This window comes from Curtobacterium sp. MCPF17_047 (assembly GCF_003234045.1).
Lineage (GTDB): Bacteria > Actinomycetota > Actinomycetes > Actinomycetales > Microbacteriaceae > Curtobacterium.
On sequence record NZ_QKSF01000014.1, the window covers coordinates 56,848 to 97,221 of the forward strand.

Sequence of the window (40,374 nt, forward strand, 5' to 3'; positions counted from 1 at the left end):
CTCGGGCTCGTGGCCGGTGCCGCGTACGCCGTGTACTCCTGGGTCGCACACCGCCTGATGGACGAGGGCGTCCCGCGGGCAGGGGCGATGGGCGCGGTGTTCGGCGGTGGCGGGCTGCTCCTCATGCCGGTCCTCGCCGTCACCGGGGCGCCGCTGCTGGCGACTCCGCAGGACCTCGCCGTCGGGGTGTACATGGCCCTCGTGCCGATGTTCCTCGGCTACCTGTTGTTCGGCTACGGCCTGACGACGGTCTCCGCGAGCACGGCGACGACGGTCACGCTCACCGAACCGGCCGTGGCTGCGGTGCTCGCCGTCCTGGTGGTCGGCGAACGGCTGACCACGGTCGGCTGGGTCGGGCTCGGGGTCATCGCGGTCGTGCTCGTCGTGCTGGCGGTCGCCCCGACGAACGAGTCGGGCGACGCCGGGCGGCCGGTCGACCCGGGGTGGCCGCCGGTCGGTCGGCCCTGACGTGACGGCCCTGGTCTCGCTCGGCGCGACCCGGCTGCCCGAGTCTCGCCCCGTGCGATCAGTGCTGCACGGAGAAGACGTTGCCGGCCGGGTCCGTGAACCAGGCGATGTCCGGCCCCATGTCGCGGGATCGCCCGCGGAGGACCTGGCGGTCGTCCGCCCACTGTCCGCCGTCGGTCGGCCGGACCCCGAGCGCCGCCAGGTCGTCGAGCGCCGTGTCGATGTCGTCCACCATGAAGTTGAGCACGGTGAAGGTCGCCGGGGTGTGGTCGGGCTTGCCGTACAGCAGCACCGGGACGTCCGAGCCCGGCAACAGGAGCTGCATCATCTGGCCGGGGACGAGGACGCGGACGTCCACGCCGAGGACTCCCGCGTAGAAGGCCACGGCAGCGTCGACGTCGTCGACGCTGAAGCCGCTGTAGGCGCTGATGGGTCGGAACACGGGGGCCTCCTCGTTCGGTGCAGCAAGTGTGCACCGACGACGGTCCGACCGCACCCGTCGCGCTTCCGCAGCCGAGGCGTGCGACTGCTCGATGGCACGGAACGCCGAGCACGACCGGGACAGCGGACAGCCCGAGGAACGGCCGACTCGGCGGAGCACGGTCAGCGCGCCCCTCCGGACGCGGTGCCGAGGAGATCGACCCGGAGGCCCTCCGGGGTTTCGCGCGTTCGGCCGCGTACCCGGAACACGCGCTCCAGCAGGACCGGGGTGATCACGGTCCGCGGGGCCCCTGCCGCCGCGACACGACCCTCCGACAGGACCACCACGTGGTCGCAGTAGCGCGCGGCCATGTCCAGGTCGTGGAGCACGACCACGACGGTGCGCGATCCGTCCTGCAGCAGGTCCAGGAGCTCGAACTGGTGGTGCACGTCCAGGTGGTTGAGGGGTTCGTCGAGGACGAGCACCTCGGGTTCCTGCGCGAACGCCCGTGCGATCTGGACCCGCTGTCGTTCGCCGCCCGACAGTCCGTTCCACCGTCGCTGCTCGGTCCCCGCCATGCCCACCGCCACCAGTGCCTCCCGGCAGATCCGGTCGGAACCCTCGTCGGGACCGCCGAGGCGTGAGCGGTACGGCAGCCGACCGAGGCGCACCACGTCGAGGACCCGGTGGTCGATCTCGGTGTGTCCCTGCTGTTCGACGAAGGCGAGACGGCGGGCCACCGACCGGCGCGGGAAGGCGTGCAGGTCCTCGCCGTCGAGCAGGACGGCTCCGCTGTCCGGCGGCGTGACCCCGGCCAGGCACCGGGCGAGCGTCGACTTGCCCGATCCGTTCGGGCCCACGATCCCGGTGATCGACCCGCTCGGCGCGACCAGGTCGACCTCCGCCAGGAGTGTCATGCCGTGAACGGATCGTCCCACTCGTCGCGCCGCGAGCACCCCGGGTTCGGAACCGGCCGCGTGCTGGCCGGGCTCGGACCCAACCGCGGTCATGCGCGCTGCCCTCGGCGGAGGACCACCAGGAACGTCGGCACGCCGATGAGCGCCGTGACGACACCGACCGGGATCTGGTGCGGTGCGAACGCGAGTCGCCCGGCCAGGTCCGCGACGACGAGGAACACTCCGCCAGCGAGGGCCGACACCGGCAGCAGGAGGCGGTGTCCGGGTCCGACGAGCATGCGGGCGGCGTGCGGGACCACGAGTCCGACGAAACCGATCGCCCCGACAGCGGCGACGACCGCGGCGGTCGTCGCCGCAGCGCCGACGAGCACGACGACCCGCAGGAGCCGGACGTCGATGCCGAGGGCCACGGCGGCGTCGTGCCCGAAGACGAACGCGTCCAGCGCCGGTGCGACGGCGACGAACACGGCGGTCGCGACCGCGACCACCACGGCGCAGACCACCACCGAGGACCACCGCGCGGCCGCGAGGGACCCGAGCAGCCAGTACGTGATGCCCCGCGTCGCGTCCGCGTCGCCCCAGGCCGTGACGACGAGGGAGGTCACGGCGGCGAACAACTGCCCGACGACGACCCCGGTCAACACGACCCGGCTGGTGCTCGCGGTGTCCCGTCCCATCAACGCGAACACCAGCGCGAACGAGACGAGCCCACCGACCAGCGCGCCGCCGGCCAGGGTGACGGATCCCGCGCCGAGACCGAGCACCAGGACGAGGACCGCCCCCGTCGACGCACCGGACGAGATCCCGAGCAGGTAGGGCTCCGCGAGCACGTTGCGGGTCACGGCCTGCAACACGCAGCCGCAGACCGCGAGTCCTGCACCGGCCGAGGCCGCGAGCAGGACCCTCGGTAGTCGCAGTTGCCACACCACGGAGTCCGCGAGCCGGGGCAGCGGGGTGACCGGCAGACCGAGGTGCGTGCCGATCGACCGCACCGTGTCCACCCAGGTGATCGAGCCTCCGGCCAGCGCCACACCGGCGACGACGACCACGACGAGCGCGGCCATGAGCACCGGCACGACGACGGCACCGCGGAGCGCGGTCCCGCTCACCGTCGGGCGAGCACGACGAAGTCGTCGAGGTACTGCCAGATCGGACCGACCTCGGTGAAGCCGGCGACCTCGAGTGCCGCGACGTGGAAGCCCAGGCTGAGTTCGGGGTTCGGCGGTCGGTGCTCGAACCGGCGCTCCCGCTCGGCGGCGAGCCGGCCGTACCGCTCGACCGCGGTGACCTCCGCGAACCACTGGTCCCAGTCGAGCGCGCCCGACGCCCGGTCGGCCTGCTGGGTGCGCTCATCGTCGAGTGCGCTGAGCTCGGCGAACAGTGTGCGGCCGTCGAGGTGACGGAGGTGGTCGGCGTTGAGCACCACACCACCGGGCGGCACGATGGACCCGAGGTCGTTGTAGACGCGGCTGAGGACGTCCGACGGCAACCAGTGCAGGGCAGTGGAGCTGAGGACAGCGTCGGGGATCGCGCCGTCCAGGCCCGCCGTCCAGTCGCGGTCCCAGAGGTCGGCGTCGACGAAACGCACCGGCTGCCCGGCGAGCGCCGTCCGCCCGAGTTCCAGGAGCACCGGGTCGTGGTCGAGCGCGATGCAGGTGATGTCCGGCCGCCGGGCGACGACCCGCTGGCTGATCGAGCCGGGTCCACTCGCCAGGTCGAGGACGATGCCACCCTGCGGCACGACGTGGTCGACGACGTCGAGCATGATCGCGAAGCGTTGCTCACGGTTGGTGATGTAGGCAGCCTGCTGGGCGTCCCAGGCCGCGAGGAGGCCGAGCGCCCGCTCGGTCTCGGCAGGGGTGGTCGTGGTGGTCGTGGTCATCGTCGGTCCTCCGAGTACTCGGTCAGGGCGGTGGAGACGGTCTCCAGGGCGTCGATGCTCCGCACCGAGGGGTCGAGTTCCGTCGCCGGGACGGCGATCAGGTGGTCGTCGCGGACGGCGCTGAGGTCCTTCGTGACGGCGTCGGACCGGAGCTGGTCGATCTTGTCGTCGGCGCTGTCGCCGGGCAGGCCGCGGGACAGGTCGGCGACGACGATGACGTCCGGGTCGCGCTGCGCGATCTCGTCCCAGCTGGTCTCGCTCCACTGCGCATCCAGGTCGTCGAAGGCGTTGGTCGCGCCCGCCACACGGCCCATGGTGTCGGCGAGCCCGTTCGCACCGGCCACCACCGGCGCCCCGTTGACCGAGGAGTAGAGCCAGACGACGGACGGTGCCCCGGTGTCCGAGGCTGCTGCGGTGACCCGCTCGAGGGTGTCCCGCTGCTCGGCGACGAGGTCGCGGCCCCGCTGCTCGACGTCGAAGACCCGAGCGACGTCGGTGACCTCGTCGAGGATCGCGTCGAAGCCGACCTCGTCGGGGACGAGCGCCGGGTCCTCGCAGTCGTTGGCGGACAGGTAGGCCGGCACGCCGAGGTCGATGAGTTCCTGACGACTCCCGGCAGCGTCGGACGCGAACGCAGAGGCGCGCATCGAGTACACGAAGTCGGGGTTCGCCTCGCGGAGCTGCTCGGTGCTCGGGTACTGCTCGGCGAGCACCGGCACGTCGTCGTAGGCCGATCGCCACTCCGGGGCCACGGCGTCGGTGAGGTAGCTGGTCCCCACCATCCGGTCCTGCAGTCCGAGCGCCAGCATGACCTCGGTCGCGCCCTGCTCCAGGGTCACCGCCCGTTCGGGAGGCGCGGGGACGGTCAGCTGCATGCCGCAGCTCGTCAGCGTGGAACCGGCCGACGGGGTCGTGGACGACCGACCGGACGCGGAGGAGTTCGCACACCCGGCGAGGGCGAGCGCCGCGACGACCAGCGTTGTAGTGATAATGGTTCTCATGATCGTGACGCTAGAGGGAGAGGGATCGGTCCGCCAAATCGCCCCGAGCGCGACGGCCGGTCTCAGCCCTGGCGCCCCTTGCCACGCGGGTTCAGCTTGTTGATGACGAAGGTGCGACCGCGGCGGCGGACGACCTGCGCACCGGGCAGCTTCTTCAGGGACTTGAGTGAGTTCCGGACCTTCATGACGACTCCTTTTGATAATGGTTCTCACTAGAGTAGTCGGCATGGACCGTTCCACGGAAGCCCGAGACACCGCCCGCCCACCAGCCCCGGCCCTCCGGGTCGCCCTCGTCAGCGGACTGGACTCGACGGAACGCTCCCGGGTTTCCCGGATGATCGCGGGAGTGCCGGCCGAGGACGCCCCGACCAGCGACATCACGGACGAGACCGAGGACAGCGCGGAGTTCGCCCTCGTCCTCGCGGAGCATGTACTCGCAGCCGCTCATGCCGGCGCCACCGGCCGAACCGTCATCGAGCTCGATGCGGAGGCGGACGTGATGGAAGTGGGCTTCGTGCTCGAGACCGAACTCGAGGGCCGACGCAACGAGGGCCCGCCGGCAGAACTGCACGATCTGGTGACCGTGGCGCGGGTCCGGGACGTCCACCGCTGGTTGCTGTCGGCGGCGCCGGCCCCCGCCGTCGACTTCGTCACCGCCGAGTCCCTGGCATCACAACTCGAGTTCGCCACGGTCGTCGTGCTCGCCGACGCAGCGGACGTGTCCCCGGGGCAGCTCCGCAGCACCGTCGGCCTGGTGCAGCGCCTCAACCCGGACGCCGCAGTGGTCACGTCCGTCGCGACGGCGCGGCAGCCGACAGGATGGCCTGGAGGCCGGGGTTGCGCCCGCCGCCTCGGCCGGCGGATGGGGTGGACTCGAGCCCTCGCCGAGCCCGACCTCCCGGCAGCGTCCTGGAACGGGGTCGACGTCCTCGTGTTCCGGGACCCCCGACCGTTCCACCCGGACCGCCTGTTCGACTCGGTCCGGCATCGACTCGTCCCCGACCAGGTCGGCCGTATCGCCCGGTCGCGCGGGTTGGTCCAGCTCGCCACCCGCCCCGACCACCACGGCTCCTGGCGCAGCGCCGGCGACACGGTGTCCCTCGACCCCACGGGCATCGCGAGTTGGGATCCGGATGCGCCCATCGGCCAGGAGATGGTCTTCTTCGGCGAGCACCTCGACCGCGACGAGATCATCGCCGCCCTGCACGCGTGCCTGCTCACGGACGACGAACTCCTCGCCGGCCCGACGAGCTGGAGGCGGTACGGCGACCCGTTCCCGGCATGGCCACTGCACCACGACCACTGACGACCGCACCTGCAATTGTCGGTGCACATGACGGAACCGGTCGAGCGGTCAGCCTTCGTGTCAGCTTCTGAGCGAACTTGTCAGCGCTGATCAGCCGGCTCAAGCAGTTCAGGTGAGGAAAAAGGAGCAATCACAACTGTGAGTTGTTGACGAGCCGTGCAGCCACGGCCTTTGCCAGGCCCGCCGCATTGCTCGTTGCGGGTGGCGTCGAACACCGCTGCGAGGGGGCGGCTCCCGTCGCCAGCTCCACGATCCACCTCGGCATGGCCATCGTCGGGAGCCGCGGCCGGGCCAGAAACAGGTCCCGCTGGCACCAGAGCTCGCCGCGCAGTAGCAGACGAGGTCGCGCTGATGTCGCTGGGAAGCTCAGCGGGCAGACCCGAACGACCATCGCATTCCGTCATGGAACTGCCCGTCATGAAAAGGCGGAGCCAACGCCCCCTACCGGTCAGGAGTCAACCGAACCTGCAGCAGTCCCGCTCGACCTTCTCGGTTGCCAGGTCCTGGTGTCTCGATAGCCGATCGTCTATCGAGACGGATCAATGAGCGAAGTTTCGGCGGTTCCCACTGCGCCGCCGTGAGCGCCGCATCTCGGCTGGTGGTGACGCGTATCGCTTGCACGCGCTCAGGCATCTCCGCTGTCGTCCTGGGAATCGGCGCCGCCGAACTTGGCCTTGACGCTGCCAACAAGCCCTTGAACGGCCGATCATCTACCGGGCTTTTCCCCCCATCCGGGGCCGCTTCAGGGCGCAGAGGAGCTTCTGTTGATCTCCAGCGGCGCCTCGTCGTACCCTGGCGCCGCGCGCAGCACTGCTGGCGTCCAGGTCGTCGGATCCCACCCAGGGACGCTTGCGACAATCGACCCGGACAGCGCGGAGCAGAACATGCCCGCCTCATTCGACGTCCACTCGTCATGGTCCTCGTCGAGAAACGCGTGGTACACGTAGTGCTGCAACGCCTTCAGCACGGCGACCGCCGACCAATCGTCGCGGAGCGGAGAGGCGTGCTCGTAGGGGGCATGCGGGTCCTCCCACTCGTGAACATCGTTGAACGCGGCTTCGTTTTGCGCCACGAGCATCGCTCCGACCGAGGCAGCATCCGCTTCGGTCAGGATCCGGTCCGCTCGCGTCGAACCGTCGTCGAACCACCAGCGGAGGGGTCCTCCGAATCGAGGCTGCAGCCCCGCCCACGCCAGTACGCGAACGTGCTCGTGGTCGATCATCGAATTGCTCATGCTGCGTCGTCACTCCCCAGGCCGCCCACCATGGACCTGCTCTCCGGCAGATCATTCAGCACCAGCGTCAGGGGCACCACCCCGACTCCTGGGGTCAGTTTCATTCGGTGTTCACTGCCGGCGGCCGTCCCGATAGCGGATCCTCAGCGGGACGTCGGCATCACGCGTGTCGAAGCAGGTGGTGAGTCTCTGTGTCCTCAAAGCGGACGAAGCCGAGCCGCTCGTACAAGCGGCGGGCCGATGTGTTCATCTTGTGCACCTGCAGCAACGTCCCGCGGTGCGCCTTCGCAGCCTCTTCCAGAACCTATCTGAGACCGGCCGATCCGATGCCCTCGTTCTGATACTCAGGGCGCACCTCGATGAGTTCAAGCCAAAGGTCGTTTCCGCGGGCACCGAGATACAGGCCTCCGACTGGTTTCGCATCCTGCTCGATGACGTGCACGTCGTGGTCACCGACCAACGGAGCGAAGAAGCGCCCCTGTTGCTCTGGGTCCCAAGGGCCGTAGGCGGCTTCGACCAGTTCTTTGTGCGCGTCCTCGTGCAGTTGGAAGAGCCAATCGTGATCGGCTTCGGTGGCTGGTCGAACGGTGATCCCCATCAGACGAGAGTAGCGAAGCCTTCAGCCGGGGCTGTGAGCCCGAACGGGTTGTCGTCTCGATCGCCGATCCCTTAGCGGGCGTGGAGTCCGAGGTGGTCGAGGGCCTGGCGGACGGTCTCTTCGAGAGGGCGGGTGCTGTCGATGACGAGCCGATCGTCCGTGCGGGGCTCGTACTCGTCGGCGGTGCGCTGCACCTCGTCCCACGTCGGCAACGTGAACCCCGGCAGGTCGTTCGCACGCTGTTCCACGCGGCGTCGGTGTTCGTCGACGTCCGGACACTCGACCTCGATCACGCGCAGCGGTACCCCAGCGGCTTCAGCGGTCGAGGCCCATCCAGCCCGAGCCGGTTCAACGCCACTCACCGCGTCCGCGATGACCATCTGCCCTCGCCGTAGATTCGGTACCGCGATGGCGTGCATGATCGAGTACGCGGCGATCCCGGACTGCTCGCGCGGGATCAGGTACTTCCACATTGCGCCTTCGATCGCATCAACGCGAAGCGTCAGCGCGGGCGTCAACTCCGCGATCGCAGCAGACAACGTCGACTTCCCTGCACCGGGAAGACCACAAACCTGAACCAGCATCGACAACTCCTTCGTTGGCCGTAGCTCCTTGTCTATCGGTCCCGGCGGCCACGGGTGTTTCAGTAACGGGCGAGCCGTATGCTCCGCGGCATGCGCCGTGAATTCAACTCCCTCGGCCTCCCCCGACCAGAAGGTGCAGGCCGCTTGCAGGTGCGAGCTGCACTCGTCGGCGGAGTGGGCCTGTTCCTCGTACTGCTCGGCACCAGTCTGTTCGCCGGCACCGCGGCGACTGATCAACCGATACCGGTGTGGATCGTCATCGTCTTGATCGCGGTCGGCGTCAGCTGCTGGGTCGTGGAAGGGCTCTTGAAAGCGCAAGCACGAAGGGCGACGACTCGTCTCGATAGCCGATCGGCTATCGGAACAGCGACACTTCGCGACGGCGTGGCCGGGCAGGCGCCGCGGCTGCGACCAAGTCAGCAGCCCGGGGTGAAGCCGCCAAACTGTGCGCATGGATGCGCCCAGTGATCTGCTCGCAGTACTCGTCGATGCCGACAACGTCCCTCCGTCCCGGATTGGAGCTGTTCTCGCGGAGGTCGCCCGCTTCGGCACAGCGTCCGTGAAGCGGGTCTATGGCGACTGGACGACGACGCAGCTCAGCAGCTGGAAAGCAGCGGCGAGCGAGCACGTCATCCAGCCCATGCAGCAGTTCGCACACACCAAGGGCAAGAACTCCACTGACAGCGCGCTCATCATCGACGCGATGGACCTGCTCTACACAGGCCGGTTCCACGGGTTCTGCATTGTGTCGTCCGACAGCGACTTCACCCGGCTCGCATCCCGTATCCGTGAGCAGGGGATCACGGTCTACGGCTTCGGGGAACGCAAAACGCCAGCATCATTTCGGAACGCTTGTGACCAGTTCACCTACCTGGACGTCCTCGGAAGCGCGGACGGTGACTCCGCCCTCATGGAAGCGTCCCAGGTGAGCGGTCGGATCGCGCCTCGCGATGACTCGCGTCTTATCGAGGGGCTTCGGAACAGCGTGATCACTGCGTCGTCCGAGGATGGATCGGCGAACCTCGCGACGGTCGGGCAACTCTTACGAAAGTGGCAACCAGACTTCGACTCGCGCAACTGGGGCTATCCGAAACTGTCAGAAGTCGTCCGCGCTACCGGCCAGTTCATAGTCGAGGGACAGAGGGTGCGTGTGAAGACTGATACTCGGTAAGGGGTCGTCAGACGGGCAACGCTGCGCCTCGGAATGAACGACGGCGGCTCGTGCCGGAGCTGCCAGCCATCAGACCCGCAGGAGCTCGAAGACGCCAAGTACGGCGAGAACGACGCCGGCGATGCACCCAACGAGCCCGACCAGCGTCACCGACTGCGCGTACACGCGAACTTGCCCCTCCGCGCCGAACCGGTCGATGGCTGATGCTGCCAGCAGTGTCGCTGCCAGCGCCACGGGGACCGTGGCGATCCACGTGAGGCCGAGACTCCATCCGGCTGCTGTGACGTCGGCGGGACGAGCGTGGAGGAGGCCCCGGCCACGCTCAGCGCTGACGTCGTACGCAGCATCAATCGGGGCGGTGTGGACGTAGACAAGGACGCACGCGAGCATCTGTGCGGCCAGGAGGACAAGCGCGAGGGTCGGCAGGACCACGCCAACGTCACGCCCTTGCGCAGGACCGGTGTCTCCGTTCGCTCCACGGGCAGAGCCTAGGCGCCGGGATGAGCGCAGTCGTCCGATCACCGATGCTGCCGGGCGCGGATACTTCGGCAGCTTCACCAGCTCAACGTAACGGCGAACACACTGTCTCGCATCACGATCGATCCACGAACATCGGCGCCGCTACGCTCCTCGGCATGAAGAAGTTGACTGGGGGTATCTGGGTCGCGGCGCTCGGCACCCTTACTGCCGTCTGTCTGATCGTCGGGCTCATCGCCGTCTTTGTTGCGCTGGGCCAGAACGGCGGCTGCGAAGTCGGCCGGTTCACCCCCGACGGCGAGGGATGGCAGCCGTGCTCGGCGGTGAACCCAAAACTCGTCTGGGGCGGAGCGCTCTCAGTGGTCGGGCTGGTGCTTGCGGGCTTTACGGGGCTTGCGGGAGCTCTTGTCGCAGTGCTTGCAGTATCGCCACGCGACCGATGACGTCGAGTGTGCGTTAGCCGGTCGGCGACCGGACGGCGCCCGATCGAGGGGGTCTGCTGCACGGATAGGTGACAGTTGTAGTCACGCCACGAGGGCGACGTTGGTCTTCATGATGGTTTCGAACTCGACGGGCGTCAATCGGCCGAGGCGGGCCTGACGTCGACGCCGGTGATAGGTCCGCTCGATCCAGGTCACGATCGCGATCCGCAGTTCTTCGCGCGTGGCCCACGTGCGTCGGTTCAGGACGTTCTTCTGCAGGAGCGCGAAAAAGCTTTCCATCGCGGCGTTGTCGCCGCAGGAAGCGACTCTGCCCATCGATCCGATCATGCCGTGGCGCGTCAACGCCTGCCGCAGCTTCCGGCTCCGAAATTGCGATCCTCTGTCCGAGTGCAGCGTGCATCCGGCGACGTCGCCGCGCATCCGGACCGCGTTCTCCAGCGCGGTCACGGCCAGCCTCGATTTCATGCGGGAGCCGATCGAGTACCCCACGATCCGACCCGAGCAGGCGTCCTTGATCGCGCAGAGGTAGAGCTTGCCTTCGCCGGTGTTGTGCTCGGTGATGTCGGTCAACCACAGCCGATTCGGCGCCTCGGCCGCGAACACGTGCCGGGTCCGGCCCTGCTCGTCGGTCACCGTGCACAAGTCGTCGTGGACCGCCGGACCGGGCTTCTTGCCGCTCCTGCCGCGCTTCTTCCCGAAAACGCTCCACCAGCCGTTCTCCGACGCGATCGTCCATGCGGTCCGGTCCGCCATCGGTTCGCCGGCGTCGCAGGCCTCATCGGCGAGGAGCCGGTACCCGAACTCCGGGTCTTCCGTGTGTGCGTCGAACAGCGCGTTCCCCCGATACGCCCGCACCACCTCGGTTCGCGACACAGGAGCCGCCAGCCACCGGTAGTAGGGCTGGCGGGAGAGCTTGAGAACCCGGCACGTCACCGCGACGGGGATCCCGTCCGCGGCGAGCTCGCTCACGAGCGGGTAGAGCCTTTTCCCGGCAGGTTCGCCTGCGACAGATACGCCGCCGCTCGGCGCAGCACCTCGACTTCCTGCTCGAGGAGCCGGTTCCGCCGCCGCAACTCACGGACTTCGTCGGACTCGGCACGCGTCGTTCCGGGACGCTCCCCGTCTTCGACGGCAGCGCGGCGCAGCCACTTCGTCAACGTCATCGGGTGGACACCGAAGTCGGCGGCGATCTGCTCGATTGTCACTCCCGGCTCACGGCTCCGAGCAACACGCACGACATCGTCGCGGAACTCCTGCGGGTAGGGCTTGGGCACGATGGCATCCTTCCAGGCTGCCCTCCCGGGCAAGCCAGATCAGACGTCACCTATCCGTGCAGCAGACCCGCCCTCCTGACCGCCCGGTAACCGGTGGGCTGCCGAACGCTGGCTCCGGCGCTCTTGGTCGTTCCGGTAGGGGATCGGCTACCGGACAGTCGTAGAACGTCTGGTAGCCGGTCGAGGGAGTCAGTCGTCGTGAGCGAGTGAAGAGGACAGTTCCTCGTGTGCGGCGACCTGCTGCAGGAGCAGGTTGGCTTTGTCGACACCGGTCTGCACGGCATCGGCGCCCGCGACCCATCGCAGCGGCGGCTCGTCGGAATCGATCAACGACACCAGGCCAGCAGCGAGCTTGGTGGGATCGCCGCCCTGCTTGCCGTTCATGCTCTTCCATGCCTCGATGGTCGTCGCGGTGCGCTCGGCGTAGTCGTCGATGGACAGCTCCGGCCAGATGGTCGATGCCCCTTCGACGAGCAGGTCGGTCCGGAAGAAGCCAGGCTCGACGATCATGGTCGAGACACCGTACGGCGCGAGGTCGTACCGGATGGACTCCATCCACCCTTCGAGGGCGAACTTCGACGCGCAGTACGCCGCGACGAACTCCTGACCGACGAGGCCGGCGGTCGAGCTGATCGTGACGACCTGCCCGCTGCGCTGACGACGCATGACGGGCAGGACCGCCCGGGTGACGTTGAGCGGGCCGAAGAAGTTCGTTTCCATCTGCTGCCGCATCTGCTCAGGGCTGATCTCCTCGAAGAACCCTGCGTAGAACAGGCCGGCGTTGTTCACGAGCACGTCGATCCGTCCGAAGCGGGAGACCGCGGCGACCGCGGCGGCGCGCGCCGCGTCTTCGTCGGTGATGTCGAGCGACACTGCGAGCAGGTCCTCCCGCTCGCCGAACACCTCGGTGACCTTCGCAGCGTCACGCGCGGTGGCAACGACGCGGTGGCCGGCGGCGAGGGCGGCCCGGGTCAGGTCGATGCCCATCCCGCGTGCTGCGCCGGTGATGAACCAAACGGTGGAGTCAGTCATGGGTGTGCCTTTCGATCGGGAACACCGCAAGTGAACGACGCCGTCACGGCCGGAAACAGACTCCGTCTACACGGTCACTGACAGGGACCCCCTGCCGGCAAGCCGGTGACGTACCGTCGGGGCGTGGACATTCAGGCGGAGATTCGCGATTTCCTTACATCGCGGCGGGCCAGGCTCCTGCCGGAGCAGATTGGCCTGCCGGACTTCGGCGGACGCCGCCGAGTTGCTGGGCTGCGCCGTGAGGAAGTGGCCCTCGTCGCCGGGATCAGCACCGAGTACTACACACGCCTTGAACGGGGCAACGCGACCGGCGTCTCTGACAGCGTCCTCGACGGTGTCGCTCGTGCTCTGCTCCTCGACGACGTGGAAGCGGCCCACCTCGTTGACCTTGTTCGAGCCGCCAACGTGCCGACCCACCTTCGGCCGCGGCGCTCTGCGCAGCGATCACAACCGGGCAGCGTGAGTGCGGGGGTGCAGCAGATTGTGGACGCCATGACGGGCATGCCGGTGGTCGTGCAGAACACCACGCTCGACGTGGTCGCGTCGAACCCGCTGGGGCGTGCGTTCTACCTCGACCTGTTCGGTACTCCGAGCCGGCCGGTGAACTTCGGCCGGTACATCTTCCTCGACCCTCGCTCGCGCGTCTTCTACCGCGACTGGGACAGCGTCGCTGAGCAGAGCGTCGCGGTGCTCCGCACTGAGGCGGCCCGTGCCCCGGCGGACCGTGCACTCGCTGCCCTTGTCGGGGAGCTGTCACTGGCAAGCGAGGCGTTCCGCACGCTCTGGGCCAGTCACACCGTGCGGGAGCACCGTGCAGGGGAGAAGCTCGTGCACCACCCGATCGTCGGAGACCTCGACCTGACGTTCGAGTCACTGGACGTCAGCTCTCGAAGCGGGCTCGCCCTGATCACCTACATCGCAGTTTCGGGATCGCCCTCCGACGACAGCCTGCAACTCCTTGCACACTGGGCTGCGACGAAGGACGCCGCGAGCGTGAAGGAACCCCGAACGACCGAACCATGAGTCGCCTCGTCGTGCCCATCGAAAGGACCCACCCGTGAAGTACACCCGCCTCGGTAACTCCGGACTGAAGGTCAGCAGCATCGCGCTCGGCTGCATGAGCTTCGGCGATCCCGCCAGCGGCCACCTGCAGTGGTCCCTCCCGAAGGACGACGCGCTGCCCTACTTCCGGCAGGCACTCGACCTCGGCATCACCTTCTGGGACACCGCCAACGTCTACTCCTACGGCGATTCCGAACGCATTGTCGGTGAAGCGATCCGCCAGTTCGCCAACCGGGACGAGATCGTCCTGGCAACCAAGGCGCACTTCTCCGACAAGCCAGGCAACGGGCCGGGCCTGCACGTCGCCGGCCTGTCGCGGAAGGCGATCATGCAGCAGATCGACGCGTCCCTGACCCGTCTCGGCACCGACTACGTCGACCTGTACCAGATTCACCGCTTCGACCCGGAGACCCCGATCGAGGAGACGATGGAAGCCCTCCACGACGTCGTCAAGGCCGGTAAGGCCCGCTACATCGGCGCGTCCGCGATGTGGACGTGGCAGTTCGCCAACATGCAGCACGCCGCGGACCTGCACGGATGGACCCGGTTCGTGTCCATGCAGGACCAGTACTCGCTGCTCTACCGGGAAGAAGAGCGCGAGATGTTCGGTCTCCTCGCCGACCAGGGCGTCGGCAGCATCCCCTACAGCCCCCTCGCCAAGGGCCGCGTCGCCCGCCCCGCCGGTGAGCAGACCAAGCGCTCCTCCGACGACCCGGTCGGTAACAGCTTCTTCGCCGACACGGAGCGCGACCGGCCCGTCATCGACGCCGTGCAGCAGATCGCCGAGGCCCGGAACGTGCCGATGGCGCAGATCGCGATGGCTTGGGTCCTCAACAACCCGGTCGTGAGCGCACCCATCATCGGCGTGACGAAGCCGCACCACCTCGACGATGCGGCCGCGGCCGTTGACATAGACCTCACGGCAGACGAGGTCACCGCACTCGAAGAGCACTACCAGGTACGCCCCGCCGGCGGCTTCTAAGCGCCCGCAGCCCCACCAAGACGAAGCGGCCCTGCTGCGCGTACGCGCAGCAGGGCCGCTTCGCGTGTTCCCACGCGTCTCGATAGCCGATCGTCTACCGGTCGCCGTCGGCCTCGGTGGAGCGGGTGAGGAGTTCCGTGAGACGTTCGCGGAGCGCTTCTCGGGTCGCGGCGTCGAACGCGAAGCCAGCGGGCGCCTCGTGCATCCACAACCCGTCGGCCGCGAGCCGCACGATGAGGTGGTCGATCGGCATCGAGGCCGCGGCGGTTGCATCGCCGACGGTCCACCGGTTGAGGACGGCCCGCCAGGATGCCGCGTGCGTCGGCGTGAACGTCGCCTCGAGCAGGAGCATGAGTTCCGCTGTCGAGGCGGACCTCATGGACACTGCCACGTACGCGGCGAGACGTTGTTCCTGTGTCGAGGTGTCGAACGGCACCTCGAGGGCATCGAGGAGCTGCTGTTCCCAGCGAGCGGCTTCGTGTTCGTGGAGCGCTTCGAGGAGGGCTTCCCGGGTCGGGAAGTGGTACAGCAGGCCGCCTTTGGTGAGGCCCGCCTCGACAGCAACGGAGTCGAACGTGACCGCGGTGATTCCCGACGACTCGACGATCCGTGCCGCGGATTCGAGAACGAGGGTGCGTTTGCTCTGGCGCATGAAGAGGCCTTTCCTGGTCAGTGGTCGGCGTCAGGGATGGTCGCGTTCGTTCCCGGTCCGTGTCTGCGGAGAAGGATCCCGGTGACGATGGCACCAACACCGAGTACTGATGCGACAATCACCATCACCACGAAGTAACCCGTGTCGTAGGCGCTGCCGGCGGCAATGAGGATGCTGCGGCCATCGTCCGATGCTCGTGCGGCTTCCGCCGCGGCGGACAGACTCTCACGCGCTTGATCAGCGTTCACGATGCCGCTCGGGAGCCGCACGAGCGCGGAGTAGATCGCAGTCACGATGCTGCCCAAGATCGCGACAGCGCTAAGGTTCCCCATCTCGTACGATACTTCCTCGATTGAAGAAGCCATGCCGGCACGTCGGGCTGGCACGTTGCCGACGATCGCCGTGGACGCTACTGACATCGTCGCGCCGGAGCCGGCGCCGAGGACGATCAGCCCCAGGAACAGCCAGCCGTTCAGAGAGTGGAACGACACCGAGATGACCACCACACCGACGGCGCTGAGTGCCAGTCCGCCCGCGATGAGGGGTAGCAACCCGACCCGGTGGAGCATGAAACCGCCAGCGAGCGAGGTGGTGAGGGTCCCCACGGCGATCAGCGCCACGAGCAGACCGGCGTGGAACGGAGTCATCCCCTCGAGGAGCTGGAACCGCTGCGTCGTCACGAGTTGGACGCCCGCGAACGCGAACATGCCCAGGCCGGCCCCGAGGAGCCCAGAAGAGAACGCGGGGTTCCGGAAGATGGTGAAGTCGAGCAATGGATACGGCAACCGGGCCTGACGGCGAGTGAACAGCACGGCACCGATGACGGCGGCGACCAGCGCCCCACCGATCACGAGCGCCGACGGGGGACGGTGTGCGATCTCCTTGATCGCGACGACTGCCCCGACGAGCGTGATCATCGCGTACACCGACGAGAGCAAATCCCACTTCTTTGTCAGATCAGGGTCGTTCGGTGGGGCGAGGAACAGGGCGGCGACGAGCGCGATGACGGCGACGGGCACGTTGATCAGGAACACTGAGCCCCACCAGAAGGGTTCGAGCAGCAGACCGCTGACGATCGGCCCCAGCGCACCGCCGAGCACCGCAACGCTGCCCCACACCGCGATGGCCACGTTGCGCTCATGGTCGTTCGTGAATGCCACCCGGATCAACGCCAACGTCGCCGGCATCATCGATGCCGCACCAACCGCCAGGATCGCTCGTGCCGCGATCAGGACCTCCGGGTTCGGCGAGAATGCAGCAACTAGTGACGCCATCCCGAAGATGCTCATCCCGATCAGGAACATCCGCCGGTGCCCGACGCGGTCGCCAAGCGTTCCCGCTCCCAGCAGCAGGCCCGCCATGACCAACGGGTACGCGTTGATGATCCACAGGCCCTCGTTCGCGGTGGCGCCGATCTCCTCGGTCAGGGTCGGTAGGGCCGTGTAGAGGATCGAGTTGTCCAAGGAGATCAGCAGCAACGACGCTGTGACCACGGCGAGCAGCGTCCATCTGCGACGGGAGGAGAGGTGCATCCTCCTAACTATACCGGATGAAAGGTTTAGTTTGCTATCGCCGCCAAGAGGCTCGTCGACCACCTCTGCCCTCTTCGGTGACCGCTTCGATAGGGGATCGTCCCACGGGACGACGCGCCCCGAGCGGTGAAGTCCGTTCTACGTCCGGTTTCGGCGCCGGTCTTCGGTCACAAGCGCGAAGGAGAACCCACTGACGAACGCAGCGGCGCCGACCACCTGCAGTACCTGTCGACCGCTTGGGTCCGAGACGAGAGTCAAGACAGCGATCAGCAGCCAGAGGACTCCCGACAGGATTGCCGCGATCAACCATCGGCGTGCGGATCGCCAGGTTGTGAAACCAGGAACGCTGCTGTTCTTCGACACCGCCGCAGACTAGCCCTGCCCGGAGCATCGATAGCCGCTTGGTCTGCGGAGCATCTAGCAATCGGCGGTCCGCTCGATCGGGCGCTGTCCGGCAGCCGACCGGATATCGGACGACCAGCAGGACCCCATTGGAAACGCTGATGGGCAGCGACGGCATTTTGTGCGAGATCGGTCGCGGCCATACTTTGACCTCTTCGCGTACTACGGTTCGAGCGTGCCCGCGTTCTCCACCGACGACATCCTCGGCAACAGGCTGGACTTCGAGATCGCCCGCGACGGATTCGTCCGCAGGCTGCGAGGCGATGCTGCGTTGCGCAACGCCGAGACGTGGCTTCGGCGCGAGGGCTATCGGGTCATCGAGCTGGACGCCGGGGCCTGGAAAGAAGACAGGCAGATGCACATCGCCTTCGCGACGGCCCTCCAGTTCCCCAGTCACTTCGGGAAGAACCTGGACGCGCTTAACGACTGCATGTCAGACGTAGCCGAGGCGGACTACGGGTGGGACGCGTCCGACACTGGCCTCGTCCTGATCCTCTCCGGCTTCGACCGTTTCGCTCAACGACTTCCACGGATCGCCGACCACGTGCAGCACATTCTGGGGAGGCAGGGACGCTACGCAGCACTCTTCGGGAACCGGCTCCTCACGATCCTGTCCTGAAGGGGATCGGCTATCGGACGCGCTGGTTTTGTCGCACCGAGCGCTCGCGTTCCTGCTGTCGAGCAACTCGCGGTCCCTGCACGAACAGGACCGTTCCTGCAACAGCGGCAGCGGCGGTCGCAGCCAGCAGTGGTGGCCAGGGCGTGAACTCTGTGACCGCCGCCAGCACTGTCAGGACGATCAGCGCCACCGTGAGCGGGCCGAGGGTCCATGCCATCCAGAGCCGGTACCTACGCATCATGACTCCATAGTGCACGGGCTTCTCGGTAGCCGATCGCCTACCGGTCATCCTTCGGCTTGCGGAGCCCAAAGCGCCAGAGCCGCACGCCGGCACCGACCCACAGGATGCCCAGTGCCATGTTGAGCAGCACCAGCAGCAGGTCTACGTCGGGGCGCGTGAGACGCACGACCGACGTCGAGACAAAGACGACGCCGAAGACGAGGGCGATGGAGCCCAACACCTTCGCGCTCACAGTGTCCATGTCGCGAACCTACCGCTCGAGACCATCTCGGTAGGCGATGGTTGACCGAGCAATCTGCAAGGCTCGGGTCATGTCGTGGCCACAGGCTGATCCCCTGGACTCGGATCGTCTCGCCCTGGAACCGCTTGCCGTCGAACACGCAAGCGAGATGGTCACCACCCTGGCTGCACGAGAGCTCTACCTCTTCACCGGCGGCGAGCCACCGACCCTAGACGAACTGGGCGCACGGTACGGCCGCCAGTCCCGGGGCCAGTCTGAGGACGGCAGCGCAGGTTGGTTAAACTGGATCGTCCGCCCCGCCAGCGGCGGACCCGCAATCGGCTTCGTGCAGGCCACCCTCCGTCGAGAGACGGCCGGCCTCGTGGCAGACATTGCCTGGCTGGTCACGCCACCCCAACAGGGTCGCGGGATCGCCGTGGAGGCGGCATCCACCGTCGTGACATGGTTGCGCTCGGTCGACGTGCGGCACATCAGGGCTTTCATTCATCCCGATCACACAGCTTCCGAGCACGTCGCGCGACGGACCGGGCTTGCACCCACGACCGCTCTCATCGACGGCGAGATCCTTTGGGAGGTCTTCTTGCCTCCGGCCGCTGAGCACTGATCCCGTCCGATAGACGATCCATCAGTGGAACGACGGGGTTACGGTCGCTGCATGTCCGATGACAGCTTGTCGCTCACAGTGACGTCAGAAGCCTCCATCGCAGCGGTCTGGTTCGCACTCACCGACGGTCGCGACAGCTGGTGGCCGGAACTCTCGCTGAGGCCGGCAGTCGGCGCCGCAGTGCGCGAGACGTGGACCGAGGGCGGGCAGGAGCGATACGCCGATGGTCACGTAACGGAAGCTGCCCCGCCGAACATGCTCGGATTCGTGTGGCGGCAGGCGGCCTGGCCTACGTCGCTGCACGTTCGATTCGAGATCGAGCAGGCCGGTCGAGGCAGTGTCGTGACCCTGAGCGAGGCTGGTTTCGCGGAGCTACCTGACGGGTCGGTCGTCCGATCAGCACACCAGGACGGCTGGGCGTTTCACCTCACGAACCTGCTGGCCGCAGCGTCTCGATAGCCGATCGGCTACCGGACACGAACGGGGGTCGGTCATGGTGCTCCATAAGCCGTCGTGCAGGATGAGGCTCATGCGATTCGACGAGGTGCTCAGACGGACCGATGGACCGGCCGTCGCAAGCGAGATCGACGCGCTCCGCACCCCTGGCCGGTACGTCCTCGAGGGAGTGCATCAGGTGTCGTCCGGAGAGCATTGGCAATTCCGCCTCGACATCGATGACGCTGCGCAGACGTGGATACTCGAGCGCTCACGCGGCCCCTCGAGCTCGTACCGTGACGGGATCATGCAGGACGAGGACGGCAAGTCAGAAGGGTCGTTCGAGCGCAGCCTCGCCGCCGGAGACGTGACGAAGATGGCGTTACCAACGCAGTTGCTGTGGTGGGGCCGGGCGTCGGAGAGCCTCTCGCCCGTGCTCGTCCAGCATGTCGGAACACACTCGATCCTCGTCACGTTCGAACACCGCGAAGACCAAGCCATCCGCACCACCCTCGTCGTGGACGACAACGACGGGATCGCTCGGCGGCGGATCGGCCGAGGTGAGGAGGCAACGATCGTCACTGCCGTGCGCTCCGTCAGCCCGGAAGAGGTACTGCCACCTGCGGAGTTCACACCGCTGACCGACTGGATCCGCCCGTCTTACTAGCGGGGCGTGTCGTGCACGTCCGTTTGCCCATCGTCGAGCGGACAGGGTGGCGGTCAGAGACCGCGCCGCACCAGGGGCTCGGCGCAGGCCCGCAACGTCGCTTAGCCCTGTCCTTCAGGAGCGGACGCGGACGATCCATCCAGTGATGGCTCCGTGGTGCGGCCGACGGTTGGACAGGGAGGACACGGTGTGCAGCTGCCCGCCATGGGCCTCCGGCGCAGAGTAGCCGCGGCGCTCCGAGCTCACGAAGCGCACGGAGACTTGGTCGATGCGGATCACGACGCCACGTAGGTCGCGTCTGGTCGACAGCTCGTCCTCGCTGCGTTCATGGTCGTAAGTGTCGCGCTGCAGGGGAACCGTCCTCGGGACCGCGAGGATCTGATCGATCCACAGGTGGTCCGATTCGTACAAGGTCCATGCGACGTGCTCGCCGACCGCGACATCGAACCCGTCGTCCTCGACTTGCCACTCGGTCAGCCAAACGTTCGTCTCCCCGTCGGTGAGCGCAGGAACAGGATCCTCGGGTGCGACCGCCGGCGTTGGAGTTCGCGGGAACGGTGCGGCGCTGACCGGCTCTGATGGTGTGTTGGACGGCCCTCCGGAGAGCCGCTCCCACAGTAGTCGGGGCAGCACGACATGCCCCCCCCCCCGACGGACGTTCGTTTGGCTCGATCGGGGGCATCCCGTCAGCGTAGATGCGGGAGCAGTGCTGCGCAGAGGTCTTCGTCGCGGTAACAACAGGTCGGGATGCCGCTGACGCGTCCCGCTGACCGATCGGCTACCGATCACCGTTTGCCAGTTGGAGTTTTACGGGTAGTGTCGCGCCCATGACCGAGATGAAGCAGCGAAGCCTTCTCGAACGATTCTTCGGGAAGCCCCTTCCCTGGGTCGCTTGGGTGTGGGCCGCTCTCGCCGCCGTCTGGATATTCTTTGCCGTCGTTGCCCCGTCTAACTTTCATACGTTCATGGCAATCGCCTGGTCGGTCCTGGCTGTGATCCAGCTTGGAGCCGCCTATCACGCCCGCCGGCAGCAACTGCGTCGCGCAAAGGCACCCGAGGGACCCACAATTACCCACTGAGCGTCGCGAACAGCCGGCCGACAGAGCGGTGGTCGGCTACCCATCGGTCAGCGGACAGTCACGAGCGGCGGTGAGTCAGTGGAATGTGGCCCCACCATCCGAGACCGTCGGCATCAACGTCGAGGACGTTGACGTAGGCCCCTAGGGGCTCTCCGATGTTGAAGTCCGCTACCTCCTGACCAAACTCCTCAGGTGTCGCCACGTCTCCCGTCGCATAGACGTCGAAGCGATCGATGGTGGTCTCTTGGTTCCGGATGATGCCGACTCGGGGGCCGCCTATCGAGGAGTAGATGACGCGGAACTCATCGCTCGTCGCCCAGGCGTCTTCGACGATCACGCTTGCTGCTTCCGTCGGCCCGCCGTCACGAAGCTTGCGTAGGCAGGCGAGAAGCGCTCGTGAGCCCCAGTCATCGGATCGTGCTGACTCGAGCTCTGCGATCAGCTCTGCATGTCGAATGCTCTGCACCTCGTCACCGTACTGCTGGCAGCGCTAGGCGATGCGCGACCGTCTCGTTAGCGAAGCGGCTATCGGACGACCGTCGGGTGTTCGGCATCGCCAGTAGGGTTCGGCTGTGAAACCAGATAGCCGTATGTCCGAGACGACCTTCGCCGCCTACCTGATCGGCCCTTCGATCACGGTTGCTGGCGTTGTCGTCGTCTTCTTTTTCGGAGGGGTCGAGGGAGCGGCAACGGGAGCAGCACTGATCCTGGGCGGTCTGCTGGTCGTGTGTACCGGGATGCTCGTGGGCGCGATCAGTCGTCTGCGCCGCGGACGCGACCAGGACTAGGTGGCCACGATGCAGCTGGTTGCCCGGCGGCGATGGTTTCGATAGCCGATCGGCTACCGGACGGTCATGGCTCCGCCAGCGAGCTCGCTCCGACCGCCGCTCCGCGGCGCGGTCGTCCTACGGCGCAATGATGCCGAGCTGTGCGAGAACGGGTTGATCGCCGATGGTCTGCAGGTTCCACGTCGGACGCTTGAAGGCACCGCGGGAGAGTTGCACGCGCTGTTCGTCGACCGGTTGCCCGGGCCGGGGCGATACCCGCGTGACCCCGTTCGGCTCGTAGCCGAGCTTGTAGGAGACGGCCAGTGACGGGGTGTTCCAGGCCGCAGCACTTGACTCTGCCCACTCGGCCCCCAGCGTGTCGAAGGCGAACAGCAGCAGGGCGGCGCGCATCTCGGTGCCGACGCCGTTGCCTTGGGCGCGTCGTGTCAGCCAGGAACCGGAGTTCACAGTCCGGCGGTCCGCGAAGTTGAACGCGGCGAGGTCCTGCGCCCCGATCACCTCGTCGTCAAGGATGACGGCGAATTGGATCGTCCAGTTCTGCGGGGAGACCTGGCGGAGGCTCCACTGGTACATCGCGAGGTTCCGCGGCAGCTCCTCCGGAGACGCATCGGTCCATGGGAAGCCAAACGGCATGCGGTCCGAGTTGTGGATGCCATCAAGAGCAGCCTGTGCCAGGGCAGGGAGGTCCTGGTCCCGCACCGGACGCAACACCAGCCGCGGGGTTCGCAGTTCGAGTCCGAACAACGGCCACAGCTTCTCCAGTTCCATACCGGGACGCTACCTGCGCCGGTCGCGGCAGCGAGGCGTGTTACGCGCCCGGCCGCTGAGTAGCGACCCTCGCATCTGTTCTCTCGCAGCGCCCGGTGATCGATGGTCGTCCGATACGTGGATGCGCGTCGAGGTTAGTGCCGACCGACCCTGAGCACCGCTGCCGGATGCTCCCAGCCCCTTCGACTCAATCGCGATCTCGAGCTCGGCCGATCAGCGCGTCGACCCATAGGCCCACGCCGCCAGCTAGAAGGCCGATGCCGAGGATCCAGGTCGGGAAGCCGTGTGTCGTGATCACGGTCCGCATCGGCGTCAGTAGGCACACCAGACCCAGCACGAGGAAGGCGGTTGCAACGCTCGCCGGACGCCAGAACTTGGACTTCCTCATGAGACGAACGTAGCCAGAATCAGACGGCGAGGTCTTGATTTCAGCCCGTCCGATAGCCGGTCGTTCACCGGTACACGACTGGCGGCGGCGACAACCACGACAACTTGCCCGTGTCCTGCTTGACCTGGGGATTCCCGTATGACTGTCCCGCGAAAATGCCCGGTGAAGGGGCGCTGAACGCAACACCGTCCTCGTACCCGAGCAAGGGCGCGGCACTTCCCGTCGGGTGACGCCAGCGCGGGGTTCAGATTGCTGCACGCGTTCCGCTCGAACACGTCCCTGCCGAACCCCGGGTCGAATGACGACAAGCAAGCGCGCACGGCACCCTGCTCCTCACTCGCCGGGAGACGTTCGCTGACTGAGGCAGCACCGAACGCGCTCCGGCGACAAGTTGTGTGCGAGGGAGACAAGTCATTCGCGCGGCGACAAATCCTGCTTCAGGCACAACCCGGCGCAGTCTGCTGACCAGACACGTGAACCACTGACGACAAGCCCTGCGGTTCGACAGCACCCGGCGGACCACCGTGGTGCCCCTGGAGGGACTCGAACCCCCAACCCTTTCCTTAGGACGGAACTGCTCTTCCATTGAGCTACAGAGGCCGGCCCCACCACTCTAGCGGGAGCCGCAGAACACTCCTCCGTGGTGCCGTCTGCAACAGACCCTGGACGCACGGCACGCTCCCAGCTAGCGTCAGCCGTGGCCCCCGGTCGGGGGCAGTCCCGGACCGAAGGACCAGCATGACCCTCTCCTCCACCGCGCGCCGTTCCGCCGCGGTCGCCGCCGTCACTGCGGCTGCACTGGCCTGCGCACTGCTCAGCGGCACGGCGGCGAACGCCACCACGACCGCCCCGACGACGACCAGCACGACGACGACCGACACGTCGAGCACGTCGACCAGCAGCAGCGCCACCAGCCGCGCCGACCGTCACCTCACCCCCCGGACCCACTTCACGATGGCGCCGGACGGCTCCTCCGGGAAGACCGAGGGCGGCGAGGGCATCCCGAACATCGACTCCGTCAAGAAGACGATCGCGACGTACTACGGCGACCCGGGCACCGGCATCGCCGACAAGGTCGACAGCTCGTACATCCGCGAGATGCGCTCGATCATCGAGAAGCAGACCCGGAGTCTGCAGCGCACCTACGACAAGGCGGTCCGGCACGGCGAGAAGCCGGCGATCGTCTTCGACGCCGACGACACCACGCTCGAGACCTACGACATGGAGGTCGCGGACATGCACTTCGTCTTCGACCCGGCCGAGCAGGACGTCTGGGTCCAGGGGCAGCGCTTCCCCGCGACGCCGTCGATGGTGGGCTTCGTCGCCGCCGCACAGAAGGTCGGCTTCACCGTCTTCGGGCTGACCGGTCGGAACGACGACCAGAAGGCCGCGACGCTCGCCAACCTGGCGAAGGTCGGGTACTCGGGCTTCACCGACGACCGGTTCTTCACGAAGTGGACCGGCAAGGGTGCCTCGCAGCAGCCGAGCTACGTCACCTGCGCCACGGCGAAGTGCACGACGGTCGAGTACAAGGCCCTCACCCGCAAGCACATCGAGCAGGACCTCGGCTACGACATCACCCTCAACGTCGGCGACCAGTGGTCCGACCTGCAGGGTGGCTTCGCCGACGAGACCCTGAAACTGCCGAACCCGACGTACTACCTGCCCTCGGCGGACCTCCCCGGCGTCCATGAGCCGAAGCTCGCCCCCCAGACCCGCTTCCGCATGGCGGCCGACGGTTCATCCGGCCGGACGCAGGGCGGCGAGGGCATCCCGAACATCGACTCGGTCAAGGCGACCATCGCCACGTACTACGGCGACCCCGGGACCGGCATCGCGGACAAGACCGACAGCCCGTACATCCGCGAGATGCGGTCGCTCGTCGCCCGGCAGGTCCCCGTCATCGCGGCACAGTGCGCCGCCGCCGACCGACGACACCGCAATCCCGCGATCGTGCTCGACGCCGACGACACCACCCTGTGGACGTACGACATGGAGGTCGCGGACATGCACTTCGTCTTCGACCCGACCGAACAGGACGTCTGGGTGCAGGACGAGCGCTTCCCGGCCACGCCGTCGATGACGGACCTGGTGTCCGTCGCCGAGCGCTCCGGTTGCACCGTCATCGGCCTCACCGGCCGCAACGAGGCGCAGCAGGCCGCCACGATCGACAACCTGCACCGGGTCGGCTTCCCGCAGTTCGCCGCCGAGCAGGACGGCAACCGCACCTACTACACGAAGTGGACCGGCACCGGGACGTCCCAGCAGCCGTCGTACGTGCACTGCGCGACCGCCAAGTGCACGACCATCGAGTACAAGTCGCAGACCCGCGCACACATCGAGTCGCGGAGCGGTGGCGGCTACGACGTCGTCGCGAACGTCGGCGACCAGTACAGCGACCTCATCGGCGGCTCCGCCGACCGGTCCGTGAAGCTGCCGAACCCGACGTACTACCTGCCCTGACCGACACCGTCACCCCTGACGGACGGGAGGCTCGTGGCGACCCCGCCACGGGCCTCCCGTCCGTCTCGGCCGGCGTCGTGCGCCGCGCACCCTGCCGGTCAGCCCGGGGTGGCGCCCCGGAAGGCCTCGAGGAACCGGAGCAGCTCCGACACGAACAGACCCGGCTGCTCGACCGGGGCGAAGTGCCCGCCGCGTGGCGCTTCCGAGTACCAGACGAGGTTCGTCGTCCGCTCCAGCCACTCCCGCGGGGGTCGCACCAGGTCGACCGGGAACAGCGTGAAGCCCGACGGCACCTCCACCCGCCGGGCCTGCTCGCTCGGCGGCACCGCGGCGTTCGCGTGGTACATCCGCATCGAGGAGCCGATCGTGCCGGTGACCCAGTACTCGGTGAGGAGCCCGAGCACGTCGTCACGGGAGTACACCGACCACAGGTCGCCATCGCAGTCGCTCCACGAGCGCAGCTTCTCGACGATCCACGCGGCGAGTCCGGCCGGCGAGTCGGTCAGTCCCACAGCGGCGGTCTGCGGCTTCGTCCGGTGCATCGCCCCGTAGGCGCCCTCGGCGTCCCGCCACTCGCCGGCAGTGCTCAGGAACGTCCGCTCGGCGGCGGAGAGCTCCGCCGGGTCGCCCTCGAACACCGGCATGCCGGCGTCGACCCGGTGCACCGCGATGACACGGTCGGCGTGGTCGATCGCGAGCCACCGAGCGACACCGCTGCCGATGTCACCGCCGGCGACGGCGAAGCGGTCGTACCCGAGCTGCGTCATGAGCTCGGCCCACAGCCCGGCGACGTCCCGCGAGCTCAGGGGCTGCGGGGGCATCGCCGAGAACCCGTACCCGGGCATGTCCGGCACGACGACGTGGAGTCCCGCGTCGACCAGGGCAGGCAGCACGCGCCGGTACCGCCACCCGGAGTCCGGCCAGCCGTGTGCCAGCAGGATCGGCAGGGCGTCGTCACGGTCCGCCCGCTGGTGCAGCAGGTGCACGTCGATGCCCCCGACGGTCGCCCGCCGGCTCGGCAGCGCCTCGATCGCCGCGCGGTGCGCGGCGAAGTCGAAGTCCTCGGCCCACGAGGTGACGAGGGCTCGCAGCTCGTCGACGTCGACGCCGAGGGACCAGCCGGTACCGGCGGGCGCGTCCGGCCACCGGGTCGCCCGGAGGCGGGCTCGGAGGTCGTCGATGGTGGCGTCGTCGAACCGCGCGCTCTCGCTCATGCCGGCACGCTACCGGGGACGGCTGACGCGTCGGACGGGAGGCCCGTGGTGCGGTGACCACGGCCCTCCCGTCCGACCGTCGGCGACGCGGCCGCCTACGCGGCCACCAGGTACTCGTCCCAGTCCGGCTGCGGACGCTCGATGCCGCGCACCACCCACGCCGACCCGTGCGGCGCCTTCGGCGGGAAGCGCAGCGTCCACCCCATCTCCCGCGGGGTGCGGTCCCCCTTGACGTTGTTGCACGCCAGGCAGCAGGCGACCAGGTTCTCCCACGAGTCCCGGCCACCGCGCGACTTGGGCTGCACGTGGTCGATCGTGGTGGCGTTCCGGCCGCAGTAGGCGCACCGGTTGGCGTCGCGACGGAGGACCCCGCGTCGGGACACCGGGATGAGCCGGGACTGCGGGATCCGCACGTACCGGGTGAGGATGATCACGGACGGACGGTCGAAGCTGACGGCTGAGCCCGTGACGGGGTGCAGGGTGTCGGCGGCCACGACGGAGGCCTTCTGGTTCATGACGAGGACCAGGGCTCGACGGAACGAGATCACCGCGAGGGGCTCGTAACCGGCGTTGAGGACGAGAGTGCGCATGGGTTCCCTTCCGACGTGCCTGGACGGCTTCCAGGCGGTACGGGTACCGGTTCATGCGGCGTCGAACAGGTGATCACGGCCACCGACTCCCGTGGTCGGGCGTCGGCCGGACCGCTCTGCCCGGAGGCAGAGAGGTCCGCAAAACACGAAGAGCACCACCCGTCAGGGCAGTGCTCTGGTCAGTCGCGCGCTTGCCGGGGCATGCGGGCTGTGGTCGTCCGTATGTCGACGTGCGCGCGCCGACCCATGGTGCGGGTCGTGCGTGACGTCGGCATGTGGTCTCCCGTTCGGGTCGAGTCGAACCGATGCGTGCAGGCTAACCCAGAAACCGGCCCCGCACGAGAGGTGCGGGGCCGGTTCTGATGGTGTTCACACGGTTGACGCCGGAGCGTCAGGCCGCACACCGGAGCGGTGTCGGATCGTCAGATGCCGAAGCGGACGATGTGGTAGTCGCTCGTCCAGATCGGGCGGATCGACACGGCTCCACCGGGCTTGGGGGCGTCCATGATCATGCCGTTGCCCATGTAGAAACCGTCGTGCGCTTCGTTGTTGAAGATGACGACGTCGCCGGGCTGCGCCTCGGACTCGGGGATCGTCGTGCCGGCCTGGTCCTGCAGCGGGACCGAGTGCGCCAGGTTGATGCCGTACTGGGCGTACACGTACATGACGTACCCGGAGCAGTCGAAGCCGGCCGGGGTGGCACCGCCGAAGACGTAGGGCGTCCCGATGTACTGCTTGGCCGTGGCGACGACCGCCGGCAGTGAGAACGGGGTACCGGCGGCGACCGGGGTGGCAGCCGTCGCCGCAGCCGAGGTCGCCGTGGGGGCGGCGTTCGCGGTGCCGGTCTTCGCGGTGGCGAGGTAGTCCTCCGCGGTCTTGCCGTCGTAGGCGTACTGGGCGGCGGCCGCGGCGCGAGCGGCCTCGACCTCCTTCGCGTGCTCGGCGGCCTTCTCTGCGGTGAGCGTCGCGGTCGAGGTGGCACCGAAACCGTCGCGCGAGGTGTCGGCCGCGCCGGCGGCTGCCGACACGTCGAACTCCTGCGACTGGGCCGCGACAAGCGACTGCCGAGCGGTCTCGGCGGTCGTGCTCGGCTGTGTGCTCGCGAACGCGGCGGGGACGGCCATGGTGCCGAACATGCCGGCGGCGACGGCCAGGACCACGGGGGCCATGAACCGGCGCTTGCGCGAGGCGGCGGTCGGCTTCGCAGCCGTCGTCGTGGCGGTGCGGGCGACACCGAGGGCGCTGCCGGCACGGACGGGGGTGGCCTGCGTGCGGGCCGGGGCGGACGCCGAGCGGGTGAGGGGGCGGCGGGTCGCGCGCTCCGCTGCTTCGCGTGCTGCCCTGCGGGTCAGGGGAGCCGGGGTGGCGTCACCGGTGTTCGTCGGGTTCGCGGTCGTCGAGTCGTCCGCGGCGGTTCCGGTGTGGGTCAAGGGGGAGTCTCCGGCGCCTCGTCATCACCCGCCAGGCGCGAACCCGGCGTGTGCAACCCCATCCGTTCGTCATCGTTTCCGACTCAGGCAGGAGACGGGTTTCGAGACGTCCTGCCACGGGCCCCCGCGATCGCTGCTCCCGGGGACTCGTCGAGTGTACGGGTGCGTCGTCACCATGTCGAGATGAAACCGTGATCCGGTAACGATTCGGTGAAGAACCCCTGATCAGAGCCGACCAACGCGCCCTGCCGTGTTCGCCGGCGAGCCTGTGGGTCCGCAAAGGGTCTTGTACCCCCGGCGCGTACCCCTTAGGGTTCGCGTTGGCCGGTCAGTCGACGCTGATGTAGACGTGCTGCGCGACCTCGGTCGGCAACTCGATGCCCGAGTCCTCGCCCTCGACGCGGACTGACACGTACGCCCCGGCACGCTGCACACTCGCCGTCCGCCCCGGCATCACACCGGCCGACCGCAGCTGGTGCAGCAGCTCCGGCTCGAACTGCACCGGCTCGCCCAGGCGACGGATGACCCCGGTCGCCACGGCGTCGGTGTCGTCGGTCGCGGCGACGATGTTGCGCACGCCGTCGAGGAAGCCGGCAGCCGTCGGACCGCCGATCTCGGCCAGTCCCGGGATCGGGTTGCCGTAGGGCGACTCGGTCGGGTTGCCGAGCATCTCGAGCAGACGCACTTCCACCTGCTCGCTCATCACGTGCTCCCACCGGCAGGCCTCGTCGTGGACGAACGCCCAGTCCAGACCGATCACGTCGGCCAGCAGACGCTCGGCCAGCCGGTGCTTGCGCATCACGTGGGTGGCACGGGAACGACCGGTGTCGGTGAGTTCGAGGTGCCGGTCCCCCGAGACGACGACGAGACCGTCGCGCTCCATCCGGGCGATCGTCTGCGACACCGTCGGACCGGAGTGCCCGAGGCGCTCCGAGATCCGGGCGCGCAGCGGCACGATCCCCTCTTCTTCGAGGTCGAGGATGGTGCGGAGGTACATCTCCGTGGTGTCGACGAGATCGGTCACGGTCCGCCTCTCATGGTCCTGGCCCAGCCCGACCAACCCTACTTGCTGGGACCGGCCAGACGGCACCGACACCGTGCGCTGTGCGCGGACGCCGGCCGCCAGGCCCGCCCCGACCCCGACACGCAGCCGCCGCTGGCGCCGTCCCGTCCGGTCGGTCCACGCCAGGCGGCACCCCCGCCGTCGCTAGGATCGGTCCATGGCAGACATCGTCATCCCAGCCGACCTCCTCCCCACCGACGGCCGCTTCGGATGTGGTCCGTCGAAGATCCGCGGAGCACAGCTCGAGACCCTCGTCACCCGCGGCGCCACGGTCCTCGGGACCTCGCACCGCCAGAAGCCCGTCAAGGACCTGGTCGGATCCGTCCGACAGGGTCTCGCCGACCTGTTCCAGGTGCCGGACGGCTACGAGGTCGTGCTCGGCAACGGTGGGTCGACCGCGTTCTGGGACGCCGCCGCCTTCGGCCTCATCGAGCGCCGGGCCGAGAACCTGTCCTTCGGTGAGTTCGGGTCGAAGTTCGCCAAGGCCGCTGCGGCCCCCTGGCTCGAGGCCCCGCACGTCGTCGAGGCACCGGGTGGCTCCCGCGCCGAGCTCGAGATCGTCGAGGGCGTGGACGTCTACGCCTACCCGCACAACGAGACCTCGACGGGCGTCATGGCCCCGGTCATCCGCGCCGCCGGGGACCCGGGCGCACTGACCGTCGTCGACGCCACGAGCGCTGCCGGTGGCGCCGCGTTCGACGTGGACCAGACCGACGTCTACTACTTCGCCCCACAGAAGAACTTCGCCTCGGACGGCGGACTCTGGCTCGCACTGTTCTCCCCCGCAGCGATCGAGCGGGTCGAGCGGATCGCCGCCTCGGGCCGGTACATCCCGGAGTTCCTGTCGCTCCAGAACGCCGTGGACAACAGCCGGTTGGACCAGACGCTGAACACCCCGGCGATCACCACCCTGCTGCTCCTCGACGACCAGGTGCGGTGGATGAACCAGTCCGGCGGTCTCGCGTGGGCCGACCTCCGCACGAAGACCTCGTCCGCGACGCTCTACGACTGGGCCGAGGCGTCCGAGTACGCGACGCCGTTCGTCTCCGACCCGGCGCACCGCTCACAGGTCGTCGTGACGATCGACCTCGACGACTCGATCGACGCCAAGGCCGTGGCCGCGACGCTCCGCCAGAACGGCATCGTCGACACCGAGCCGTACCGGAAGCTCGGCCGCAACCAGCTCCGCGTCGCGACGTTCACCGCCATCGACCCGGACGACGTGCGGCAGCTGACGCGGGCGATCGACCACGTGGTGGCGGCCCTCGCGGCCTAGCCCCTCCGCAAAACGCAACGTGGGCGGCATCTCGCAGCGGTACTCCGTTGCGCGATGCCGCCCACGTTGCGTGGCGCGGAGGTCAGGACCGGTGGAAGCCGGGGTCGACCTCGCCGACGTCGAGTTGCTCGAGGTCCAGGTCGTCGTCGGGGTCGACCGGGCGGACGCGTCGGGTGCGGCGGCGGCCGCGGGCGGGCGGCGGCGGGACGTCGTCTTCGTCGTCGTCCTCGTCCTCGTCCTCGTCCTCGTCCTCGTCCTCGTCCTCGTCGTCGTCGTCGTCGTCATTGTCGTCGTCGTCGGACTCGTCCTCGTCCGACTCGTCGTCGAAGTCGTCGTCCTCGTCCGACTCGTCTTCGTCTTCGTCCTCGTCCGACTCCTCGTCGTCCTGCGCCGCGCGGTAGTCCGCCAGCCGCTCGGACCACGGCACCCACTCCGGCGCGAGGAGCGACCCGTCGCCGGGCATCAGCTCGACCTCGAGGACGGTGGGCTCGTCACCGTCGACCTGGGCGATGCTGACGGTCCAGCGCCACCCCGGGTAGCCGGGCATGCGGTTCGCGAAGAGGACGGAGACGACGCCGTCCCCCTCGTCGACGGTGCCGACGGCGCTGCCGACGGTTGCTTCGGGGGTGATCTCGAGCAGTGCGCCGCGGGCGAGCTCGGTGAGGTCGGTGGTCATGTTCACGCGTCCAACTGGTCGGCGACGTGTCGCAGGATGGTGGCGATGCGCTCACCGTTCTTCGGGTAGCGGCCGCGCTTCAGGTCGCCGCTGATCCGGTCGAGTTCCTTCACGAGGTCCTCGACGATCACGGCCATGTCGTCCGCGGAGCGCCGGGTCATCTTGGCGAGGGACTGCGGGGCTTCGAGGATCCGGACGGTCAGCGCCTGGGTCCCCTTCTTGCCCTGCACGACCCCGTACTCGAGCTTGGTGCCGGCCTTCACCGTGGTCACACCGTCGGGCAGGGAGGAGGCGTGCAGGAAGACCTGGTCGCCGTCGTCTCCGGAGATGAAGCCGAAGCCCTTCTGGTCGTCGTAGAACTTGACCTTGCCGGTGGGCATGCTGGGACTCCTCGTTACATGGACGGCCGCGGTGCGTCGGATATCCTGGGCCGATGGCCAAGCCGACCCGATCCACCGGGGACCCCCGCACTGCTGCGGAACCCCCGGCGACGTTCAATCGTACCGAACGCACGCTCGCGTTCATGGTCGGTGGGATCGTCTGCCTCATCCTGGCGTGCTTCATCGTCATGATCGTCGGGTGGTTGACGATGCAGCAGATCCCCGGCGACGGCATCTGGCCGGTCGCGCTCGGGGTCGTCTACTTCGGTCCGCCGATCGCGTTCGTGCTCATGCTCACGCTCCTGGTGATCACCTGGACGCGCAAGGCCCGGCAGCACCGCGCAGAGGCGCGCTGACGTCCGCCCCGGACGCCGGCGAAGGACGATGACGACCACGACGGACCTCGCTGCACGACTGCGCGAGCTCCCGGACGACGCGCTCGAACGACTCGTTCTGGCACGCGCCCTCCCGACCGCCGCACTCGGCGAGTCCGGTCCGCAGCACATCGCGGACTTCTTCGACCTGGCCGAAGCACTCCGGACCGACGACGCGGTGGACGCCGCGATCGAGCGGCTCCCTCGCCGGGCCCTCGTCGCCCTCCGCGACGGCGGCTCGCCGGACGACCTCGCACCGGCGGTCGCACTCGGCCTGGCCGACGGGACGGGCGCGGTGGACGACGCGGTCGCCGCCCGACTCGCCGCACGCCCGGAACTCGTCACGGACGCTCCGGGAGGTCCGGCCCCCGCCCGCCCCGACACCTCGGACCGCCAGTCGGTCGCCGACGACGACCGGTCCCGCGCTGTCGGTGCCGAGCACGCCTTCGAGACCCTCACGGTGCTGGCCGAGCTCCTCCGCGCCGCCGATGCCGGTTCCGTGCGGGAACTCGCGAAGGGCGGCATCGGTGCCCCACTCGCCCGACAGCTCGGCGAGCGGACCGGAGCGGACGCCGCCGTGGTGTCGGACCGACTCGCACTGCTCGACCGCGTCGGTGCCGCGCATCCCGAGGACGGGTCGTGGAAGGTCTCGGACGCCGGACACGCCTGGCTCCGGTCCTCGTGGCCGGACCGCTGGGCGATGGTCGTGCACGACTGGCGTGCTGCGCTCGACCCCGCGGTCGCCGAGGTCCTGGACCTGGCCGACGACGACCTCGGTGACCTGGTGTCGCTGGGGCGATGGGCCTACCCCGCCGGTTCACGCTGGCTCGACGCCGCACTGCTCGACGCGGCCGGCACGGCACGGATCCTCGGGCTCGCGGTCGACGGCCGCCTGACCTCCACCGGCCGGGTACTGCTCGGAGACGACCCGGAGGCAGCACGCACCGCCGCCGCGGCCGACCTGCCCGGCACCGTCGACGGGGTGTACCTGCAGCCGGACCTCACGGTCATCGCACCCGGACCCCTCACCCCGGCCGACGACGACGACCTCCGGGCCGTCGCCGATCTCGAGGCCCCGGGCCTGGCGGCGCGGTACCGCGTCTCCGAGGACTCGATCCGCCGGGCACTCCGCGACGGCCGCACCCGTGACGACGTGGTGGCGCTGTTCACCCGCATCGGTGCGACCGAGGTCCCCCAGCCCCTCACCTACCTGATCGACCAGGTCGCGACCCGTGACGGCAGCGTCGTGGTGGACCGCGGCGAAGGCGACCTCGGGTCCGTGCTGCACGGCACACCGGAGCAGCTCGACCTCATCGGGGTGGACGCCGAGCTCCGCCAGCTGGCGTGGGAGCGACCCGACCTGACCACCCTCGTCACGAAGTACCCGCCGCACGTCGTGGCCAGCGCGCTCGGGGACCAGCGGTACCCGGCCGTGCTCGCAGCGGGGGCGCGCCCGGAGACGCGATCCGGGCCTCCCGTCCGGCGACGCGCACCGAGCCGGTCTCCGGAGCAGGCGGCACGTGCGCTCGTGGAGCGCCTGCGACTGACGACGGAACGCGGCGACGCCGAACCGGAGCAGGAGTGGATGGCACGGCAGATCGACATGGCGGTGCGCGGTCGGACGCCGATCCGCATCACCGTGCGGATGCCGGACGGATCGGAGCGGCCGTTCTCGATCGTGCCGACCTCGGTCGCGGCCGGTCGGGTCCGCGGCAAGGACACCGCGGTCGATGTCGAACGGACCCTGCCGCTGTCGCTCGTCGTCGGCATCGAGAGCGACGCCTGACGGTCGTGCTGTGGACAACCGGGTCACGCACCAGCTGCGCCGCCTAGGCTGATCCGTCATGAACGGACCGCTGATCGTGCAGAGTGACCGCACCGTGCTGCTCGAGGTCGCGCACCCTCAGGCAGAGGACGCCCGACACGCGCTGGCGGTGTTCGCCGAGCTCGAACGGGCGCCGGAACACGTGCACACCTACCGCATCACGCGGCTCGGGTTGTGGAACGCGCGCGCTGCCGGGCACGACGCGGCGTCGATGATCGACACGCTCGAACGATTCGCGAAGTTCCCGGTGCCGCAGAGCGTGACGGTCGACATCGAGGACACCGTCTCGCGCTACGGGCGGCTCGTCATCCGGCGGGAAGAGCGCGAGGACGCCCCCGTGATCGCGAACTCCCCGACCGAGGAGCTCGAGCAGCAGCCCGCGCTCGTGCTCACCGCATCCGACCCGGCGGTCCTCGCCGAGGTCGTGCGGTCGAAGCGGATCCAGCCCCTCCTCGGCGAACGACGCTCCGAGAACGCCGTCGAGCTGCAGGCGTGGGCCCGCGGCCAGGTGAAGCAGGAGCTCGTGAAGATCGGGTGGCCGGCCGAGGACCTCGCCGGGTACACGCCCGGGCAGCCGCACCAGATCGACCTGGACACCACCGAGTGGGACCTGCGGCCGTACCAGCACGAGGCGGTCGACAGCTTCTTCCAGCAGGGCTCCGGCGTCGTCGTGCTGCCGTGTGGTGCCGGCAAGACGCTGGTCGGTGCCGGCGCGATGGCGACCGTCAAGGCGACCACGCTCATCCTCGTCACGAACACCGTGTCGGCACGGCAGTGGCGGACCGAGCTCCTCCGCCGCACGACCCTGACCGAGGACGAGATCGGCGAGTACTCCGGCAGCGTCAAGGAGATCCGGCCGGTCACGATCGCGACCTACCAGATCCTCACGGCCCGCCGGAAGGGCGTCTACACCCACCTCTCGCTCCTCGACGCGCTCGACTGGGGTCTCGTGGTCTACGACGAGGTCCACCTGCTGCCCGCGCCGGTCTTCAAGCTGACCGCGGACCTCCAGGCCCGACGTCGTCTCGGACTGACGGCGACGCTCGTGCGCGAGGACGGACGCGAAGGCGACGTGTTCTCGCTGATCGGGCCGAAGCGCTACGACGCCCCGTGGAAGGAGATCGAGGCGCAGGGCTACATCTCCCCCGCGGAGTGCTACGAGGTCCGGATCGACCTGTCGCACGAGGACCGTCTGGAGTACGCGGCATCGAGCGACGACGAACGGTACCGGCTGGCGGCCACCTCGCCGGCGAAGACCCCCGTCGTCCGCGACCTCATCGAGAAGCACCGCGGCGAGCAGATCCTGGTGATCGGGCAGTACATCGACCAGCTCGATGAGCTCGCGGCGTCGCTCGACGCTGCCGAGATCACCGGCGCGACGCCGGTCGACGAGCGTGAACGGCTCTACCAGGCGTTCCGCGAAGGCAGCATCGACGTGCTCGTCGTCTCGAAGGTCGCGAACTTCTCGGTCGACCTGCCCGACGCAACGGTGGCGATCCAGGTGTCGGGCTCGTTCGGGTCCCGCCAGGAGGAAGCCCAGCGACTCGGGCGGCTGCTGCGGCCGAACAAGGACGGCGTCCCGGCGTCGTTCTACACGCTCGTCACCCGCGACACCGTTGACCAGGACTTCGCGCAGAACCGACAGCGGTTCCTCGCCGAGCAGGGGTACTCGTACACGATCCTCGACGCTGACCAGCTGGCGACGCCCGTCGCCTGACGACGCCTAGCCGACACACGAACGGCTCCCAGGAGTCGGCCAGGGAACAGCCAGATGATGGTCACATGACCGACGGACCCAAGATCCTCATCGTCGACGACGAGCCGAACATCCGCGATCTCCTCACGACCTCGCTTCGCTTCGCCGGTTTCGCGGTGCGGGCGGTCGGGAACGGGGCACAGGCGATCTCCGCCGTGCTCGAAGAGGAGCCGGACCTCATCATCCTCGACGTCATGCTCCCCGACATGAACGGCTTCGGCGTCACCAAGCGCCTCCGTTCCTCGGGCTACACCTCGCCGATCCTCTTCCTCACGGCGAAGGACGACACCGAGGACAAGATCACCGGCCTCACGGTCGGCGGCGACGACTACGTGACGAAGCCGTTCTCGCTCGACGAGATCGTCGCCCGCATCAAGGCGATCCTGCGTCGCACGATGAACGACGAGGAAGACGCGATCATCCGCGCCGGCGAGCTCACGATGGACCAGGACACGCACGAGGTCACCATCGGCGAGGCGCAGATCGAACTCTCCCCCACCGAGTTCAAGCTGCTGCGCTACCTCATGCTCAACCCGAACCGTGTGCTGTCGAAGGCGCAGATCCTCGACCACGTGTGGGAGTACGACTTCAACGGCGACGCCGGCATCGTGGAGTCCTACATCTCCTACCTCCGTCGGAAGCTCGACCAGTACTCGGCCGAGCCGATCATCCAGACCAAGCGTGGCTTCGGCTACATGCTCAAGGCGTCCAAGGCCTCCTGAGTCACAGCTGACTGTCGGCGGTCGTCGGGTCCTCCCCGGCGGCCGCCGCTTAGTGTTGGGGAAGCATGCACGCGCGAATGACTCACTGGTGGGACGCGATCTCCCTCCGCACCAAGATCACCGGGATCACCGTCCTCCTGGTCGCGCTCGGCCTGCTCGTCGCCGGGCTCGGCACGATGACGGTGCTCAGCACGTACCTGATGCGGCAACTCGACACCCAGGTGACGACCACGAGCTCGCAGCTCGAAGGCCAGAACGTCAGCGACGGCGAGCAGTACTGCAAGCTGTCGATGGTGCTCGAGAAGAGCTCCTACGTCGCCGCGTACGACGGCGGCGGCGAACAGATCTGCGACACGCAGTCGCCGTCGCAGCCGGACGTCTCACACGTCCGCTTCTCGTCGGCGGCCTCCACCGCGGCCCCCTTCAGCCTGTACGACAAGCAGCACAACCACGAGTGGCGTGCCCAGGTCATCCCCGCGAACCTGCAGAACCTCTCCACCGGGGCCACCGAGACCGGGTACGTCCTCGTCGCGGTCTCCAGCGCCGGTACCGACCAGACCATCGGGCAGTTCACCGTCATCTTCCTGCTGTTCGGCATCTCGGTGATCCTGCTCGGGGCGATGCTCACGCGCCTCCTCGTCACCGCCACGTTCGACCCACTGCGCAACGTCGAGGACACCGCCGCTCGCTTCGCAGCCGGTGACTTCAACCAGCGCCTCGACGCGGACACCCCGAACACCGAGGTCGGCCGGCTCAACCGGTCCTTGAACGCGATGCTCGAGCGGATCGACGACGCCTTCGAGGACCGTGAGCGCACGATCGACCAGATGCGCCGGTTCGTCGGCGACGCCTCGCACGAACTCCGGACGCCGCTGGTGTCCCTCCGCGGGTACGCCGAGCTCTACCGTATGGGGGCGCTGCGCAAGGAAGAGGACGTCGCGCAGGCGATGGACCGCATCGAGAAAGAGGCCAAGCGCATGGGCCTCCTGGTGCAGGACCTGCTGCAGCTGGCCCGCATCGACGAGTCAAAGCCGCTCGAACTCGGACCGGTCGACCTCGTCACCATCGCCCGTGACTCCGCGCTCGACACGATGGCCTCCAACCCGGACCGCGAGATCCAGGTCCTGGTCGAGGACGCCCTGACCGGGGAGAACGTGCCGCAGGCCGTGCGGCCGACGAGTTCCTTCGGTGCCGCGGCCGACGGTTCCGGCAGCCCGGCCGCCCCCGCGTCCCCGTCGCTCAACACGACCGGGCCGATCGCGTTCTCGCGGCAGACGATCGCGCGTCTCCGCGCTCGTCGCACCCGGGCGATGAGCCTCGACACGAAGAACCCGACCGACGAGACGACGCCCCTGCCGACGATCGTGCTCCCCAAGCGGCCGCCGATCGTCCTGGCGGAGGAGAACAAGGTCCGGCAGATCGTGACGAACCTGATGGGCAACGCCATGCGGTTCACCGAGCACGACGACCCGATCGAGATCGGAATCGGCGTGGACGACGAGCGCGAGATGGCGCACATCGACGTGATCGACCACGGCGAGGGCATCCCTCCGCAGCTGCGGGAGAAGATCTTCCAGCGCTTCTGGCGAGCCGACACCAGCCGCGCACGGGACACCGGCGGATCGGGCCTCGGGCTCGCGATCGTGTCGGGCATCGTGCACGCGCACCACGGGTCCGTCGAGGTGTTCGACACCCCGGGCGGCGGCGCCACCTTCCGCGTGTGGCTCCCGCTGCTGCCGCGCGAGGGCGCTCCCGCCACGCTCTCCTGACCTGAGGCGGCGCGCGGTCCGAGGTCGCACGAACTGCCGCCCTCGCTCGTCCCGGGCAGCACTTCGTGCGACCCCGACGTCGGTCTGACGGCATGTCGAGCGACCTCGCGGGGAGCGTGACTGCTCCCCGGCCGGGAGGCTCTCCCTGCGCCCGCCGTCCAGGTCGCCGGAACTGCCGCCGGCGCCCGTCTCGGTCAGCACTTCATGCGACCTCGGCGAGCCGGACCTCCCCCGCGTCGCAGGGAAGTCGACTCACTGAGCCGACGCAGAGCTGCGCGCGGGACTGCTTCGCCGGATCGCGAACGCCTGGCGGAGTCGCTCGAAGACCAGCGCCGGACGAGACGCGTCGAGGGCAGTGGCATGCACGACGAGCCATCCGTTGACGACGAAACCGTTGTCTCGCCGTTGATTGTGCTGGAACACTTCGCGGTCACGATGGTGGTCACCGTCGTACTCGAAGGCGATCCGGTACTCGGGCCAAGCCATGTCCACACGACCGAGGAACGTCCCGGAAGGGTCCTCGACGTCGATGTTGAGCACCGGCTCCGGGAATCCGGCGTCGACCAAGGCGAGCCGGAACCACGTCTCCATCGCTGACTCCGACCCGACGCGGACGAGTTCGATGGCGGCTCGGGCCACGCGGACGTGACGGTGCCCCGGACGGATCGATGCGGCAAGCTCGTCGATGGTGGTCAGAGCGCTCCTCCCGACGAGGTGGTCACCGACCGCGACGAGGTCACGGAGCCCGAGCACGGAAGCGCACTCCCACCAGGCCTGTTCCGGGGTGCTGCACCGGACTCCTCGGACCGTGGTCATCGGGGCGTCCGCTCGGGCCCGGTGGCCGGTCACGCCCGGGCGGCGCATCAGCGGACCGCGGCCAGCCGTGGAGACGTGGTTCCGATCCTGTTCCCGCCGGGGCAGCGGTGCCCCCCAGAGGCGCGCCGCCGTGGTGTGACTGAAGAACTGGTCGGCTCCCAGGACGAGTGAGAGCGCGTCCACCAGCGTCCCCTCGCACCCGCGCCCGACGCGGACCCCGTGGACGGGTCGTTGCAGATCGCGGCGGCGAAGTCGTCCTGGGTCGAGGCCCGACGACAGCGCGTCGCGAACCCGGAAGGGCTGCGCGTCGAACGGGCTCGGAAGGGGTCGTGGCTGCACCATCTCGACAGTCTCGGGAACGCGGCGGCGGACCGAGCCGACGACTCCCGTTCCCTGTGGAGAACGACGTGACGCGAGCCTCCAGTGCAGGAGCCTGCAAGTCGCGCACTCGCGAGCCGCGCGATCGAGCGTTCCCGAGGTCGCGAGACGCGCCGCAGCCCGAGCACCCAGGTCGCGATATGTGCCGCACGCCGCTCGGCCTGCCGGCAGTTCGAGCGACCTCGACGATCGGACGCCGGCCCGCCGGCCTCCCCCCGGCCGGCGGCGCAGCCTTCCAGTCGCACAACACGCCACGGACTACTCGCCGAGGTCGCACGATGCGCCGCCTCGGCACCCGGCGGGCGGCAGTTCGTGCGACCTCGGCCGCCTCCCGCGGCCCCGCCCATGCCCGCGCCGCCCGCCGGGTGCCGAGG

General features: G+C 68.5%; 47 protein-coding genes, 1 tRNA gene and 1 pseudogene (1 of these 49 only partly in view). 21 read left to right on the forward strand and 28 right to left on the reverse strand.

What is annotated here, in order from left to right:
* Positions 1-468 carry the final stretch of a DMT family transporter gene (locus DEJ33_RS13935; RefSeq protein ID WP_111195297.1) on the forward strand. It extends 477 nt beyond the left edge of the window, so 468 of the gene's 945 nt are visible here — the last part of the coding sequence; the start codon falls outside the window, past its left edge; it ends in the stop codon at positions 466-468.
* A gap of 58 nt (positions 469-526) precedes the next feature.
* Here DEJ33_RS13935 and DEJ33_RS13940 read toward each other — a convergent pair whose 3' ends face one another.
* From DEJ33_RS13940 to ykgO, 6 genes are all read right to left on the reverse strand, one after another.
* The gene (locus tag DEJ33_RS13940; protein WP_111195298.1) at positions 527-910 is read right to left on the reverse strand and encodes a VOC family protein; all 384 of its coding nucleotides are present in this window, start codon (positions 908-910) and stop codon (positions 527-529) included.
* Positions 911-1,071: 161 nt separating this feature from the next.
* Complete coding sequence (locus DEJ33_RS13945) at positions 1,072-1,806, reverse strand: ABC transporter ATP-binding protein (RefSeq protein ID WP_220034487.1); 735 nt, start codon at positions 1,804-1,806, stop codon at positions 1,072-1,074.
* A gap of 89 nt (positions 1,807-1,895) precedes the next feature.
* On the reverse strand, positions 1,896-2,915 hold the full coding sequence (locus DEJ33_RS13950; RefSeq protein WP_220034488.1) for an iron ABC transporter permease: 1,020 nt from the start codon (positions 2,913-2,915) through the stop codon (positions 1,896-1,898).
* Complete coding sequence (locus DEJ33_RS13955) at positions 2,912-3,688, reverse strand: trans-aconitate 2-methyltransferase (RefSeq protein ID WP_111078023.1); 777 nt, start codon at positions 3,686-3,688, stop codon at positions 2,912-2,914. The genes DEJ33_RS13950 and DEJ33_RS13955 overlap by 4 nt, the downstream gene beginning before the upstream one ends.
* Positions 3,685-4,689, reverse strand: a complete 1,005-nt coding sequence (locus tag DEJ33_RS13960; RefSeq protein ID WP_111195300.1) for an ABC transporter substrate-binding protein — start codon at positions 4,687-4,689, stop codon at positions 3,685-3,687. The genes DEJ33_RS13955 and DEJ33_RS13960 overlap by 4 nt, the downstream gene beginning before the upstream one ends.
* Before the next feature lie 62 nt (positions 4,690-4,751).
* The gene (gene ykgO / locus DEJ33_RS13965) at positions 4,752-4,874 is read right to left on the reverse strand and encodes a type B 50S ribosomal protein L36 (RefSeq protein ID WP_110905085.1); all 123 of its coding nucleotides are present in this window, start codon (positions 4,872-4,874) and stop codon (positions 4,752-4,754) included.
* A 41-nt stretch (positions 4,875-4,915) separates the two neighbouring features.
* Between ykgO and DEJ33_RS13970 the strand changes: the two genes are divergently transcribed.
* The gene (locus DEJ33_RS13970; protein ID WP_181437314.1) at positions 4,916-5,995 is read left to right on the forward strand and encodes a GTP-binding protein; all 1,080 of its coding nucleotides are present in this window, start codon (positions 4,916-4,918) and stop codon (positions 5,993-5,995) included.
* A 742-nt stretch (positions 5,996-6,737) separates the two neighbouring features.
* Here DEJ33_RS13970 and DEJ33_RS13975 read toward each other — a convergent pair.
* From DEJ33_RS13975 to DEJ33_RS13985, 3 genes are all read right to left on the reverse strand, one after another.
* A complete protein-coding gene (locus tag DEJ33_RS13975) occupies positions 6,738-7,229 on the reverse strand; it encodes a hypothetical protein (RefSeq protein ID WP_111195302.1) in 492 nt (163 codons plus the stop codon).
* Positions 7,230-7,533: 304 nt separating this feature from the next.
* Complete coding sequence (locus tag DEJ33_RS13980) at positions 7,534-7,827, reverse strand: GNAT family N-acetyltransferase (RefSeq protein ID WP_111195303.1); 294 nt, start codon at positions 7,825-7,827, stop codon at positions 7,534-7,536.
* Between the two features lie 71 nt (positions 7,828-7,898).
* Positions 7,899-8,411: an ATP-binding protein gene (locus DEJ33_RS13985; protein WP_220034489.1), complete on the reverse strand. Its 513-nt coding sequence runs from the start codon at positions 8,409-8,411 to the stop codon at positions 7,899-7,901.
* Positions 8,412-8,501: 90 nt separating this feature from the next.
* On the opposite strand from DEJ33_RS13985, the gene DEJ33_RS17505 reads away from it, so the two are divergent.
* Both DEJ33_RS17505 and DEJ33_RS13990 read left to right on the forward strand, forming a co-directional pair.
* Positions 8,502-8,879, forward strand: coding sequence for a hypothetical protein (locus DEJ33_RS17505; RefSeq protein ID WP_220034490.1), 378 nt, complete (start codon positions 8,502-8,504; stop codon positions 8,877-8,879).
* Complete coding sequence (locus DEJ33_RS13990; RefSeq protein ID WP_111195305.1) at positions 8,863-9,582, forward strand: NYN domain-containing protein; 720 nt, start codon at positions 8,863-8,865, stop codon at positions 9,580-9,582. Before DEJ33_RS17505 ends, DEJ33_RS13990 begins: the two co-directional genes overlap by 17 nt.
* A gap of 69 nt (positions 9,583-9,651) precedes the next feature.
* On the opposite strand, the gene DEJ33_RS13995 is transcribed toward DEJ33_RS13990, so the two are convergent.
* Positions 9,652-10,014: a hypothetical protein gene (locus DEJ33_RS13995; protein WP_111195306.1), complete on the reverse strand. Its 363-nt coding sequence runs from the start codon at positions 10,012-10,014 to the stop codon at positions 9,652-9,654.
* Positions 10,015-10,217: 203 nt separating this feature from the next.
* Between DEJ33_RS13995 and DEJ33_RS16985 the strand changes: the two genes are divergently transcribed.
* The gene (locus DEJ33_RS16985) at positions 10,218-10,502 is read left to right on the forward strand and encodes a hypothetical protein (RefSeq protein ID WP_146242635.1); all 285 of its coding nucleotides are present in this window, start codon (positions 10,218-10,220) and stop codon (positions 10,500-10,502) included.
* An 81-nt stretch (positions 10,503-10,583) separates the two neighbouring features.
* On the opposite strand, the gene DEJ33_RS14000 is transcribed toward DEJ33_RS16985, so the two are convergent.
* A protein-coding gene (locus DEJ33_RS14000) for an IS3 family transposase (RefSeq protein WP_111195307.1) occupies positions 10,584-11,776 on the reverse strand; the annotation gives its coding sequence in 2 pieces (ribosomal slippage) (positions 10,584-11,489 and positions 11,492-11,776; 1,191 coding nt in all).
* A 189-nt stretch (positions 11,777-11,965) separates the two neighbouring features.
* Positions 11,966-12,808 (reverse strand): SDR family oxidoreductase, encoded by an 843-nt coding sequence (locus DEJ33_RS14005; RefSeq protein ID WP_111195308.1) that lies wholly within the window; start codon positions 12,806-12,808, stop codon positions 11,966-11,968.
* 123 nt (positions 12,809-12,931) lie between these two features.
* On the opposite strand from DEJ33_RS14005, the pseudogene DEJ33_RS17705 reads away from it, so the two are divergent.
* From DEJ33_RS17705 to DEJ33_RS14015, 3 genes and pseudogenes are all read left to right on the forward strand, one after another.
* Positions 12,932-13,177 (forward strand): annotated as a pseudogene (locus DEJ33_RS17705) (helix-turn-helix domain-containing protein); the annotation flags it as partial.
* A 102-nt stretch (positions 13,178-13,279) separates the two neighbouring features.
* Complete coding sequence (locus tag DEJ33_RS17710) at positions 13,280-13,831, forward strand: hypothetical protein (protein ID WP_309147121.1); 552 nt, start codon at positions 13,280-13,282, stop codon at positions 13,829-13,831.
* A 34-nt stretch (positions 13,832-13,865) separates the two neighbouring features.
* Complete coding sequence (locus DEJ33_RS14015; protein ID WP_111195310.1) at positions 13,866-14,852, forward strand: aldo/keto reductase; 987 nt, start codon at positions 13,866-13,868, stop codon at positions 14,850-14,852.
* A 94-nt stretch (positions 14,853-14,946) separates the two neighbouring features.
* Here the strand turns inward: DEJ33_RS14015 and DEJ33_RS14020 are convergent, their stop codons facing one another.
* Entirely contained in the window at positions 14,947-15,504 is a 558-nt protein-coding gene (locus DEJ33_RS14020) for a TetR/AcrR family transcriptional regulator (RefSeq protein ID WP_111195311.1), read from the reverse strand.
* 17 nt (positions 15,505-15,521) lie between these two features.
* Positions 15,522-17,036, reverse strand: coding sequence for an MFS transporter (locus tag DEJ33_RS14025; RefSeq protein ID WP_111195312.1), 1,515 nt, complete (start codon positions 17,034-17,036; stop codon positions 15,522-15,524).
* Between the two features lie 577 nt (positions 17,037-17,613).
* Here DEJ33_RS14025 and DEJ33_RS14030 point away from each other — a divergent pair.
* Positions 17,614-18,057 carry a barstar family protein gene (locus DEJ33_RS14030; protein WP_111195313.1) on the forward strand — a complete coding sequence of 148 codons (444 nt, stop codon included), beginning with the start codon at positions 17,614-17,616 and terminating at the stop codon, positions 18,055-18,057.
* Positions 18,058-18,067: 10 nt separating this feature from the next.
* Here DEJ33_RS14030 and DEJ33_RS16990 read toward each other — a convergent pair whose 3' ends face one another.
* The gene (locus tag DEJ33_RS16990) at positions 18,068-18,274 is read right to left on the reverse strand and encodes a hypothetical protein (protein WP_146242636.1); all 207 of its coding nucleotides are present in this window, start codon (positions 18,272-18,274) and stop codon (positions 18,068-18,070) included.
* 61 nt (positions 18,275-18,335) lie between these two features.
* On the reverse strand, positions 18,336-18,539 hold the full coding sequence (locus DEJ33_RS14035; protein WP_111195314.1) for a hypothetical protein: 204 nt from the start codon (positions 18,537-18,539) through the stop codon (positions 18,336-18,338).
* Positions 18,540-18,609: 70 nt separating this feature from the next.
* Between DEJ33_RS14035 and DEJ33_RS14040 the strand changes: the two genes are divergently transcribed.
* The 3 genes from DEJ33_RS14040 (at position 18,610) to DEJ33_RS14050 (ending at position 20,245) form a co-directional block, all read left to right on the forward strand.
* Positions 18,610-19,143: a GNAT family N-acetyltransferase gene (locus DEJ33_RS14040; protein ID WP_111195315.1), complete on the forward strand. Its 534-nt coding sequence runs from the start codon at positions 18,610-18,612 to the stop codon at positions 19,141-19,143.
* Positions 19,144-19,194: 51 nt separating this feature from the next.
* Positions 19,195-19,602, forward strand: coding sequence for an SRPBCC domain-containing protein (locus tag DEJ33_RS14045; protein WP_111195316.1), 408 nt, complete (start codon positions 19,195-19,197; stop codon positions 19,600-19,602).
* Positions 19,603-19,672: 70 nt separating this feature from the next.
* Positions 19,673-20,245 carry a hypothetical protein gene (locus DEJ33_RS14050; protein WP_146242637.1) on the forward strand — a complete coding sequence of 191 codons (573 nt, stop codon included), beginning with the start codon at positions 19,673-19,675 and terminating at the stop codon, positions 20,243-20,245.
* Positions 20,246-20,359: 114 nt separating this feature from the next.
* Here the strand turns inward: DEJ33_RS14050 and DEJ33_RS14055 are convergent, their stop codons facing one another.
* Positions 20,360-20,878 carry a DUF6578 domain-containing protein gene (locus DEJ33_RS14055; RefSeq protein WP_111195318.1) on the reverse strand — a complete coding sequence of 173 codons (519 nt, stop codon included), beginning with the start codon at positions 20,876-20,878 and terminating at the stop codon, positions 20,360-20,362.
* A 194-nt stretch (positions 20,879-21,072) separates the two neighbouring features.
* On the opposite strand from DEJ33_RS14055, the gene DEJ33_RS16995 reads away from it, so the two are divergent.
* Positions 21,073-21,324 (forward strand): hypothetical protein, encoded by a 252-nt coding sequence (locus DEJ33_RS16995; RefSeq protein WP_146242638.1) that lies wholly within the window; start codon positions 21,073-21,075, stop codon positions 21,322-21,324.
* A 58-nt stretch (positions 21,325-21,382) separates the two neighbouring features.
* Here the strand turns inward: DEJ33_RS16995 and DEJ33_RS14060 are convergent, their stop codons facing one another.
* Positions 21,383-21,790 (reverse strand): hypothetical protein, encoded by a 408-nt coding sequence (locus DEJ33_RS14060; RefSeq protein WP_146242639.1) that lies wholly within the window; start codon positions 21,788-21,790, stop codon positions 21,383-21,385.
* A gap of 124 nt (positions 21,791-21,914) precedes the next feature.
* Here DEJ33_RS14060 and DEJ33_RS14065 point away from each other — a divergent pair, with 124 nt between their 5' ends.
* Entirely contained in the window at positions 21,915-22,112 is a 198-nt protein-coding gene (locus DEJ33_RS14065; protein ID WP_111195320.1) for a hypothetical protein, read from the forward strand.
* Between the two features lie 117 nt (positions 22,113-22,229).
* Here the strand turns inward: DEJ33_RS14065 and DEJ33_RS14070 are convergent, their stop codons facing one another.
* From DEJ33_RS14070 to DEJ33_RS14080, 3 genes are all read right to left on the reverse strand, one after another.
* Entirely contained in the window at positions 22,230-22,880 is a 651-nt protein-coding gene (locus tag DEJ33_RS14070; RefSeq protein ID WP_111195321.1) for a GNAT family N-acetyltransferase, read from the reverse strand.
* Positions 22,881-23,067: 187 nt separating this feature from the next.
* Entirely contained in the window at positions 23,068-23,268 is a 201-nt protein-coding gene (locus DEJ33_RS14075) for a hypothetical protein (protein ID WP_111195322.1), read from the reverse strand.
* Positions 23,269-23,793: 525 nt separating this feature from the next.
* Positions 23,794-23,868 (reverse strand) — tRNA-Arg (locus DEJ33_RS14080).
* Between the two features lie 138 nt (positions 23,869-24,006).
* Here DEJ33_RS14080 and DEJ33_RS14085 point away from each other — a divergent pair.
* Complete coding sequence (locus tag DEJ33_RS14085) at positions 24,007-25,731, forward strand: HAD family acid phosphatase (RefSeq protein ID WP_220034491.1); 1,725 nt, start codon at positions 24,007-24,009, stop codon at positions 25,729-25,731.
* A gap of 98 nt (positions 25,732-25,829) precedes the next feature.
* Here DEJ33_RS14085 and DEJ33_RS14090 read toward each other — a convergent pair whose 3' ends face one another.
* From DEJ33_RS14090 to DEJ33_RS14105, 4 genes are all read right to left on the reverse strand, one after another.
* A complete protein-coding gene (locus DEJ33_RS14090; protein ID WP_111195323.1) occupies positions 25,830-26,945 on the reverse strand; it encodes an epoxide hydrolase family protein in 1,116 nt (371 codons plus the stop codon).
* 95 nt (positions 26,946-27,040) lie between these two features.
* Positions 27,041-27,535: an HNH endonuclease gene (locus DEJ33_RS14095; protein WP_110905096.1), complete on the reverse strand. Its 495-nt coding sequence runs from the start codon at positions 27,533-27,535 to the stop codon at positions 27,041-27,043.
* Positions 27,536-27,957: 422 nt separating this feature from the next.
* Positions 27,958-28,965, reverse strand: a complete 1,008-nt coding sequence (locus tag DEJ33_RS17715) for a C40 family peptidase (RefSeq protein WP_111195324.1) — start codon at positions 28,963-28,965, stop codon at positions 27,958-27,960.
* Between the two features lie 328 nt (positions 28,966-29,293).
* Entirely contained in the window at positions 29,294-29,989 is a 696-nt protein-coding gene (locus tag DEJ33_RS14105; RefSeq protein ID WP_110905098.1) for a metal-dependent transcriptional regulator, read from the reverse strand.
* 196 nt (positions 29,990-30,185) lie between these two features.
* On the opposite strand from DEJ33_RS14105, the gene serC reads away from it, so the two are divergent.
* Entirely contained in the window at positions 30,186-31,304 is a 1,119-nt protein-coding gene (gene serC / locus DEJ33_RS14110) for a phosphoserine transaminase (protein ID WP_111078062.1), read from the forward strand.
* Positions 31,305-31,386: 82 nt separating this feature from the next.
* Here the strand turns inward: serC and DEJ33_RS14115 are convergent, their stop codons facing one another.
* Positions 31,387-31,980 carry a DUF3027 domain-containing protein gene (locus tag DEJ33_RS14115; protein WP_111195325.1) on the reverse strand — a complete coding sequence of 198 codons (594 nt, stop codon included), beginning with the start codon at positions 31,978-31,980 and terminating at the stop codon, positions 31,387-31,389.
* A gap of 2 nt (positions 31,981-31,982) precedes the next feature.
* Positions 31,983-32,360, reverse strand: a complete 378-nt coding sequence (locus DEJ33_RS14120; protein WP_110905101.1) for a cold-shock protein — start codon at positions 32,358-32,360, stop codon at positions 31,983-31,985.
* Positions 32,361-32,413: 53 nt separating this feature from the next.
* Between DEJ33_RS14120 and DEJ33_RS14125 the strand changes: the two genes are divergently transcribed.
* From DEJ33_RS14125 to DEJ33_RS14145, 5 genes are all read left to right on the forward strand, one after another.
* Positions 32,414-32,716, forward strand: coding sequence for a multidrug ABC transporter ATPase (locus tag DEJ33_RS14125; RefSeq protein ID WP_111078066.1), 303 nt, complete (start codon positions 32,414-32,416; stop codon positions 32,714-32,716).
* 28 nt (positions 32,717-32,744) lie between these two features.
* A complete protein-coding gene (locus DEJ33_RS14130; protein WP_111195326.1) occupies positions 32,745-34,520 on the forward strand; it encodes a helicase-associated domain-containing protein in 1,776 nt (591 codons plus the stop codon).
* Between the two features lie 58 nt (positions 34,521-34,578).
* Positions 34,579-36,276: a DNA repair helicase XPB gene (locus tag DEJ33_RS14135; RefSeq protein WP_111195327.1), complete on the forward strand. Its 1,698-nt coding sequence runs from the start codon at positions 34,579-34,581 to the stop codon at positions 36,274-36,276.
* A 65-nt stretch (positions 36,277-36,341) separates the two neighbouring features.
* Positions 36,342-37,037 (forward strand): response regulator transcription factor, encoded by a 696-nt coding sequence (locus DEJ33_RS14140; RefSeq protein ID WP_110905105.1) that lies wholly within the window; start codon positions 36,342-36,344, stop codon positions 37,035-37,037.
* A gap of 77 nt (positions 37,038-37,114) precedes the next feature.
* The gene (locus DEJ33_RS14145; protein WP_258378175.1) at positions 37,115-38,806 is read left to right on the forward strand and encodes a cell wall metabolism sensor histidine kinase WalK; all 1,692 of its coding nucleotides are present in this window, start codon (positions 37,115-37,117) and stop codon (positions 38,804-38,806) included.
* A 252-nt stretch (positions 38,807-39,058) separates the two neighbouring features.
* On the opposite strand, the gene DEJ33_RS14150 is transcribed toward DEJ33_RS14145, so the two are convergent.
* Positions 39,059-39,805 carry a hypothetical protein gene (locus DEJ33_RS14150; protein WP_111195329.1) on the reverse strand — a complete coding sequence of 249 codons (747 nt, stop codon included), beginning with the start codon at positions 39,803-39,805 and terminating at the stop codon, positions 39,059-39,061.
* Positions 39,806-40,374: the final 569 nt, after the last annotated feature.

Coding starts and splice junctions, on each gene's coding strand:
- DEJ33_RS13945 (WP_220034487.1), bottom strand. CDS start 1,806: ATGACACTCCTGGCGGAGGTCGACCTGGTCGCGCCGAGCGGGTCGATC.
- DEJ33_RS13955 (WP_111078023.1), bottom strand. CDS start 3,688: ATGACCACGACCACCACGACCACCCCTGCCGAGACCGAGCGGGCGCTC.
- DEJ33_RS13960 (WP_111195300.1), bottom strand. CDS start 4,689: ATGAGAACCATTATCACTACAACGCTGGTCGTCGCGGCGCTCGCCCTC.
- ykgO (WP_110905085.1), bottom strand. CDS start 4,874: ATGAAGGTCCGGAACTCACTCAAGTCCCTGAAGAAGCTGCCCGGTGCG.
- DEJ33_RS13970 (WP_181437314.1), top strand. CDS start 4,916: ATGGACCGTTCCACGGAAGCCCGAGACACCGCCCGCCCACCAGCCCCG.
- DEJ33_RS13975 (WP_111195302.1), bottom strand. CDS start 7,229: ATGAGCAATTCGATGATCGACCACGAGCACGTTCGCGTACTGGCGTGG.
- DEJ33_RS13980 (WP_111195303.1), bottom strand. CDS start 7,827: ATGGGGATCACCGTTCGACCAGCCACCGAAGCCGATCACGATTGGCTC.
- DEJ33_RS13985 (WP_220034489.1), bottom strand. CDS start 8,411: ATGCTGGTTCAGGTTTGTGGTCTTCCCGGTGCAGGGAAGTCGACGTTG.
- DEJ33_RS17505 (WP_220034490.1), top strand. CDS start 8,502: ATGCGCCGTGAATTCAACTCCCTCGGCCTCCCCCGACCAGAAGGTGCA.
- DEJ33_RS13990 (WP_111195305.1), top strand. CDS start 8,863: ATGGATGCGCCCAGTGATCTGCTCGCAGTACTCGTCGATGCCGACAAC.
- DEJ33_RS16985 (WP_146242635.1), top strand. CDS start 10,218: ATGAAGAAGTTGACTGGGGGTATCTGGGTCGCGGCGCTCGGCACCCTT.
- DEJ33_RS14005 (WP_111195308.1), bottom strand. CDS start 12,808: ATGACTGACTCCACCGTTTGGTTCATCACCGGCGCAGCACGCGGGATG.
- DEJ33_RS14020 (WP_111195311.1), bottom strand. CDS start 15,504: ATGCGCCAGAGCAAACGCACCCTCGTTCTCGAATCCGCGGCACGGATC.
- DEJ33_RS14025 (WP_111195312.1), bottom strand. CDS start 17,036: ATGCACCTCTCCTCCCGTCGCAGATGGACGCTGCTCGCCGTGGTCACA.
- DEJ33_RS16990 (WP_146242636.1), bottom strand. CDS start 18,274: ATGGCATGGACCCTCGGCCCGCTCACGGTGGCGCTGATCGTCCTGACA.
- DEJ33_RS14035 (WP_111195314.1), bottom strand. CDS start 18,539: ATGGACACTGTGAGCGCGAAGGTGTTGGGCTCCATCGCCCTCGTCTTC.
- DEJ33_RS14040 (WP_111195315.1), top strand. CDS start 18,610: ATGTCGTGGCCACAGGCTGATCCCCTGGACTCGGATCGTCTCGCCCTG.
- DEJ33_RS14045 (WP_111195316.1), top strand. CDS start 19,195: ATGTCCGATGACAGCTTGTCGCTCACAGTGACGTCAGAAGCCTCCATC.
- DEJ33_RS14050 (WP_146242637.1), top strand. CDS start 19,673: ATGCGATTCGACGAGGTGCTCAGACGGACCGATGGACCGGCCGTCGCA.
- DEJ33_RS16995 (WP_146242638.1), top strand. CDS start 21,073: ATGACCGAGATGAAGCAGCGAAGCCTTCTCGAACGATTCTTCGGGAAG.
- DEJ33_RS14065 (WP_111195320.1), top strand. CDS start 21,915: ATGTCCGAGACGACCTTCGCCGCCTACCTGATCGGCCCTTCGATCACG.
- DEJ33_RS14070 (WP_111195321.1), bottom strand. CDS start 22,880: ATGGAACTGGAGAAGCTGTGGCCGTTGTTCGGACTCGAACTGCGAACC.
- DEJ33_RS14075 (WP_111195322.1), bottom strand. CDS start 23,268: ATGAGGAAGTCCAAGTTCTGGCGTCCGGCGAGCGTTGCAACCGCCTTC.
- DEJ33_RS14085 (WP_220034491.1), top strand. CDS start 24,007: ATGACCCTCTCCTCCACCGCGCGCCGTTCCGCCGCGGTCGCCGCCGTC.
- DEJ33_RS14090 (WP_111195323.1), bottom strand. CDS start 26,945: ATGAGCGAGAGCGCGCGGTTCGACGACGCCACCATCGACGACCTCCGA.
- DEJ33_RS14095 (WP_110905096.1), bottom strand. CDS start 27,535: ATGCGCACTCTCGTCCTCAACGCCGGTTACGAGCCCCTCGCGGTGATC.
- serC (WP_111078062.1), top strand. CDS start 30,186: ATGGCAGACATCGTCATCCCAGCCGACCTCCTCCCCACCGACGGCCGC.
- DEJ33_RS14115 (WP_111195325.1), bottom strand. CDS start 31,980: ATGACCACCGACCTCACCGAGCTCGCCCGCGGCGCACTGCTCGAGATC.
- DEJ33_RS14120 (WP_110905101.1), bottom strand. CDS start 32,360: ATGCCCACCGGCAAGGTCAAGTTCTACGACGACCAGAAGGGCTTCGGC.
- DEJ33_RS14125 (WP_111078066.1), top strand. CDS start 32,414: ATGGCCAAGCCGACCCGATCCACCGGGGACCCCCGCACTGCTGCGGAA.
- DEJ33_RS14130 (WP_111195326.1), top strand. CDS start 32,745: ATGACGACCACGACGGACCTCGCTGCACGACTGCGCGAGCTCCCGGAC.
- DEJ33_RS14135 (WP_111195327.1), top strand. CDS start 34,579: ATGAACGGACCGCTGATCGTGCAGAGTGACCGCACCGTGCTGCTCGAG.
- DEJ33_RS14140 (WP_110905105.1), top strand. CDS start 36,342: ATGACCGACGGACCCAAGATCCTCATCGTCGACGACGAGCCGAACATC.
- DEJ33_RS14145 (WP_258378175.1), top strand. CDS start 37,115: ATGACTCACTGGTGGGACGCGATCTCCCTCCGCACCAAGATCACCGGG.